This window comes from Thermoanaerobacterium aotearoense, assembly GCF_009905255.1.
GTDB lineage: Bacteria > Bacillota > Thermoanaerobacteria > Thermoanaerobacterales > Thermoanaerobacteraceae > Thermoanaerobacterium > Thermoanaerobacterium aotearoense.
The window spans coordinates 2,572,501-2,630,171 of record NZ_CP047602.1 but is presented as its reverse complement, the minus strand read 5'-3'; the positions used below and the strand labels follow the sequence as shown (position 1 = coordinate 2,630,171).

The window sequence follows — 57,671 nt, the reverse complement described above, 5'->3', positions numbered from 1 at the left end:
AATGTAGATATCAACACTTGTTCTGTACCGGTTACTTTGGTTGTTCTGAGAGTATTCTGATAATGCTTTATAAACGACCTTATACAAATCATTTTCATTTTTAAACTTTATTAAATTATTGTTTTCAGTATAAACTATATCTATTATACTTTCATAAATTTCCTCATCATCAGTATGAAAAGCAGCATAGCCTGTTGTTTTGTTGTTTTCATCCATAACGGTTTTAAATAATCCGAACGGCATTACTGTTAAGAAAAATGTACATCTTGTACACCCGAGAAACTCTTTTTTATGAAAAAATTTGGCATTCCAGTTTGTACCGCTGACGTAATACGGCATAAATGTTCGATCCAATGGATATGCTCCTTCATGTTGCCCACATAAACTGCATTTGGTGCCATTACTTTCTTCACTTGCATTCCCGTCAAGCAGTTTGGCATACTCTTCGCTTAAATCAATTATCAAGTCTCTGTTTTTGATTTTGAATAAATTTTCCGCAGACTTATAACGAATCGGGTTTCTCGTAATAATAAATAGCAATTCTTTTTGCAAAGTTTTCCAATCATCAGGATTGTTTATATAATGGCCTCTTATTTGATTAGCAAATGTTCTTACATCATTTCCTGTAATAGTTGTAATTGTTCCACCGTTTTGCGCTTTAAGCCATGATTTAAAATAAGCTATACCAACATCTACCAAATAAACACCACTGTAATCAATAGACACTTATACCCTTCCCCCTTTTATTTTTAATTTTTTACTAATAAAGCCAAAGCCCATCATATTTTTTTCTCCGATTCCTGAGTAATAGACCATTTCTATAACTTCAATTGGAGCTTTAATTGTAAATGGAGCTAATTCTCCGTAAATCCGCTGATCACAGTAGGTAATAAGTTTTGAATGTTTTGCGGCAGTAGCCATATAACTTTCATCAAAGCTAAAATCAAAATCATTTAAATCAATTTCATTCCCATAAAAGGCACTGTACTTTTCCTTTAAATTTTGTTTTAATGCTTCTTTGAATTTCTCTCGATCATCAAGATAGCGCAGGTATTTTGCCTTTCCGGTCGAATGATCTTTAACACTTAAAACTAACGGTGTATCAAGATAAAACATTTCTTCGGTTTTAAATCGCAGTTCCGGTAAGATTTTTACTTCTTCAAAGTTAAATTCCGCTTCGCCGATTTTTATTTTTTCATTTTTATACAAACCAAGAATAAAATTATCCAAAAATCCTTTAACAAGTGACCTTACCTTAATCGTTACAAACTTACCAACTGAGATAATACCGTTTTCTTTTAAGGTAAAATCAGAAAAATACGGGCGGGAAAAACATACTCCTTTAAAACTTTTTTTGCTTTTTTTAAAACCAACTTCATGAAGTTCCCGCGAAAACTCCGGCGAATTGCTTGCAAGAGTCTCGTAAATGAATTTTGTTAATGAATAATTAATTTCATCAAGAAGAATATTTTGTTCTTTTTTTGCAGTTCCCGTTATCCTTAAACTTTTTTTGTCGCCAATCTGCATTTTTCTTACCTCCCAATATTGGTTCTACCTATTTTCCCCTGTAAACAAAAACGAAAATTTTTATAACTCAAATAATTTGAGACTACCTACAAATAAACTAAAACCAAAATAGGTTACTATTAAAGTAACATAAATTTACCATATTGTCAATATAAATTATTGAATTTAGAAAATTTTTAATGCAAGAAAGAATTTGGAGAATTATATAGAATTATCATATAAAGTTGTTGCATTAGGCAGTGAGGTTTTAGCCGGGTCTTTGACGGTTTAATAGACATTGAAATTAGTAAAAGCCTTGAGAACAAGGCTTTTTTTATTAAAAAATAGTCAAATTAGATTAGAAAAATATTGGAATTTTTATATTAATGTGATATAGTATTATTAACTTTATAATTACTAACTTTAAAGTTACTAACTTATAAGTTAATCATTGAGGTGTAATTATGTTTATTGGCAGAGAATATGAACTTAATACTTTAAACAAACTTTACAATGAAGATAAATTTCATTTTATAGTTATGTATGGCAGAAGGCGTGTTGGGAAAACTACATTGCTGACTGAATTTTGTAAAGATAAACCATCAATATTTTTTGTTGCTGAAGAGTACAATGATAAAATTGCTCTTGAATCTTTCTCAGATAAAATACTTTCATATTTTGGACTGAATGAAATGGTAAGCAGGTTTGAATCCTGGGAAAAAGCTTTTTTGTTTTTAGGCCAGAAAGCTAAAAATGAGCGATTAGTCCTTGTGATAGATGAATTTCCTTATATCGTTAATTCAAATAAAAGTATTCCTTCGATACTTCAAAATTTAATTGATCACTATTTAAAAGATACAAAACTTTTCTTGATCATCTGTGGATCTTCTATGAGCTTTATTGAAAAAGAAGTATTAAGCTATAAAAGCCCATTATACGGGAGAAGAACGTCGCAATTAATAGTCGAACCATTTGACTTTTTTGACAGCAGAAAGTTTTTTCCAAACTACAGCTTCGAAGAACAAGTTATAGCGTACGGTGTTTTAGGTGGTATTCCTCAATATTTAAGTATTTTCGATGATAAATATAATGTATATGAAAATATTAAGACGAAAATATTGGATAAATCATCATATCTTTACGAAGAACCAAAATTATTACTAAGGCAAGAGGTAAGAGAACCTGCTTTGTACAACTCAATAATAGAAGCAATAGCCACAGGAAGCAGCAAATTAAATGAAATATCTACAAAAGTAAGCGTTGATACTGATAAGTGCTCTAAATATATTTCTACATTGATAGATCTAAAAATACTCGAAAGAATTACCCCTGTAGAACTAAAAGCTAAAAGCAGAAAAAGCATATATAAGATCAAAGATAATTTCTTTAGATTCTGGTACAGGTTTATTTTTAACAATAAGGCGTTTATAGAGCAAGGACTGCTTGATGAAGTCATTGAAAGTAAAATTAAGCCGTCAATGAATGATTTTTTGGGATTAGTGTACGAAGAAATATGTACTGATTATCTTAAAATTTTAAATAAGAATAAGAAGCTTCCATTTATTTTTGAAGAAATAGGTAAATGGTGGGGAAACAATCCGTATAAAAAACGTGAAGAAGAGATTGATATTGTTGCTATCAATAATGATAATATAATATTTGGAGAGTGTAAATGGCAAAATCAAAAGATAGACATGGCTGTTTTAAATGACTTAATAGAAAAAAGTGCATTATTTGACTATCCGAATAAGTACTATATTTTATTTTCAAAAAGTGGTTTCACCAGTGAAGTGGCTAATTTTGCATCATATAGCAATAATATTATTTTGATAGAAAGCTTTGATTAGGAGGTTTTGATATGACCGTTGAAGAACTTCTAAGGCTTTTTGAAGCAAGCGGAAGTCTTCATTATCTTATGATGCGATGACAGTACATACAGCAATCATATTTACCAGATATATGATGCTCGCACTAGAGAACCGTCCTAAAGAACCGTCGATCTTCCCAAAGAACTTAAGGAAAGACTTTCGAAGTGTGTATAATTGCGTGAATTACTATTACTTTTTTCTGGCAAAGTATTAAGTTTTCAGGGAACAGAACAATTATTTATGTGCGAAGTTTAAGAAGATTATTTATAAACCAGTCTATAGAAAAAAACCGTCTGTTTCATAAAATTAATAAATTAGCAAAAGCACAAAGGATATCAGGCATAGGCAGAAAGCCTAACCTATGGAGAAAAATAAACAACATCAAAAATCAGATTATTGATGATACAGTCCATCAAATAATAGAATTTGCAAAAAATATAAAGCCGACGTAATAGTGTTTGAGTATTTAGGAAAATTAAACTCAAAAGGCAATTATGTACGAAAAATGAGAATAAAACTGCAATACTGGGCAAAACAAAAAATACATGAAAAAGTATGTGACATAGCACACAGCTATGGAATAAGAGTATCATGGATCAATCCTAAAAACTCATCAGCATTAGCATTTGTTGGTATAGGAAAAGTGATAAGGAGTAACAAAAAAGATATATGTGAGTTCACAACAGGCAAGAAATATCATGCGGATTTAAATGCATTGTACAATATAGGTGCAAGGTATTTCATAAGAGAAATATTAAATCCTCTTTCTGAAAAGGAGAGGTCGCAATATCAGGCAAAAGATAGGTAGTTCTACTGTTAATGCAGTAAGAAGCACCATCTATAACACTTTGTGTTTAGATGGGGAGGCTTCACGAATAGACAATATTCAATAAAAATGGCTTATAAGGAACTACGAATCAAAAGGCCACGGGTTCGAATCCTGTCGGGCGCACCAGTAAAATAGCGTATTCGAGGGTATCGAAGAAAAAGTCGATACCCTTTTTGATTGCGAGTTAAAAGTTGGATCAAAAAATAAGATTAGCTTTTGAGAGAAAATATAAATCAACTATTAGTGATGATGAGTCAAAAAATTGTTTTTAAAAGAAGGATTTTCAAAATTTATGTCGAATAAATTTAAGAGTAGTAATAATATCCAGTAACATTTATGCTGATGTTTCGGCACTCATAAATATTACTGGTGATCATAGAAGCTTTGTAAGCGGAGGCGGTGAATTTCATTCACTGGTGTCCGTATGGCGAAGCTATGTCTATTTTAAGGAAAATGTGATATAATTTAAGGAGAAATAAAATGAATGATTGGCACAGTGATTTTGTAACAGCCATAAGAGAAGAGCTAAAAGATGAAAAAGTTGAAATAAAACAAGAAGAATATTTATCAAAAGAGCCTTTAAGAATAGATGTCATAATAATAAAAAAAGAAAAAGATGGAAAAATAAACAAGAGAGTAGGACAAATATTTAAAAGATACAATATACTAGAGTACAAATCTCCAGATGATTATATATCAATAGATGATTATTTCAAAGGTTTAGGTTATGTATATCTATATAAATCAATAATGAATGCTTACGATAAATCACGAAAAGAAGTTGATGACATAAAGATAGATGAATTAACATTGACATTTGTATGTAGCAATCTTCCGAAAAAACTCATATCGTTTTTAGCAGAGCATAAAATCAAATTAGACAATTTTGATAATGGCATTTATTATATAGATAATGAATGGATACCGGTACAAATAATAGTATTGTCTGAGTTAGATAATGTAGAGGAAAATTATCCATTGATGGTTTTATCAAATAACATGTACTTTAGAAATGCAATAGAAAAAGTGTTCTCCAGTATAAATGAAGCAAAAGAATACGACAATAAAATAAGATTAATTGAAGCGGCATTTAGAATAGATCCAGGCATAGTTTCGGAGGTGATTAAGATGTATGCAGACAGATTAAGTGAAGAACAAAGGAGATATGTAATAAACAACTTAAAGGAAGCAAATTTCAAAATATATACTGAAGAAGAATTAAAAAAGAGTATGGAAGAGGGCATGGAAAAAGGTATAGAAAAAGGTATAGAAAATCTCGTTATAAGATTGTTGAAGAAAAAATTTAATGATATACCTGAAAAGTATTTAAGGTTAATCGAAAATGCGGATGAAAAAACATTGCTTCAATTAGCAGACAACATATTTGAAATTAATAAGATAGAAGATATAGAGAAATACATTGTAAATTAATATTATTGATAAGAGGAGAAAAAGGGTGAAGGATAATAATTTAGACATATCTTATCAGAATAACGATATAATATTAAAATCAATGGCATGGGAATTTAAAGATAAATCGCTTAAGTTTTATGGGATAAATGTACCTAAAATAGTAACAGTTATACCAGCGAACTTGCCGTCAATTGAAGTCAAAGAAGATAGACTGGATTTTATATTTCTATTGGAAGATGACTCATTGCTGCATATGGAATTTCAAACGACAAACAAAAAAGCCGATATAAAAAGATTTTTGCAGTATGACACAAGGCTTTATAGTAAATATGAGAAAACAATAAGAACTGTTGTAATATATTCTGGTAAAATAGAAGAAGCGATTAGTAGATTAGACATTGGATCAATAATATATAATGTAGAACAAGTATTTTTAGCAAAATATGATGGTGACAAAATATATGAAGAATTGAACGAAAAAATTGACAAAAAACTACGATTGACAGATATAGATAAGCTAAATTTAATATTTTTGCCGCTGATGGGAAGCAAAAAAAGCAGTGATGAGATGGCAATAGATGCGGTAGAACTTGCGAAAAAGATAGAAGATGAAGATGAAAAGACATATATAATTGGTGCATTGATAGGAATAAGCGATAAATTTCTGACAGAGGAATATAAAAATAAGTTGAAAGGAGCGATAAAAATGACTAAGATAGCCGAAATGTTAATACAAGAAGGTAAAGCTGAAGGCAAGGCTGAAGGTAAAGCTGAATTAATAATAAAACAATTGAAAAAAAGATTTAACAAAATACCAGAATTTTATGTAAAAAGGATGTATGAATTAAATGTAGATAAATTAGAAAAGATAGGTGAGAATATATTTGATATAAATAAGATAGAAGACCTAGATAAATACTTTAATGATAATTAGATTGATAAAAAGGTGATTAAGCCTTTTATTTTTTTACAAAAATATTAAAAGAATTATACGAAATCATAATTTAGGATAATTGGGTGGATGAAAATCTGGAGGAAAAATAATTATGAATAAATTGGTAAATATCTTATATTTTTTATGGGTTTTTTTGATGTTACAGGCAGACTTAAAAGTTACAGTAAATCCTTATATTGATTGGTTTTTTACTTTTGTTTTGTTTGTACCAGTTATCATGTTTAATATTAAAAAATTAAAAATAAGCTTTAAGAAATATTATATAATTCTTTTACCATCTAATTTGTTAATTATTTCAATGTTGTTATCTAGTTTTAATAGTAGTATTCAAATTAATAATATTTTTCAAAGTATAAAATTAATTTTATTGTTTTTCGTAATTTTTCCAATACTTAATTTAGATGACAATTACGAGAAAATATCGTTTGATGCTTTTATTTTGTCTTCAATTGTCAATTTTGGTTTAATAATAGTTGGAAAGTTATTTTTAAAATCTGTAGCTTGGGAAGCTGCATATCTAAGGTATGGAACAATTTTTAATATGCCGGGTTCGTTATATAAACCGGGTATATTTATATTACCGTATGTATTATATATTATACTGAATAAATTTTCTGTCAATTATTTGATATTATTAATTACAGCGTGTGGGCTTATATTTTTTGATGGTTCAAGATCAGGATTTATAGGATTAATATTTGCAACATTATATATAATTATGATTTATTTGTCTGAGAATGTTAAATTTCGTAGTATAAATATAAAAAAGTTGAATTATTATATTATTTTAAATACTATTTTTATAATATTATTAATTGCTATTATTAATGAAAATTTGATACCAGGATTAGATAGAATCGATATGTTTTTAAATAAAATATATAATTATGGATTAATAAGTGGTACAATACATTCAGATCCAGTGCGATATCAAATGATACAGAAAGCAATAAATCATATAACAAGTTCTCCAATAATTGGTAATGGTTTTGGTGTGACTAATGTTAAAGGTACAGTAATACATAATACTTATTTACAATCATGGGCTGATATGGGTATTTTAGGTTTTATTTCATTGATTTTATTGTACTTTTCATGGCTTTTGATTTTACCAAAAGTTATAAATAAAATAAGATATATCAAGGATTTTAGATATCGAGGGTTAATTTATAATAGTATATTTTCATTGTTTTTATATGATTTATTAGGCCTTTTTCATCCAATGAGTGTGGAACCATCAGAATGGATTACTTTTTTTGTCCCGTACACAATTTTTATAAATTATTATTGGAAAGAAATATATGATAAGTCTTCAAAAAGCATTAATATCTGCGATAGCAGTAGTATTTAATATTATGTACAAATTAGGAATTAAATAATAGCAAAAAAGTTTATCAAACATTAAAGAAAATATTTTTAAGCATTGAAATAATTTTATTTTTTAAAGCTTTTTTATTATATAGATATCATCTTGGGAGGTATAAATGGGTATGATATAACAATATAAAGAATATTAAAAATTAAACTCACCATTAATGATTCCTGTATTTTCGTATGATGTTCTTATGAGAAAAATTAAGAAATATAAAGGTGAATATCATGAATAAACAAATTGATTTTTCAATAGTTATTCCGACGTATAACAGATCTAATTTGTTAAAACGTGCAATTAATTCAATATTGAATCAAACATATAACAATGGAAAGATTGAGATTATAATTATTGATAATAATTCTGAAGATGATACTAGAGACATGATTGAAAAATATTATTCTGATATCAAATATTTATGCAATAAAGAAAATAGGGGGCCAGGATATGCGAGAAATAGAGGATTAGTAAACTCAAGTTATAATTGGGTTTTAATGTTAGACGATGATGATGAATTAGTGAATGGTGCTTTAAATATAATTTATGATAAACTAAATAGTATAAATAATCTCGACAAATATCCGGTATATAATTTCGCTTGTTCGAATGGATTTATACTGAAAGATTTTATGATATTAAATTTTTCTGATTATGTTAATAATGTAATAAAAGGTGATTTTACACCCATATTTAACAAAAAAATGATATTATCAGAAAATCTAAAATATCCAGATACTATAGTTGGCGGAGAATCCTTTTTGTGGTATAAAATAGCATATAAATACGGAATACCAACATGGTCGAATGTTGTTTGTCTATTGCATGATGATGCTCCAATTAGATTAACAAGGAAAGAAAGTCAAATAAAGTTTGCGAGTGAACATGCCTTATTGCAAGAACAATACATCAACTATTTTGGCGATTTATATAAAAAATATAATGTTGATGAATTACATAAAAGGTATTTTGCAGCATCAATTTATTTCTTACTATCAAATAATAGGCAGAAAGCAAGGAGATATATTTTAATTAATATTAAAAATAAAAAGTATTTTATGGTGTCGATTTTATTGCTAATTATTTCTTATTTTCCTCTTAATGTTATTGTATTTTTATACAAGATATTTAGATAATTGTTGCGAGGTTGATATGATGAAAATTTTACACATTATTAACAGTTTAAATATAGGTGGTGCAGAAACATTAATTACAAATTATTTAATTTATGCAAAAAATAATATAAAAACAGATATAAATGATTTGTGTATTTTATACGATTCTGACACCTTTTTATATGATAGATTATTCAGAAATGGGATTACAATATACAATTTAAGATTAAAACATAAATATGATATAGGTGCTATTTTTAAGTTAATTAGACTTATTAATGAAGAAAAGTATGATATAGTACATGTTCATTTATTTCCAGCACTTTATTTTTGTTCAATTGCTTCATATTTTACAAAAAAAATAAATTACATTTTCACAGAACACAGCAATTACAATAGTAGAAGAAAATATATCATTTTTAAGTCAATTGATTATTTTTTTTATAGAAAGTATAGAAAAATAATATGTGTAAGTGATAATGTAAAAAATGAGTTAATTAAATGGTTGCCGTCATTAAATGAAAGATCTGTTGTAATATATAATGGAATTTTAGAAAAAAGAGGTGAAATAAGTTTTATTGAAAAGAATTTTGAATATGATATTTTATTTGTGGGTTCATTAAGGAGTAATGTGAAAGGTGCTGATATATTGTTGATGGCATTAAGACATATAATGAATAAGTTTGATAAAGCTGTAATCGTTGGTGATGGAAAGCTAAAAAATGATTTGATTAATTTGAGAAATAAGTTAGGATTAAAGAATAAAGTGGAATTTCTAGGTTTCAGAGAAGATATTGAAACAATATTAGAAAAATCAAAAGTGTTTGTATTACCTTCAAGGTGGGAAGGATTTGGGCTTGTAATAGTTGAGGCTATGTCAAAAGGGAAGCCTATTATAGCATCTAATGTAGGTGGTATACCGGAAATTATAAAAAATGGTAAAACAGGAATACTAGTGGAGCCAGGGAATGAGTTAGAGTTAGCTAATGCTATTGAGAAATTATTAAATAATAAAAAATATGCGGCGTATTTAGGGGAAAATGCATATAATGATGCTATAAATAGATTTTCAATTGAAACATATGTAAAAAATCTGAGAAAACTATATATGAGTTTAAAAATATAATTTTATTACTATAGATAAAAAAAATTACTGGCATAAACTACTATAATAAACTTACATGAAAAAATTTAATAAAAAATAGAGATAAAGACTCACTTCTATGGTATTAATATGTTGTTGCACTATATGGTTTATCTGATTCATGGTACATAAACAAAAAAGTAATAGAATCACATTTTGAAAGAGGGTACCATCTCATAGGAGCACTAAGAACTAACAGAATTATCTATCCACAAGGCATCAGAATACAGATAAAAGACGTTGCCTAATATATTGAAAAGAACGAAGTTCGTCTCGTTACAGTAAATGGTTCTAGATACTGGGCATATCGTTAGAAGGAGCCTTAAATGGCATAGATAATGCTGTAGTAGTATTGTGCTGGCATGAGAAAGCTTTTAAAAATGAAAATGCTCTACATGCATTTATCTGCACTGATACTGAATTAGATACCGAGACTATTCTAAATTATTACAATCATAGATGGCCTATAGAAATATTCTTTAGGCAGACAAAAAATAATCTTGGACTAAATACATATCAAGTACGCTCAACAAAATCAATAGACAGATTATTATGGCTTATATCATTGACATACGTGTATTGTACGACTAATAGTGCAAATTTGGGCAAGGAATAAAAATGGTTCGCAAAGAGGTACAAAGGCAGCGTATTCAATGGATATATGAACAAGCTAATAGCAATGTGTCTATCGATGAAATTTTAGAACAGCTACGGTTATCATAGGTGTAGTGTATCTATTTAATGGCAATATTTGTTATCGATTTTTCTCATCTATAGTAATCTTATATATTTGGTGGTGATGATACTATTGAAAGACAAAATTTTATTTATAGCAACAGTTGAATCACATATATTAAATTTTCATATTCCTTTTATACAGTATTTTCAAAATAAAGGATGTGAAGTTCATGTTGCGACGAAATTGGGAAATAGACAAGATGAACTGAAAAAATTAGGAATTGTATGTTATGATATTGATTTTGAAAGATCCCCATATTCATTTTCTAATTTAAAAGCACTTAATCAGTTAATAAAGATAATGAGAGAAGATAAATATTCTCTAGTTCATGTTCATACACCTGTTGGTGCTTTTTTAGGACGTTTAGCTGCAAAAATAACAGGGACAAAACCTGTGATATATACTGCTCACGGTTTTCATTTCTATAAAGGAGCATCAATAAAGAACTGGCTTGTTTATTATACCATGGAGCGTTTAGCTGCTCATTGGACTGATGGTCTTATAACAATGAATGATGAAGATTATAATGCGGCAAAGAGATTTAAGCTGAGAAAAAATAACGCAGTATTTTATGTACATGGTGTTGGACTGGATATTGATAAATATAATATGAGTGATGAAAATAAACGAAAACAAACGAGAAAAGCTTTTGGTTTTGATGAGAAAGATATTGTAATATTAACTGTTGCAGAATTAAATGCAAATAAAAATCATAAACAGATATTAGATTCATTGATAAAATTAAAGAGTCTTGACAATGTATATTATTTAATTGTAGGGATAGGTGAATATGAGTGTTACTTAAAAAAGTATGTAAAGGAGAATGGGTTAAGCGGCAAAGTTAAATTATTAGGTTTTAGACATGATATACCAGATTTATTAAATATTTCGGACATATTTGCCTTGACTAGTATGAGAGAAGGCTTACCGAGATGTATAATGGAAGCAATGGCTGCAGGGAAACCAGTTGTAGCAACAGACGTAAGAGGAAATAGAGATTTAGTGAGAGATGGAGTAAATGGCTATTTAGTGCCTTTAGATGATGTAAATGCAACTGTTGATGCTTTGCAAAATTTGAGTGAAAATGAAGATTTAAGAAAGAAGATGGGAGATGAGGGGAGGAAAATTATTCAAGATTACTCTATTGACAAAGTTTTAAAGGAGATGGATGAGATTTATAAAAAATATTATGTGTAAAAATTATGATATTGAAGAAATTGAGATATTAGTAAATAATGCTTTAGATAGGCTGTACTATAATGATAGGTATTTATTAGAGCATGATGTTAATGAACTTTCAATAACGCATAAACTTGCAAGATATTTAGAAGATATATTTTTTTATTATGATGTGGATTGTGAATACAACAGAATCGGAGACATTGCAAAAAGATTAAATAGAAATTTATATGAGAAATATAAAGGAATTTTAGGATACAAAATAGATAATATTTTAAAAGAAAAAAATAATGATAAGCTAGCAAAACCTGATATTATTTTACATAAACGTGGCAGAAATGATCAAAATTTATTAGCAATAGAAGTAAAGAAATCAGATAATAAAGACGATAATTATGATAGACTTAAGCTGATAATATATACAGATAAAGATTATGGCTTAAATTATAAATATGGGTTATTTATAAAATTGGACAAAGATAATAAATTGTGTTGGTTTAGTGATGGCAAATGTATATCATATGGTAAATGTATATCATTAGTGTAGACATTTTGAAAATTATAAATAACTATTTCATATATAATAGAAGGAAAATATAGTTGTATGTCGAATATATCAATAAGTTATAAATGCAGATTTTATAATGATTTTTAGTTAGCGGAAAGTTTTATGAAACAAATGGATATATTGTTCATAAAAGTATTCAGGTTTTTACTATATAAGATTACAAAAAAGATAGAATTAAACTGGCTGTAAAATTATGGGGAGGTGATTATTTGAGAATACATATAAATAAATTTTTCAAGTTAAGCAAGTTTTTTGTTTTTATAGTTGACCTGTTATTAGTACATATAGGTTTTATAATTGCATATATATTAAGGTTTAGCTTACAACCACCAATGATAAATTTTATGCCTTATTACCAATTAATACCAGTTATTACGCTATCAACGATTTTATTATTTAATATTTATGGGCTCTATACAATTTCGAGAAAAGCATATAGTGACATATTGTTTTCACTGATAATTTCTTTGATTTTATTACAGATAATAACAACAGCATCAACATTTTTTACAAGGCAATTTGCTTTTCCGAGAAGTATTTTTTTTATTGCTTTTTTTATACAGTTAATTTTGTTATCAATTTGGAGATATTTTGTTCAGAATATAAGGAAGTATGTTCATGGCGAGAAAAATATAATGATCATTGGCGATGATCTCACAGCAGAGAAATTAGCAAAAAAATTGATAATAAGTTCAAAAGGTTGGTATGATATAAGATACATATTAGAACCTGAAAAATTTCTAAGTAATAAGGAATATGTTAAAGAAATAGATGCAGTATATATTTGCGATAAAATACATGAGGAGATTAAGTCAGTTATTATTTCAGAAGCTATTAAATTTAAAAAACACATATTTATTGTGCCGAATTTTAAAGATATTCTTTTGACTAAATCGCAATTTATTCAATTTGATGATGTGCCGACCATTAGTATTGACTATCCGATGCTTACAACAGAACAGAAAATAATAAAGAGAATAGGCGATGTGTTTTTGTCTTTGTTTGGATTAATAATTTCGAGCCCAATTATGCTTATTATTTCTATATTAGTTAAATTAACGTCTCCAGGACCGGTAATATATAGCCAGACAAGGGTTACTGAAAATGAACGGGAGTTTAAAGTATATAAATTTAGGACTATGGTCAAAGATGCTGAAAAAATGACAGGTCCTGTTTTAGCTACTGATAAAGATCCTCGTATAACAAAAATAGGTAAAATATTGAGAGCAACAAGGCTTGATGAATTGCCGCAGCTACTAAATGTTTTAAAAGGTGATATGAGTTTTGTTGGTCCTAGACCAGAAAGGCCATATTTTGTAAGACAGTTTGAAGAGCAATATCCACCATATAGATATAGACATAACGTTAAAGCAGGTATTACCGGACTTGCACAAGTTTTAGGAAAGTATACTACAGATGCTGATGATAAACTGAGGTTAGATCTTATTTATATTATGAATTATTCAGTATGGTTAGATATAAAAATATTACTATTGACTTTGAAAATAGCATTGACGAAAGAGGCATCATCTGGAGTAAAAAATGATATGACTTTAGAAGAATTGCTGAAATCTATGGATTATAATGTGTATAACGAATTTGGAGTAACAAAACTGGAGAAATAGACCAGCTAGTAAAAGTCAATAGGTTTTAGAAAGAAATTTAAAATTTTTTATGTTGTAAAAAAGGGTATAGCAAACAAACCCAATTAAGAGCCGAACTTTGAAAACTTAATATGGTTAATAGCTATTTCCAAGTATAGTGCAAGACTTTAAGCAGCTTTATGAATGTTTTGATATTGTAGTTGGTGTTCATCAGGTGTCTTTAATACAAAAGGCTTATTATCTCTTAGAACAGCAAATACAATATCTGAAATCTTGTGCATAATTGCTCCAAGAGCTACTTTTTTAGGTTTCGATTCCTTCTTTTTCTGGTAATAATCATAAAGTACAGGATTTATTGCTGTGCCATTTCTTTTAACCCTTACAGGAGCTAAAGCAATGGCATAGAGAACACGCCTGGCAATTTTAGAACCTCTTTTGGACATTTTATTGTCAGTACCTTTAAAATGACCAGATTCATTAACAGAAGGATCCACACCAAAATATGCAAAAAGCTGCTTAGGCTTTCTAAATGCTGAAAAATCGCCTATTTCACACATAAGAGTAACCGCTGATAGAAAACCAACACCAGGTATAGAATCGAGGTAATAAATTTGCTGTACAAATTTCTCAGACTTATTTTCATCCACAAATGCCTTGATTTTAGATAATATTAGATTAATCTTTTTATCAAATTCTTCTATGAAATAAATATACACTTTTAGTACGTCATAGACAGAAGGTAAATTATACCTGAAATTCAAAGCATTTTTAGCAGCTTTAAACAACTTATCATACTTAGCTTTAGCATAATTCAAGCCTTTTCTGGATGACGTTGAAATAAGCTTAACTATTTCATCAGACTGAGCATTAATAACATCCTCTGGTGTTGGAAATCTTTTTAACAGAGAGATAGCTGCGATTCCAGTAACATCAGAGAAAACATTGCAAAAACCAGGGAAAACAATATGCAATTGAGCTTTAAGCTTATTCACATAAGAAGTACGATTATCGACAAGGCTATAGTACTCTCTGCATAAACATCTAAGATTTAAAATTAACTCAGCGGGCATAACAGAAACCTTAGTATCAGGCGAATAACCAGTAACAGCAATACGTTTTGCATCAAGTCTATCATTTTTCACTTTTCTTATACCAATATTTTTGTTAGAATTAGTAATGAGAGGATTAATAACAAAAACCTCAAATCCTAATTCTTTTAGGTGGCAGAAGAGTGGGAAATGGTAGATTCCCGTAGACTCCAGAAATATCTTAGATTTCATGGAGAATTGCTCTTCTGCCTTTTTAATTGACAGAGCAGCATTTTTAAGGGAATCAGCATTATCGTGATCAACCTTAAATGGCTTTTTAAACTCCCTTCCATCAGGTGTCAAGATGCAAAACCAGCTAAAATCAGCAGCGACATCAATACCGACACTAATATAATTAGGCAAAAAACTCATAAAATAACAACTCCTTTAAGTAAAAGTGAATAAGAATATCCATTCTATTTAGTGAGTAAACAACCTAGCATGTGACGCGGGTATCCCGAAAAGCCGGTCCCAACCAGCCAAAACATAAATCCTCACTAAATGGAATAATTAGCTATTTCACGGGTATAGACCGTAAGGACGATCTCCCAGGAGGTGATACATTTATCCTCTATTCAGAGAAGATTGTACACAAAGTTAAAGCTTAAGTCTATACCGGCTTAAAGGATATCCCAAATTATTTATTTAAAAGCGTCTTAAATGACTTTTAAGATGTGACATATAAAGTCATTTAAGACAAGATATGCATAATATAGGAGTTGAGCATTAGGATAAATCCGAACATAGAAAGGTCATGTTAAATTATTGTTCGGTGTATTAACTCCCGATTTGATATAAATTATGTAACTTTGTTACAAATATATTATACTAGGAGGTATCTAATTGAACATATTAGTTACAGGTGGAGCAGGTTTCATAGGATCAAATATAGTAGATCTTCTTATAGACAATGGATATGATGTCGCTGTAGTTGACAATTTGTCTACAGGCAAGAAAGAGAACATAAATAAAAAAGCCAGATTTTACAACATAGACATTACAGATGATGATTTATACAAGGTATTTGAATATGAAAAAATTGACATCGTAATACATCATGCGGCGCAGATAGATATACAGAGGTCTATAAATGATCCAGTTTTTGACGCAAAGGTGAATATTATAGGCACGATTAATTTGCTAGAGTGCTGTAGAAAATACGATGTTAAAAAGATTGTTTATGCATCTTCAGCGGCTGTATATGGAGATCCAGAGTATTTAGGTGTTGATGAAAAACACAGGGTTAATCCCATATCGTATTATGGCATATCAAAGCATACACCAGAGCATTACATAAAAGTGTACAATGAACTATACGGTTTAAAATATACGATATTAAGATATGCCAATGTATACGGCATAAGGCAGGATCCTAAAGGTGAGGGTGGAGTAATATCTATATTTATTGATAAGATGCTGAGTGGGAAAAATCCTGTGATATTTGGAGATGGCAATCAGACGAGAGATTTTATATATGTAAAAGATGTAGCAAAAGCAAACCTTTTAGCACTTGAAAAAGGCGACAACGAGATTATAAATATAAGCACAAACAGATCAACTACTATAAATGAGCTAGTTGAGATAATGAATAAATTCATGGAAAAACCATTAAAACCTATATATAAAGAGCCCAGAAAAGGCGATATATTACATAGCTATCTTGATAATAAAAAAGCAAAAGATGTGCTTAGATGGAAACCAGATTATTCATTAGAAGATGGGCTTAAAGAGACAATAAAATACTATAGACTAAAATATGCAAGCGATGAAGTGGCTGCTATAAAGGAAAAATAAAAAAGGAATGATGCATATGATAACAGTTATAAATCTAAGTAAACAAAAGGATTATGTTATTTACTAATAGATATTAAATTTAGGAGTGAGAGAAATACATAATGTATAAGGATAAATTTGATTCATCTGATGTTTTTTTATCATATGCTGATGATGTATTTGAAAATCATATCAATGTTGATTTGTTCAAAGCAGTTGTCAATCTATACGCTTTAATTTCTGATAGAATAACAATAGCAGATTCCTTTTTTATTAACAATAGAATTGTACGTGATTTTTTTGTAGATACAGCAGATGGATTTAAATATATTGACTGTGGAATTATTGTCCCACTATTAAGAAATAGTGTTAATAATTTTAATGATTTATATTTTCAAATGTGTGAAAGAAAAACTATCAAAGAGCAACTTGACAGAGATTATATTGAAAAAATTGATGAGAGTACAAATAAAAATATTTTTAAATGGAATGAAAAAACTATAAGTAAAAATTTTACTTATAATGTATTAAGTTTTTTTGGCAATGAAATTAACTTTGGAAGGCTTAAGTTAAACGGTGAAAGGAAAAAAATATTAAATGATATCGAAAACGTAATGAAGAACGATGTTTTATATAGAATTGACATAATTAATACGATTAAGAGGAACAATAGAGTTTCTCAGAATTTAAAAAATGAAATTATTGATATTATAGATATTTTGTATAATTATAATATACCAGAGTATTATGGATTGATGGTAGCATATCCTGACTTTATAACTGAAAATAACAAGTTAATTAAAGAGATTTTTTTCAGAGAGCAACAAATTAATTCCAAACACGATTTAATAAAAAGTCAATATAATGAGATAAATACATTAATTTTTGATTATGGACTGTTATCAAATTTGAGTGTTGATCAAATAGTAGAAATTAGAAAAACATCAGAGTATAAAAATTACATTTCTGCAATTAGAAATTTGAATACAAAGTATAAATATGAAGATTATGTAAATCTATTTGCAAAATATAATGATAAAATCAATGTTTTAATTCCTCAACTTATTGATAAAGAAAAATATCAAGATATATTAAAACGAGAAAAGAAATTAACAATAAACGAAAAGATATTTGAATATTCGAATGATATTATAAATATTACATTAGGATTATTAATAAATGATTTGTCTTTCACAATAGCAAGTACATTGTTTTTAAAAGGTTTATCTATAGCTTTTAAAAAATATCAATCAAAACAGAGAGAAGCTATTGAAAAACTTAAATCCAATAATGCAAATAAATTGACTGAAATAAAATCTGGAATAAACATTTTTGATAAATTAAATAAAGATTTCAAATTAAATATTTCCGAAGGTAAAATGAGGAAAGAAGGCTCATGATGACAAGTGAAACTTTGTTTAAAAATAAGTATTATAAGGTTATTTTAAATAATGGTATTCTTAGATTATATTGCTTAAAACCAGGTGCAGCAATTATTCCGATAACTGAAGATAGAAAAATAATTTTATTAGATATAAAAAGGGATGCTTTAAATACAAATGAAATTGAAATTATTCGTGGTTTTAGCGAAAATGGAGAGTCTCCGGAAGAGACAGCAAAAAGAGAACTTTTTGAAGAAACAGGTTATTCATGCAGAACCTTAATTTCATTAGGATATATTTACCCTGATAGTGGTTTGATAATGAATAAAGTAGAATTATTTCTTGGAATTGATTCATATAAAGTACAAGAAATGATTGGCTATGATGAAGGTATATCTAAATTACTTTTTAGAAGCTTTGATGAAGTTTATCAAATGGCATTAAATGGGACAATTAATGATAGCTTTACAATCTGTTCGCTTTTTCGTGCTATGGGTTATATAGATTTTATAAGGGAGAGAAATGTTAATAAAAAGTAATATACTTGGCTTGGAATCGAAATATCGGTTAGAATATGGATTAAAAGCAACAATCGATTAATAGAGCATTCCTGTAATAAAAAAATATAAGATTTGAAATAAAAAGTACCTCCTGATAAAATACAAGATGTCGATTGTTCATGAACACGACTCTCAAATAACAAGGAGGTACCTAATATGAAGTATAACCAAAATTTAAAGATATTGCAAATAACAGAAAAGACATTAATTGTAGGTGTAGACATTGCTAAAGAGACACATCACGCTAGAGCTTTTGATTTTAGAGGAATAGAATACGGTAAGCGTATTGAATTTAGCAATGACATTGATGGAATGGAAAGATTCTTTAAATGGGCTGCAGAGATTATGAATAAAAGCAACAAAGAGCATTTAATGGTTGGCATGGAACCAACAGGCCATTATTGGCTCTGCTTTGCACAGTTTCTTAAAGATAAGAACCATAAGGTGGTGCTGGTAAATCCATTCCACGTAAAAAGAAGTAAGGAATTTGATGATAACTCGCCAACTAAAAATGACAGAAAAGACCCTAAGACAATTGCAATGCTAGTTAAAGATGGAAGATATGTTGAACCTAATATACCTGAGGGTATATACAGCGAGCTTAGAATTGCAGTGGACATAAGGGAAATGCTTACAAAAGACTTAAATAAGATAAAGAACCGGGTTGCAAGATGGCTTGATATATACTTTCCTGAGTTTAATAAAGTTTTTGCAGATTGGGAAGGGAAAGCGGCACTGATAACATTGAAAGAATTTCCAACGCCTGCAAAGATATTAGGTATTGGAGCCAAAGAAATACTTGCAGCCTGGAAGAAGGAAGTTAACCGTGCTGTAGGTATAAAGAGGGCTTTAAAGCTTATAGAAGCTGCCAGTCGAAGTGTGGGTAAAAGAGATGGCATTGAGATGGCAGAGATAGAGATAAAAATTATACTTGAACAGTACGAAATGCTAGTAAAGCAGTTTAAAGAAATAGAAAGCAAAATAGAAGAGCTTTTTATGCAAGTATCTGATGCTAGTGAAATGCTAGGTATAAAAGGTGTAGGAGTAATAACAGCAGCAACATTTATTGCTGAAGTTAGCGATATAACAAGATATGAGCATCCAAAACAAATCCAGAAGCTTGCGGGTTACAATCTGGTTGAGAATAGTTCAGGGCAGCATAAAGGGCAAACCACCATAAGCAAAAGAGGAAGAAGGCGGCTAAGAAGTACTTTATACAAAATGATGATGCCCATACTTGCAAACAATAAAGAATTTCAGGAATTGCACAAATACTACACCACAAGAAAAGAAAACCCGCTAAAAAAGAAACAGTCCATGATAGTTTTATGCTGCAAGCTAATTAGAGTATTTTTTGTCATACTGAAAAAAGGAGTAAAATACAACGGAAATAAGATGTTAAGAGACATAAAAAGACCAGAGATTAGGAATGCTGCATAAATTGCACCGCCGTGGTGATGATACACCGCAGTCACTCGTCAGTCAAGGGCAAGGACCACGTCTCAGCTTTGCTGCGTTTCACTTCACAAAGCTGACCCTTGACAGCCTCGCTCCTGCGATGGTTTGGATAATTAAGCGGTGCCAAAAATAAAGCAAATAAAGATTTAAAACTCAATTTAAAAATTCGAAGATTGACAAAGAGAGCCGGAATTGTCAGGTTGGTAATTTTACCATAAGGGCATAAGACCCAGCATGGGAGCATAATTGACATCCACCTCATGTAAGGCAGAACGAAGGAATTAAGGACAAAGATCCTGTGAGACATGGGAGGGTATGCCACATGAGCTTAAGTGGAATCCATAGGCCAAAATATGGAAAGAACAATAGAAGCTTATTTGGGTTACATATCACATGTCAAATTCATGAATAAATAGCATTGATATACATGAGGGCTTCTTTGAAGATCGTGAGAATCTGAGAATGAGTGAGATATTAAAAGAAAATCAAAGATTATAGAGGGAGGTTTAGATATGTATAACATACCATTTTTAGTTATTGGATTAACTGGTCCAATTGGAGCTGGATGTACAACATTAGGCAAGAATATATGCGGAATGATTAATAAAAAAGGATTTTCGAATTTAATAACTAAAAAGGAGAATAATTTACATAAGCGTATTATAAAATTAAGCGATGAAATAAGACGAATTAAAGAAGATATGAAATATAGTAGGAATTATGAAAAAGGAGAGAAAGAGAAAACAGAAAATAATTATAATATATATAAAGATGTATATATAAAAAATGAAATGTATAATAGCGAGTTAGATAAGTTACAACAAGAATTAAAAAAATGCCTAGAAGATCGTATAATTTTTGATACAATTATTAATACGAATAATCCTAAATTTGTTTACATTTCAATGTCAACAATTATCGTTATGCTAACTATTAAAAATATGCACGGTAATGAATACATAAGATGGAAAAATAAAAATACTGAACTTGATGAAATATTATGTAAAGCTAAGGGGAAAATTGAAAAAGATATAGATTTTTATTATAAAGTAGAAGATTTTTCTAGATTAAATAGTGATCAACTAAAAAGAATTGATATTATGCTTGATCAAATTGATAAAATAAAAGAACAAATTATGGAATATGAAATTGAAAAATATTTCAAAGGCGAAATAGAGGAGTTCCATTTACAAAATTTCGGTAATAATTTAAGGCGTACAAGAAATTCTTTTGATGATAAAGTAGATAGTTTTTCAGAATATAATATTAGCATACTTGCGGAAGAAGCTGATAGATTAATAAAGTATTACAGAAATAGATCTGATCAGAACAAAATTAATTGTTTTGTTATTGATGCATTTAGAAATCCTGGAGAAGTTAATTATTTTAAAAACAGATATAATGCATTTTATCTTATTTCTATATATGCTAAAAAAGAAAATCGTGAAAGTAGAATGTTTAATAATATAAATAGAAAGATACAAATAGAGAAGGGGGAGTTTGAAGAAAAATTTAAGCAAATAGATGAACGAGATTGGGGAGATGAATCCGATATAAATGGGATATTTAAGCAAAATGTATCCAAATGTTATTATTTATCTGATATTGCAATAAATAATGATGAAGATAGAAATTTTGATAAAAAACTTTTTGATAAATTTTTACGCTATTATGCATTGATTATATCACCTGGTTGTATTCAACCAACTAAAGAAGAAACTAATATGAATTTAGCTTATTCTTTGAGCTTAAGATCATCTTGTATATCGAGAAAAGTTGGAGCAGTTATTACTGATAAAGATGGTTTTGTATTAGGTTTTGGTTGGAATGATGTAGCGCACGGACAAATTGGTTGTGGCTTAAAACAAAAAACAGATTTTATTGAAAATATTGATAAGTATTATTTTGTTAATACTTTTAAAGACATTATCGAAGCTGATGATTTGAATGATTATAATGATATGGACTCAATTTGCTTTAAAGATTTACAATCTGAAAAGTTAATAAAGAAAAAATTAGAAAAATGTAATCTTTTAAAAAATGAAAAAAATGAGATTTTACAAAAAGTCAAAATAAAACGGTTAGAATATTGTAGGGCTTTACATGCTGAGGAAAATGCACTACTGCAGGTTTCATCAAAAGGAGGAATGGGTGTGGAAGGTGGTGTTATATATACCACAACATTCCCTTGTGAATTGTGTGCAAAAAAAATACTTCAATCAGGAATATGTATAATATATTACACAGAACCATATCCAAATAGTATATCAGAAAATATTTTTCTTAAGGATGGTAATAGAGAAATTCAAATAAAACAATTCGAAGGTGTAAAGAGTTCTAGTTATTTTAAATTATTTAGGCCTAAATATGATAAAAAAGAAGCGCAGAAGTTTAATCAATATATAAAAAATAATAACCAAATTAAGTATTAATGATTATGGATGTAATAATTCGTGATACAGATTTTTGAGGAATTTTCTTAATAATCGGAAATTAAAACAAATACTGTTGATAAGTAATTCGATGTTATGTATAACAATGTAGTTACATTTTTACATAAAAATATATGATAAATTTTGGTATTCATCAAAAATAAAAATTTACGTTATAATTATATATTTGAGGTAAAGGAGAACAAAGGACTTCATAGAACAATTTATAAAAGATATATTTAGACCTATCTCAACAAATGAAGATTTTAAGAGGCGGGTAATCAGGTGATGGAAAATATCGACGATAAATATAGAGCTTCAAAAGAGTTGGAAGAAATATATAGTAAATTAATAAAAGAATTTGAAACGAATCCAGAGTGTAAAGGGTTTGAAGAATGCTTTAATCCAGAACAAGTATATAATTTAAAAGATGTTGCAGGTAATATTTATCGATGGTTCTCAACCCATTTTTATAAAGCTAAAGATATAATATATCGATATGAAGATCAAAATCCGAGTTTTTCAACATCAATATTTAGCCAAGAAAATATTACAATACTAGATATAGGGGCGGGGCCCGGTACATTTTGTCTTGCATTGTTAGATATACTTTATAAAGAATTAAAAGATCATGTACCCAAAATTAATATAATAATGGTTGAACCAAGTAAGTATAATATAAATATTGCTAAAAGATTAATAAATGAATTTTGTGATAAAATATTGATAGAAGTTAATATTTATATGATAAATAATTATTTTCCTGAAGATGAATGTATAAGAAAAATATATGAAATATTAAATACGATAAATAATGATTTTCTAATTATTTCTATGTGCAATATATTAAAATGGGTCAAAGATGAGTTTAAAGAAAGACGTATAGATATAGTTAAATTAATTGACCCTATAATTCATCAAATAGAACCTCTTCATACAATATTATTATCCGTAGAACCTGCAAAATTTGATGATCTTGGAAGATTACAAAGACTAGTTCAGTCAATATTAAATAGAATTTATAATAGATATGATTACTTGAAATCAAATAAATATAATTATTGCATGTATAATTTCCCTAATTCATACTTTTATAAAGAGCGAAGAGGTAAAATTTATGAGAGCTACTATGGTTCTATTGTTACCTATAATACAACCACATCAAAAATGGCTGATAGCAAAGAATTATTTTCTTCATTTTTTAAAGCGCGAATGAGTTTGAAAAAGGAATTTCCATATGATGAGATCGCAATTAAATTATTTGAATATAATTTAGAAGATAATATTAACAGATTTTCGAAAGAAATACTGAAAGGATATAAATTCAATACCGATTTTATTGGATATAAAGTACCAAAAAATGAGAAAGATGATAGACAAAAAGTTATGGATAATATTTTCAATACGATAGCTGGAGCATCATTCTTAGATATTATCGGTATTGTTATTGATAGGGAATTCTCAAGTAATTGTTGCGGAAATAGATTAAATAAAAAACTTAATACAGAATATTCCTACGAGTATTTTTGGTATGGTTGGTATTATAAATTTATGAAAAAAGCTTTTAATAAAGTTTTAAACAAAAATAATTATTATTTAAAGTTGGATATAAAATCATTTTATACGAATATAAATCAAAATATATTGTACGATAAAATTATTAAGCTAATCCCATATAAAGATAGTAGGTTAAAAGAATTTATTAATTCTCTCATAAAAAGGCATATTCCATATGTGAATAATGGCAAAGGACTTCCACAAGGATCATTAACATCTGGATTTTTGGCAAATCTGTATCTTGATGACTTCGACAAATATTTTATTAGTAAAACCAACGATGGATATATGCGCTATGTTGATGATATCTTTATATTTGGGAAAACTGAAGAACAAATTAAAGAATTGGGGAAAGAAGCTGAAAACAAGCTTAAGGATTTATATCTTGAGATTAATAAAGAAAAAACAAGTATGGGAGATAAATCATCTTTAAAAAATATATATTATGATGATAAGGAGCTGGATGATTTTCAGAAACGTTTAGATCGAATTCTCCATAGTATATATAGTATAAATAAGGAATATTATAAAGTATATAAAAATAATAGAGAAGTATTTGTTAATTGGTATTCAGATTGTTTAAAAAGTATAGGTTTGATTATTAGTCCTGACTGGCTTAATAGAAAAATATATTATGAAAAGAATATAATTAAGAGAATAGTGCGCTTATTCTCCAAATATTATACATCTGTTAATTACCCCAAATATATAAAAGTTAATTTAGATGTGGACAGATGGAGAGAAACATTTATAAATGAAAATCAAAAATTTATAAAAGAGATAGATGAATTAAAACAACAGTTATCCTTAGAATTGCAAAATTTATACAATAAATACGGAAGCTTAACTTCAAAATATGACGATATTACACTCAAGAAAATAAGAGCTAAATATAGATTTTATACATATAGAGCAGGAATATTATATAATCCTGATGTAGTTAATGTTATAGAAAATATAATGGAATATACATGGTTATATAATATAACAGTATTACGCTCGTATCCACAATTATTAAAAAAGATGATAAATCTATTAAGACATACAAAATCAAAGTATTTAAAATATGCTATTATATGGGCTTTTGGTGAAATGAAAGATAAATGTGTAATAAATATTTTAGAAAATATTTTATTTGATACTAATTCATCTGATATGTTAAAATTAATGTGTTCACAATCTTTAATAAAAATAAATGTAAAGTGTGATGAGATAGATCAAGACAAGTTATTAAAGGAAATAGAAATTCAATATAAAAATGGGAAAACATATATATTAAAGAATCTAATTTTATTATTATCTGATAATAATATTAAGAAAGTAGTTGATAATTATAATATGGAAGTATTTGATACTCATAGTGTACAATTATTAGAGAGCGCAATAAAGGTTAAAAAAGATAAGATTAATATTATTGCAAATCTTGAGCGATTACCTGAAGGTATAGATCCACTAGAGTATCCTGATATTGAACCAGGGCCTGAAATAGCTCCATTTTATTGATAAAAATTATTAATACTAAAAGGATGATAAAGTTGATAATATCTGCTAGTAGACGAACTGATATTCCAGCTTTCTATGCTGAATGGTTTATGAATAGAGTACGTGATGAAAAAGTAATAATATATAATCCGTACAATAAATTAGGACAAGAAATTTCTTTAAATCCTGAAGATGTGGATGTTATTGTATTCTGGTCGAAAAATTATGGACCATTGCTCAATAAATTGGAGGAGCTAAAAGACAAGTACAGATTATATTTTTTATTTACAATAACGGGACTAAAAGGAATACTAGAAGAGAATGTAATAGATCCTAATATAGCCATAGAGCAATTTATTAATATATCTACAAAATTTTCTCCGGAACATATTCAATGGAGGTTTGACCCCATAGTTCTTACAAATGTAACGGAAGCTGATTTTTATATTAATAAATTTGCCGAAATAGCAAAAAGATTATATGGTTATACACATCGTTGCTACATTAGCTTTGCTAATATATATACTAAGGTTTTGAGAAATTTTGAATATTTAGAGAAAGTTAGGGACGTTAAATTATTAGATAAAAACATAATATATAAAAAAGAGGTCGCTGAAAAATTAGCTGATATTGGTGAGAAATATGATATAAAGTTATACAGTTGTTGCAACGATTTTTTAATAAGCGATAGAATTAGTAAGGCAAGTTGTATTGATGCCAAATATTTAAATAGATTATTTAATATAAATATCAAATTATCTAAAAGTCCAACTAGAAAACAATGTGGATGTTACAAAAGTGTAGATATAGGTGTGTATAATACATGCCCTAATGGATGTTATTATTGCTACGCTAATTATAATAGAGAATTGGCTATGAAAAATTATAATCAACATAATCCTGAATCAATGTTTTTGCTTAATAAAGATATCGAATTAATAAAAAGATTACCGGATAGGAAATGTGAAAGTAAGCAAATTAGTATATTTGATATGATATAGATATTTACTATTACATTCAGAGAAATTTTTATAAAAACCTGATTATGATATTGAGGAGGTAAATAAAAGGATTAGATTTATTCTATAATTGCTATTTATGGAGTGTTTATTAAATTGGGCAAAGTTTGTAAAGAAACTAAAAGGGCATAAAGTAGTTGTTTATGCGTGTAAAAGTTGAATTTGAAGTGAAAACTTTAAGAGAATATATGGATATGGAACCCTTCAGAAAAACTCAGATGAAGTTTGTCAAAGAGTGGGTAGAGAATGTTTTGGAGAGGGATAGATAATGATGATGCAATTCAAAGACTATGGTTCAACTCTTGTAAAAAAGTATTGAGATTTGAGATGAGTTTTGATGAACAACTGACAAAGAGTCAAGAGTAACAAAAAATTATATATGATTGAGATGGAGGTATTTTAGTGGATGATCATGTAATAGAGGAAATAAAGAAGATTTGTGACAAACTCCTGACAGATAAAAAACTATTGCCTCTTGAACAATTAAATCAGGGATATAACATATTTAAAGAAAAATTCAGCTCTGAGAGATTAAAAAGTTTAGATGGTGAACTTTTGATAGATACTATCTTTAATATTGGTAATAAAGATGGATTAAGTTATTGGCTGGAATTCAAAAAACGATAATGAATTTAAAACAAATTCTAGTAGTTATGGCAGCATTTCTGGTGGTAGTTCATATAAGTTTACCATGTTTAAAAGAAACTCTGACGGGAAGTGGGTTACAGGTAACCCTCAAAATCCTACTATTTTATCTGTTGATGAAGCGGTTGAACTTGGCAGAAAAATAAGAGATGCTTTAGTTGCTGGGACAAATTTGATTGATAAACTTTCAGATGATGCAAGTATAGAAGATTATATAAAACTACAGGAACAATTAAGTAATACATTAGTATATAATATGCAAAACCTTGGATGGGTGCATAAGTACTATCATATGCTGTATCCATATAAAATAGATGCCTTTCATTCTACAAGATGGCAAGTACATGCCCTTATTTACTGCAATGTAAAGCCAGTGCAAGATGATAAACTTTATACTATGTCTGGGCAATTAATGCAAATTATAAAAAAGACAGAATTATCTACAAGTTATTTAAGAATTCAATGTGTGTATTGTTTGGACCGCCTGTGAATTATTTTAGGATTGGCACGGGTGATAATGGCAATAGCTATTGGGATGATATGAGAACAAATGGCTATGTAGGTATTGGCTAGGCAAAATTAGGCAATTTGACTTCACACGATGAAATTAAAGTGGAGCAGCAGCCTTATTTCCTAACGTTTCAATATATTAATCTTGAAATTTTCTAAAAAATATGCTAAAATTGCACTAAAATACCCGCTTTGTGAATCGATAAGCGTATGTTGAGGTGCAAAAAATGATTAATATAGATGTTATTCAAAAGGAATTTAATAAACACGGTGGCGTGCTTAAAACTTCAGAGCTTAATGCTCTTGGAATTTCAAGCCGTAAAATAAAAAAGCTTCTTGAAAAAAATATAATTAGAAAAATCAAACGTGGCTATTATGAACTATCAAATAGTATTAATCCAGATGAAGTCATTATAGCTAGGCTATTTCCTAATGCAGTTATTTTTTTAGAAAGCGCACTTATTTATTATGGCTATACTGATAGAATACCCTCAGTATGGCAAATAGCAGTTGATAAAAACAGCGAAAAAAGCCAATATAAAATTGAATACCCTCCAATAGAGCCTTATTATCTGGAACCAAAATTTTTAAAGATTGGAGTTGATACAATACAAGTTGAAGGTGTCACTATAAAAATTTTTGACCGTGATAGGACTATATGTGATGTTCTTCGCTATGAAAATAAGCTTGAAAAAGAAGTATTTAGCAATGCAGTTCTGCGCTATGTAAAAGACCAAAAGAAAAATATAAGAAAGCTGTTTGAATACGCTGAATTGTTTAATATCAAAAATAAGGTTCAGACCTATATAGGAGTGTGGGTATAATGGCTGATATAGCTGCATCAATCTTGGCTAAGTTAAAGAGCAAATCAAAAGAAAAAGGAATTCAACTTCAACAGCTGTTAAATCTTTTTTGCCAAGAAGAGTTTATACGTAGGTTGTCACAATCGAAATACAAAGATAATCTGATTCTCAAAGGTGGTTTTCTTTTATATACAATTAGTGAATTTACTACTAGACCGACAGTTGATGCAGATTATCTTTTAAAGAACTATTCAAATGATATACATTCGGTAGAGATGCTTGTCCGCGAAATCATTTCTGCGCCTAGCCAAAATGACTTTATTAGATTTGAGATCCGAGGGTTAGAAGTAATTAGTGAAATAAAGGAATATCATGGTATTCGAGTTAATCTAATGGGTTTAATTGGAAATACTAAGACACCTTTTAGTATTGATTTTGGAGTTGGAGATATTATAATTCCTTCAGTTGTGGAAAGAAAACTGCCGGTCCTTCTTCCTGGCTTTGAAAAGCCTGAAGTATTAACATATTCGTTAGAGTCTACTGTGGCTGAGAAATTAGATGCTATTATATCATTAATGAAAGCTACAGGGCGTATGAAGGATTTTTATGATATTTATTATTTAGCGACGACATTTGATTTTGAGGGTAGAAAATTACAAGAGGCTATTTACGAAACTCTTTCTAATCGTGGTACACCATATGAAAAAGATTCTGTTACTGTAATATCACAATTAGCTAATGATGATGCAATTCAAAAACGATGGACTAATTTCTGCAAAAAATATTAAGATTTGAAATGAGTTTTGATTCAGTTATTAAGGTTATTATTGATTTTACGTTGCCGCCTTTCAGGGCAATAATAAATGAAGATGAGTTTTTTGGTATATGGAGTTCCAAAGAACGAAAGTATTTATGTTAGGAATATTAAAATAAAAGGCGAAAGCCCTTTCAAATAATTACTTTGACAAATTTTATAAAACGCTAAAAACTTTTTGATTTTTGCGATATTGAAAACAAATTTTGATATTGTTTGCAGTAATAATAAACTTATTTCATTTATTATTTGGTATGAAAATGGAATGTTCTATAATTACAATATAAATCCAGGTGATAGTATAATGAACATAAAAATAAGAGAAGCATTATTTAATGATTATAAATCAATAAGTACTCTCGTTAAAGAAGTACATAGTCTACATGTTAAAAATAGGCCGGATGTGTATGTTGATGTGGAGAATCCTTTTACAGAAGAAAGGTTTAAGGAGATATTAAATGACGATAAAGGGAAGATTTTTGTCGTAGAAGATAGTAATAATGAAATAATAGCTTACAGCATTGTAGAAATAATGACTACGAGAAATATTCCAATTCTCAAAGAGAGAAAATTTGTCTATATAGATGATTTATGCGTTAGTTCGAATCATAGAAGAAAAGGCATAGGGAGAATGCTATTTAAGTATATTGTTGATTATGCAAAAAAGTTAGGTTATGATACACTTGAATTAACTGTATGGGAATTTAACAGCGATGCGATAAAGTTTTACGAAAGTTTAGGTATGACGACAAAAAATAGAAGAATGGAATTGAAGATTTAATAATATGGAAAAATACAATTATGATCGTGTTTTTCAAAGATTAACTATCATATTTTCTGTTGCAGCAGGATACGATGAGATAATAAAAAGGTGAAAGAGAAAACAACGCAAAAATCGCGAAAAAGACCATGAAATTGCCGGATGATTGGGATGCGGATAAACTTGATTAAATTAAGTGCATATTGTATAATGGTATTGACAAATTTGAAATTTTATTTATAATATAAATCATGCGCCCGTAGCTCAGCAGGATAGAGCAACGGTTTCCTAAACCGTGTGCCGGAGGTTCGAGTCCTCTCGGGCGCACCATTTGTGTGATTAAGATGTACAATGAGTTTATGAAGTCTGCTATAGATGAGGCTATGCTAAGCTTTAAGCTTGGAGAGATGCCGGTTGGTGCAGTTGTGGTCAAAGATGGCATCATCATCGGTAGAGGCCACAATCTAAAAGAAACAGAAAAAGATGCGACACAGCACGCTGAAATAAATGCCATAAAAGAAGCTTGTAAAAGCGTTGGTGATTGGAGACTTAATGGTGCATCGCTGTATGTCACATTGGAGCCATGTCCTATGTGCGCAGGTGCGATAATAGAGTCTCGGATTAAAAGAGTGTATATAGGTGCAGAAAGCCGTGATAGCGGTGCTGCAGGCACTGTATATGACCTTTTAAATAAAAAAGCAGAAGTTTATTTTGGCATCATGGAAGATGAATGCAAAAATTTGATAAATGATTTTTTTAGTAGACTAAGGTAATCTGGAGAGATGGCTGAGTGGTCGAAAGCGCTCGCCTCGAAAGCGAGTGGGCGTATTCCCGCCTCGTGAGTTCGAATCTCACTCTCTCCGCCATGGAAATATCATGGAGAGATGGCTGAGCTGGTCTAAGGCGCACGACTGGAAATCGTGTGTACCCTCAAAACGGGTACCGAGGGTTCGAATCCCTCTCTCTCCGCCATTAAATGTAATTCCCATCTTAATCCATAATATCCATCAAAAATCTCAATCCATGAGTTGATTTTTACATATAGACGATGTATAATAGGTTTTGCATTGCACAAAATAATGTTGTAAGTTAAAAAGGACTTACATGGCCGTACTAGATGGGGAGGTAGCGGTGCCCTGTAACCTGCAATCCGCTATAGCAGGGTCGAATTCCCGAGCCGAGGCATGATTACTGTAAGGCTGGCATAAGTAAGTGATTATGATATTCAAGTCCTCCGCAATGGAAATTTGTGAACCCCGCCAGGTCTGGAAGGAAGCAACGGTAAGCAAATACTTTCATGTGCCGGGGGAGCGCTTGAGTGGAGTTAACTGCTTATGTAACGCTTATGGTAACATGACAGAGTCGGGTGTGCGGCCTTTTTATTTTATTGTTTTTTACTAAAAAATTTTAATACATACATAAAAAATGTTTCATCAAAAAAATATTCTGATATTTAAAATTTGTGTAAAGTTTTTTTGTACGTTGTCGAAAATATTAATAGTGACTTTTACTGCTTAGGGAGGTATTTATGTTTAGAAGTTATCGCAATCGCTTGTTCGCCATAATATTTGGAGTTTCAGTCTTTGTATATCTACTTTCATTTGTCCACATAGTAAAAGGCATTGGCAACAACATATTTGCTTCTATTTTGATATTGTTTATTTCAGCTTTTATAGCGATGACAGAGTCGAAACACTTGTCATATCCAATAGAAAAGTTGAATGAAAGTGTTAAACGTATAATAGATGGTGAATACGATTATGATATTGATATATATGTTTCGAAAGAGTTTGTAGAACTGTCAAAGAGTTTTAAAGAAATGTCACATAAGCTAAAGTCGACTTATGAAGAGTTAAAAAGAGAATCTCAGGAACTTTTGAAGAAGAACAACGAATTGCAGGATTACTATGCAGAGCTGGAGGCTTCTTATGAGCAAATGGAGGCTGTGACAAACGAGCTTGAAAAATCAGAGTCAAGGTACAGGACGTTGGTAGACAATATTTCAGACATTCTCTGGTCTACTGATGGAGAGTACAATATAGAGTTTATAAATAATAGATCAGTGAGATATTTAGATTACCTGCCGGATGAGATGACAGGCAGAAAAATCACAGAATTCATTCATGACGACGATAAGAAGATTATGGAAGATCTGATGAATGGCAGAATAAGCATGGCGGAAATAAAATTCAAAAAAAGAGATGGTTCAATACTTCTTACAGAAACGAGAGCTAAAGTAATAAAGAACAATGAAGATGAGATAGTGAGTATTCAAGGCTTGTCGCGGGATATAACTGATTACAACAATGCGAAAAAAGAGATAATGGAGAGAAATAGGCAGATTTTGGCCATAGGAAACGTGACGCAATTGCTGACTAAGAATTTAGAACCGCGGGACGTTCTCTACTCTATTGCTGAAAAAATATCTACTATACTTTCTTCACCACTTTGTACCATAAGGACGATAAATGAGTCAGGAAGATTAGAGCTTATGGTTGCAGCAGGGGAATTGAGGGACATGCCCCTTTTAAAGGAGCTGTCATTGTCGGCGGATGAAAATGTTAAGCTTCTCGTTTCAAAAGAAATCACTGTTTTGGATGCTAATAAATTTCCGTTAAATGATGATTTGTTTTTGCGATTGAAAGAATTAAATGTAAAAAACGTGATAGCTGTTCCGCTAATATCTAAAGATAAGGCTGTGGGAATCTTAAACATATTGACTACTTCAAGGCTTGCCAATGATATAAGTTTGTTGAGATCTGTGGCTGATAGTGTTTCTATTGCCATAGAAAATGCAAATCTGTATGACAACATGAGAAATTGGTACTTTAGGACCATCGATGCTTTGGCTTATGCTGTTGAAGCAAAGGATAAGTATACTAAAGGGCATTCGCTTAGAGTCTCGAAGTACGCTGCGATTATAGCCGAAAGCATGGGACTGCCGAAAGACGAAATAGAAAAGATAAGAATCGCTGGCTTGCTGCATGATATAGGAAAGATAGGGGTGTCTGATAATATACTTACAAAACCAGGCAGACTTACAAGTGAGGAGTACGACAAGATAAAGCAGCATCCAAAGATATCGAGGAAAATATTAGAACCTATTGGACTGTCTAAGGATATAATAGATGGAATTGAAAAGCACCACGAAAGGTATGATGGGAAAGGGTATCCATTTGGACTAAATGACGACAACATACCGTTGATTGCTGCGATACTGTGTGTGGCAGACTCATTCGATGCTATGACATCTGATAGATCGTATAGAAAAGGGATTTCATTTGACGAGGCTGTAAATGAATTGTTGAAGTACAAAGGTACACAGTTTAATCCTAAGGTTGTTGACAGCGTAATATCTATATACATGAGAGATAGAAAAAAGATGGAGAGGATTAAAATAGAAACAGAAGTGGCAAACTAAAAGGATATAGAAAAGTATCCTTTTTTTTGTTACAATTAAATAAATGAGGTGTTTTTCTATGTACCAATCACTGTACAGAAAGTATAGGCCCAGAAGCTTTGGGGAAGTTTTAGGGCAAAATCATATTGTCAGAACTTTAAAAAATCAGATAAAAAGCGGACGAATAGGACATGCATACCTTTTTTGCGGCACAAGAGGTACAGGCAAGACAAGCGTTGCAAAGATTTTTGCAAAAGCTGTTAATTGCCCTAATAGCGTAGATGGAGAGCCTTGCAACAAATGCCAGATATGCCAGTCTGCTAATAACAATTCTCTAATGGACATAATAGAGATAGATGCGGCATCAAATAACAGTGTAGATGATGTGAGGGAACTTAGGGACAATATCATATACGCTCCTTCTTCATGCAAATACAAGGTGTACATTATAGATGAAGTCCATATGCTGTCTGGCAGTGCTTTTAACGCCCTTTTAAAGACACTTGAAGAGCCTCCACAGCATGCAATATTTATTCTGGCTACAACTGAGCCAAACAAGATACCTGCAACTATTTTGTCAAGGTGTCAGAGATTTGACTTTAAAAGGATATCGGCGAAAGTTATTTCACAAAACATAAAGAAAATAGCTGAGGACAGCCAAATAAATATTGATGGTAGAGCAATTGCACTGATTGCAAAGCATGGAAATGGTTCTATGAGGGATGCTATAAGCATACTTGAGCAGTGTGCTTCATACAGCGATGTTTTAACATATGACGATGTGTGCGATATACTTGGCACTGTAAATGATGATACATTGTTTGCTTTAGTTAGAAGCTTAAGTGATAGAGATGGAAAAGAAACCATAAGGCTTATAGATAAATTGATGCTTTACGGCATAGATGTAAATAATTTGGTGAAGGCTTTATTATCTTTTTTGAGAGATGTGATTGTATACAAGACGTGTGGTGCTGAGTCAGAAGAGATATTAGAAACAGAGGTAAATGATACGATTAAGGATGCGTCTTTATTTGACATGGCATTTCTGTCAAATGCATTGGAGAAATTGATGGATCTTCAAGGGAAGATAAGGTACGCCCAATCTCCAAGAATAATGCTGGAGATAACATTGCTTAAGCTTATAAATCCGGAGATTTCGCCTGATATAGACAGCATATTAGATAGGCTAAGTATGTTGGAGAGTATGATTAAAAGCGGTAAGATGATGCTGCCTGTAGAGAAGGATATCGCCGTTAATGACGAAACTTTGAAGCCTGAAAAGGCTTTTGACGATGTGGCGATAAAAAAAGAAGCAAAAAAGGCTGATGACGTAGTTGATAAAGCCGATAAGAGCATTGAGATAAATGTGAATGAGGTTTTTAAAAAACTGTTAAGCATTAAAAAAAAAGATAGACCGATGATTTTTTCTTTTTTAAGCTTAGGCAAACCGTATTTGAAAGATGGCAATTTTGTGATAGAATATCCAAAGGAGCATGTGTTTTACAAAGAAGAGCTTAATAAAATCGAAAATAAAGATTACATTAAAGATGCTATTAAAAGACTGACAGGCAATGATTACAACATAGTTTTTGCTGTAGAAGAAAATGAGGATGAACAGTTAATTGAGGCTGTAAGAAAATATTTTGGCGATGTAGAAATAATAGATTGATTAATCACTACTAAGTCAAAATTAGCATATAAATAAGAGAGAATACAAAATTAATTAGGAGGTATTTGGATGGCTAAAGGAGGATTTCCTGGCGGTTTCAACATGAACAACATGATAAAGCAAGCGCAGCAGATGCAGGAGCAAATGAAGAAAATGCAGGAGGAGCTTGAAAACAAGACGGTTGAGGAGTCTGCAGGCGGTGGAGCTGTAAAGGTAGTGGCAAATGGCAGAAAAGAGCTTATAAGCATAAAGATCGATCCGGATGTCGTTGACAAAGACGATGTAGAGATGTTGGAGGATCTTGTATTAGCTGCAGTAAATCAAGCTTTAAGAAGCGCTGAAAAGATGATTGCAGAAGAGATGGGAAAAATAACAGGAGGTTTCAACATACCTGGTTTATTCTGAGGTGAATTAATTAATGAACGTATATTCGAGGTCATTATCAAAGCTTATTGATGAATTATCAAGACTTCCCGGCATTGGACGTAAGACGGCCCAGAGGCTGGCGTTTTACATCTTAGATATGCCTTTAGATGATGTTGTCAACTTGTCTAATGCTATTTTAGAGGCAAAGAACAATTTAAGATACTGTAAAAAGTGCTATAACTTTACTGATAGTGAGCTTTGCAGTATATGCAGTGACGAGACGAGGGATACACATACCATATGTGTAGTTTCCGATCCCAAAGACGTAGTAGCGATGGAAAAGACGAGGGAATATAGAGGACTATACCACGTACTTCATGGTGCAATATCGCCTATGGATGGAATAGGACCAGAGGATATAAAGGTAAAAGAGTTGTTGGAGAGGATAAAAGATACTGAAATCAATGAAATAATATTAGCCACAAATCCAGACATAGAGGGTGAGGCAACTGCAATGTACATCGCAAAGCTGATAAAACCTTTTGGAATAAAGGTGACAAGAATTGCACACGGTGTACCTGTAGGCGGTGACCTCGAATACACAGATTCTGTAACGCTGTCAAGAGCTTTAGAAGGCAGAAGGGAAATGTAAACTACGGTTTAATGAAAAATAATTTGACATACGGTTTGTTTGGGATATAATATAATTAAGATTGGTGATGGAGCTCACCATTAAATGCGATGATGCTGATGGCTCCTATTGGGTATACTAACTCAATAGGAGCTTATTTATTACTATCTTATGAAAATGGAGGGTGATTTACATGGAATACATCTATATAGGCGTTGGTGGTTTTTTTGGAGCTATTTTACGGTATATAATTTCTACCTACTATCAGAGTATATTGCATACTGTATTTCCTATTAAAACCTTTTTTATTAATATCTCTGGGTCATTTTTGCTGAGTTATATTTCAAATTTAGCACTTGAAGAATTTAATGTAAATTCCAATATAAGACTTGCCATTACTACAGGATTTATCGGTGCTTTTACTACTTTTTCTACATTTACTAAAGAAACTATGGATCTGATGAGAAATGGTAGAATTGCTGTTGCAATAACGTATGTGCTTCTGTCAATACTTATAGGATTTATTATGTCTTTTATGGGATTTGAGTTAGGAGACAAGACTGCAAAAATGATTAAAGGGCGTGAAGACAATTGATGTTAAATATGCTATTAGTGGGTTTAGGAGGAATTTTTGGAGCTATATTAAGGTATGAAATATCAAGGCACATAAAGGAGAATAGAGAATTTGTAGTGCCGTTGGAGACATTTATCATAAACGTAACAGGTGCTTTATTATTAAGCTTTTTATCTAGTCCGAAACTTATTCATCTATTTAATAATGATGTAAAATTGTTTGTCATGACAGGATTTATTGGTGCTTTTACCACATATTCTACATTCTCTCATGAGACAATTGATCTTTTTCGCAATAGACATTATGTGCATGCATTTTTGTACTCATCTGTTACTGTCGTGTTTGGACTCATTGGGGCTTTTTTAGGATATTATATTGGAAGTCTGTTTTAAATGATGTATTATAAAAGTATAGATGAAGGGAGGTATGGAGTTGATATTAGACTATTTTAGATTGCTGTCAGCGTTATCGTTATCGTTGGATGTGATGGAGAAAAGAAGTTTTGGACATGCCAGGAAGGTTGCTTATGTTGCCATAAGATTGGCACGAAATATTGGCGTTAAAAATGATGATGAACATAAGATCTTTTATTCTGCTTTTTTACACGACATAGGGAAAAGCGACGTGATTGAAGATATTAACCACGATAGTACGTGGAAGCATTCCCTCAAAGGAAGTGAATTTGTAAAGGGGATGCCTAAAGGGGATGAGTTTTCTGAAATCATCAAGTATCACCATGAAAACTGGGATGGAAGTGGGCATTTCCATCTTAACGGAGATTCCATTCCTTTAGAAGCACAGATAATATATTTAGCTGATCAGTTTGATATAAGGTATAGCTTCATATCCCAAAAACACAGCGAGTACGATACAAGGGAAAGCATAAAGAAATGGCTTGATATAGAGTCCGGAAAGGCTTTTAATCCACTATTAGTAAGTGTGTTTAAAAATTTAATGAAGCAAGAAAAATTTTGGCTGGATTATGAAAATTATAATCAATTTGATGTCTTAAAACCGTACATTAAAAATGAGATCATGGTGATCGACGTAGACGATTTTGAGAATATCGCCGAAGTTTTTTCAAAAATAATTGATAACAAAAGCCACTTTACATACAACCATTCAAAAGGCATATCGGAAATTGCACATAAAGCAGCGATGCTTTCCGGATATGACAAGATTACTGCTCAGAAGGTGAAGATAGCAGGTCTTTTACATGACTTAGGCAAATTAGCCATACCAACTGAGATATTGGACAAGCCGGGAAAGCTTACTGAAGAAGAATTTATGACGATAAAGTCCCATACATACTTTACCAAGAAAATACTACGGGAGATAGGAGGAATTGATGACATAGCTGAATGGGCAGCAAATCACCATGAGAAACTGGACGGTTCAGGATATCCAGAAGGGCTTACAGGAGAAAACCTTGATGATATTTCCAGGCTCATGGCGGTTTGTGATATGTACCAAGCACTGACGGAAGATAGGCCATATAGAAAAGGCATGGCCCACATCGAAGCTATCGATGTGATCTATAAATTAGCCAAGCAAAACAAGATAGATGGAAAATCGCTGGAGATAATAAGAGAAATACAAAAAGTCCACAATTAAGTATACTCATCCATATAAATGTCAATAATATGGATGAGGAGGTATTATATGGGCACGCTATATAAAATTTTTAGAGAAATATCGGCTGCAAAAGAAGAAATAGATGAGGAAAATAATGCTCTCATAAATGAAGTAAAAAACACCATGAGGCAGTTAAAAGATGCAGAAATGTACTTTCAAAGTGTTACGGATCCTGACTTAATAGATCAAGCCATATACAACATAGAGTCTTTGAGGAAAAAGTATACTTATCTATTAAAAAAGGCAAAAGAAAATGGTGTGAATTTTGATAATTTCGATTCGCTTATATCATAATTTGTCCCCCTCTTAATATAAGAATATTTTCGGCAACTTCTGTTGCCTGATATATCTGAATTTCAGGAGACATCTTTTAAATTTATCCCCCAAAATTTCATTCTGAAATCCTTTTTCGATTTCCAATTCATTTACATCTTTATTTACATTGTAAGATTTTTTCTTTATATTTCCCTTTATTTAACATATATGGTTGCATTCTATCTTGACTTTTTTAAATCGCCCCAATAATCGAAATGGATGGTGTTTTTACCATACTACTTGTTATTGAGGTGATTTTATGTTGGGCGCATGGCGTTCGCATTCTGATTATCAGTCTTTCCTTGTCGAAAATATTCAACCCATTTATGCTTCAGATAAAAATCGTGTCCTTCAATTTTCTGAAGCTTTATCTAAACTCTATAATTTAGATCTTGATGTTCTTAAACCTGTACTGGAACCTTATTACTCTAATACTGGTTCTCCAGCCAAAAATCAGCCTGAAGTTTTTCGGTCTTTTGTACTTATGTCTCTTCTTAAATGTCACAGTATTACTAAATGGGTTTACACGCTTCATCATGATAATCTTTTGTGTTGCATGATTGGCGTGTCTCCTGATAATATTCCTGGTGTTGGTACTCATTATGACTTGATTAACAGGTTATGGCTTGAGGATCCTGATATTGAAAAAGACCGACAGGATTCTCTCCATCCTTTTAAACGCAAACCACGTAAAAAACTTGCTAAAAATCAGAAGCTCCCACCACGCCACCCTGGTATTATACAGAAATTTGTTGATTTGGCTTTACAGGGTAAAATTTTTGAGTCAAGACCTGAGAAGCTTCTTCAACAAATTTTTGCCGATGTTGCTGTTAGGCCTTCCGCCAATGATGGCATCCTCGGTGATATTGAAAAACTTACTATCTCCGGTGACGGTACTTGTATTAAAACCGGCGGAAGTCCTTTCGGTATTAGAACTTGTGATTGTGCTAATAAGGGTATATTTAATTGTGACTGCCATCGCAAGTTCTCTGACCCCGATGCTCGCTATGGTTGGGATAGTTATCATGAGACATGGTTTTATGGTTATTCTGGTTATTTTTTAGTGACATACAACGAAGAGCTTAAATCTGATATTCCGATTTATCTTCGCTTGGTTGAGGCTCCTCGTTATGATGGTGTTACTGCTATTATTGCTTTGTCTGAAGCAAGGGCTTTGTATCCTGATTTCGTTTTTGATAAATTTATTGGTGATTGTGCTCATGATAATTACCCTACTTATCATCTTCTTAATAAGTGGAATATTAAACCTGTAATTCCGCTTAATAAGAAGAATAAAAACAACAGCAAGTACCAAGGTACTATTAAAATCAATGAAAATGGTATTCCTGTCTGTATGGCAGGATTATCTATGGTTTACAATGGTTTTATGAAAGACCGTAACAGAATTAAATGGCGCTGTCCTTTTGCGACTGGTAAAGTTGATTCATGTAATTGTAAAGATAAGTGCTCCTCTTCTGATTATGGTAGAACCGTTTATACGAAGCCTTCATCTGATCCTCGCTTGTTTACCGTCATTCCACGTGGTTCTGATGAATGGAAATGCGAGATGAAAAAGCGAACTTCTTCTGAGCGTGTTAACAAAAGGCTTCTTAATGACTATGAGTTGGAGCTATCTAAAACCAGAGGCAAAAAGCGTTGGTCTTTCTGGATTATGATACATTCTATTAATATCCATCTTGATGCTAGATTGAAAAAATCTAAGTTTGATTTTATTTCTATGCTTGATGGATTATTAGGTAGAGCAGCATAAATATTGAGATTCCATATACTGTTAATTTTTAAACCTATTTTATTAGGCTTTATTTCTTATACTCTTTTTTTAAATTGATTTTCATTATTTTACATTTTCTTTCCTCTTTTCAGTATTTTATCGCAAAGGCTTTGTTATTTTCTGTATCTAATTTCTAATTTATGCCATAGTATGACGCTGGAAATTAGTTTCCGAAATCACTCTATAATAATCATAGGATGTATTAAGGGGGAATTTTTATGAATTTAAGCATTGAATACAATATAATAATAGCATATGTTGTGGGACTTTTTTTATTATACATACTTGGGTGGCTATTGGTTGTACCGAGGAAGTTTCTTGTAAGGCTTATTTTGAATGGAGTAGTAGGAGCATTAGTGCTGTTTTTTATAAATATGGCTGGAAAGACATTTGGAATATATGTCGGCATAAATCCGATAACAGCTTTGGTTGTAGGCTTTTTAGGCATACCTGGGGTGATTTTGCTTATCGTATTGCAGTATATCGTGTAATATAAATTTCCAAATAATTATAAGTGTAAATAATCTCCTTAATAGAAATAATAAAAAAGGTAATATTTTATTAAGGAGGTTACAAAGATGACTGTAAAGAGCGATATCGAAAAAGCTGTTGCTGCAGCGCAGTCTGCACTTGGAACATACGCACAATTTGCCAGTGCGACAGATGATCCGGCGGCTAAACAAATGTTTCAGCAGATGCAGCAAGATATGCAAAGGCATGTAAATATGCTTAACAATAGGTTGAATTATATAAATTCAAATAACAAGTTGAATCAACAGCAACAGGCAACGCAGCAAGTGCAAAATATACTTTCGAATAAAAAATAAGTTTTAAGAGGCATCTATTGATGCCTCAAAAATTTTACATAAAATTAACATAAAACGAGAAAAAATTAAGCATTTATAAGATAATTAGACATAAAATGAATTATTGGCGGTAATTCAGGCAATAGAAGCATTGCAATATTAACAAGAAATGTGGTATATTAATAGAGCACAGATTATTCAGCTATATATTGATTCTAAAATCATTAACCAGAAAAAACCAAAGAAAAAGCAGTTGACAGAGAGAAGATAATGTGGTAAGATAGACGATGTCGCGGCAAGCGGCGAAGGAAGTGAACCTTGAAAACCGAACAGTGAGATATAGTAAGAGCAAAGGATATAAACATGAGAGTTTGATCCTGGCTCAGGACGAACGCTGGCGGCGTGCCTAACACATGCAAGTCGAGCGAAGGGAGTACTACGGTACGAACTTAGCGGCGGACGGGTGAGTAACGCGTGGACAATCTACCCTGTAGACCGGGATAACACCTCGAAAGGGGTGCTAATACTGGATAATGTCAAGAAGTGGCATCACTTATTGAAGAAAGGAGAAATCCGCTATAGGATGAGTCCGCGTCCCATTAGCTAGTTGGCGGGGTAAAAGCCCACCAAGGCGACGATGGGTAGCCGGCCTGAGAGGGTGAACGGCCACACTGGAACTGAGACACGGTCCAGACTCCTACGGGAGGCAGCAGTGGGGAATATTGTGCAATGGGGGAAACCCTGACACAGCGACGCCGCGTGAGCGAAGAAGGCCTTCGGGTCGTAAAGCTCAATAGTATGGGAAGATAATGACGGTACCATACGAAAGCCCCGGCTAACTACGTGCCAGCAGCCGCGGTAATACGTAGGGGGCGAGCGTTGTCCGGAATTACTGGGCGTAAAGAGCACGTAGGCGGCTGTAAAAGTCAGATGTGAAAAACCTGGGCTCAACCGAGGGTGTGCATCTGAAACTATATAGCTTGAGTCAAGGAGAGGAGAGCGGAATTCCTGGTGTAGCGGTGAAATGCGTAGAGATCAGGAAGAATACCAGTGGCGAAAGCGGCTCTCTGGACTTGAACTGACGCTGAGGTGCGAAAGCGTGGGGAGCAAACAGGATTAGATACCCTGGTAGTCCACGCCGTAAACGATGGATACTAGGTGTGGGTGAGGAATCATCCGTGCCGGAGTTAACGCAATAAGTATCCCGCCTGGGGAGTACGGCCGCAAGGTTGAAACTCAAAGGAATTGACGGGGGCCCGCACAAGCAGCGGAGCATGTGGTTTAATTCGAAGCAACGCGAAGAACCTTACCAGGGCTTGACATCCACAGAATCTGGTAGAAATACCGGAGTGCCTCGAAAGAGGAGCTGTGAGACAGGTGGTGCATGGTTGTCGTCAGCTCGTGTCGTGAGATGTTGGGTTAAGTCCCGCAACGAGCGCAACCCCTGTTGGTAGTTACCAGCGTAAAGACGGGGACTCTACCGAGACTGCCGTGGATAACACGGAGGAAGGCGGGGATGACGTCAAATCATCATGCCCTTTATGCCCTGGGCTACACACGTGCTACAATGGCCTGAACAGAGGGCAGCGAAGGAGCGATCCGGAGCGAATCCCAGAAAACAGGTCCCAGTTCAGATTGCAGGCTGCAACCCGCCTGCATGAAGACGGAGTTGCTAGTAATCGCGGATCAGCATGCCGCGGTGAATACGTTCCCGGGCCTTGTACACACCGCCCGTCACACCACGAGAGTTTACAACACCCGAAGTCAGTGACCTAACCGTAAGGAAGGAGCTGCCGAAGGTGGGGTAAATGATTGGGGTGAAGTCGTAACAAGGTAGCCGTATCGGAAGGTGCGGCTGGATCACCTCCTTTCTAAGGAGCAATCCTTACATTAAGGATAAAATAAATACGATATCTCACTGTTCAGTTTTGAGGGTTTAAATCCCTCAGAAAAGTGAACCTTGAAAACTGCACAATGCTAATAAAAAGGGTAACGAAGAAAAACGAGGAAACAATAGGTCAAGTTAGAAAGGGCGTATGGTGGATGCCCAGGCACTTAGAGCCGAAGAAGGACGCAGCAAGCGGCGAAACGCTCCGGGGAGTCGCAAGCAGACGTAGATCCGGAGATATCCGAATGGGGAAACCCGCTTAAGGTAATACTTAAGCATCCCATGGTGAACACATAGCCATGAGGAGGGGAAACCGCGTGAACTGAAACATCTAAGTAGCGCGAGGAAAAGAAAGAAAAAGTCGATTTCCTGAGTAGTGGCGAGCGAAAAGGAAGGAGCCCAAACCATCACCATTGGTGATGGGGTTTAGGACCACGATAAGGTATATAAAGCGAAGCCGAACAGACCTGGGAAGGCAGGCCAAAGAAGGTGAAAGCCCTGTAGGCGAAAGCGAAATATACCGAGTGGGATCCAGAGTACCACAGGATAGGCAACCCGGTGGGAAGACGGGAGGACCATCTCCCAAGGCTAAATACTCCTAAGTGACCGATAGCGCATAGTACCGTGAGGGAAAGGTGAAAAGAATCCCGGGAGGGGAGTGAAAGAGAACCTGAAACCATATGTCCACAAGCAGTGGAAGCGAAAGCGACCACGTACTTTTTGTAGAACGGACCGGCGAGTTATAGATATGCAGCGAGGTTAAGCGAAAGCGGAGCCGAAGCGAAAGCGAGTCTTAAAAGGGCGAAAGTTGCATATCATAGACCCGAAACCGTGCGACCTACCCATGATCAGGGTGAAGCCGGAGTAAGATCTGGTGGAGGCCCGAACCACGTTGACGTTGAAAAGTCATGGGATGAATTGTGGGTAGCGGAGAAATTCCAATCGAGCTCGGAGATAGCTGGTTCTCCCCGAAATAGCTTTAGGGCTAGCCTCAGGGGGAAGGAAATATGGAGGTAGAGCACTGAATGGACAAGGGGCCAAAAAGGTTACCGAAGCCTATCAAACTCCGAATGCCATATTGAGACCCTGGGAGTCAGACTACGAGTGATAAGATCCGTGGTCAAAAGGGAAAGAGCCCAGACCGACAGCTAAGGTCCCAAAGAGCATGTTAAGTGGTAAAGGAAGTAGGATTTCCAAGACAACCAGGATGTTGGCTTAGAAGCAGCCATACATTCAAAGAGTGCGTAATAGCTCACTGGTCGAGAAATCCCGCGCCGAAAATAAACGGGGCTAAAACATGCCACCGAAGCTACGGATTCTAAAAAAGAATGGTAGGGGAGCGTACTGTACAGGACGAAGGATAAGCGAAAGCGAATCTGGACAGTACAGTAGAGAGAATGCCGGTATAAGTAACGAGAGTAAGGCGAGAAACCTTACCGTCGAAAGCCTAAGGATTCCTGGGGAAGGATAATCCGCCCAGGGTAAGTCGGGACCTAAGCCGAGGCGAAAGCGTAGGCGATGGAGAACCGGTAATAAATCCGGTACCACCGAAATCCGCCAAAAGAGAAGCAAGGACGCAGCGAGATAAGAAAAGCGTGCGGTTGGTAGAGCACGTCCAAGCAGCGACGAAAAGAGCTTTGAGTGAAGTACCAAAGCTCATAAGAGCTGTGATGGGGAGCCGCAAGGCGAAGTTTCGAAGGGGCTGCCAAGAAAAGTTGCTATCGAGGATGAGGTGCCCGTACCACAAACCGACACAGGTAGGCGAGGAGAGAATCCAAAGACGAGCGGGAGAACCCTCATTAAGGAACTCGGCAAAAAGACTCCGTAACTTCGGGAGAAGGAGTGCCGAAAGGCCGCAGAGAAGAGGCCCAAGCGACTGTTTACCAAAAACACAGGTTTCTGCTAAGTCGAAAGACGAAGTATAGGAGCTGACGCCTGCCCGGTGCTGGAAGGTTAAGGGGAAGGGTCAGGAGAAAATCCAAAGCTCTGAACTTAAGCCCCAGTAAACGGCGGCCGTAACTATAACGGTCCTAAGGTAGCGAAATTCCTTGTCGGGTAAGTTCCGACCTGCACGAAAGGCGTAACGACTTGGGCGCTGTCTTGAAGGGGGACCCGGTGAAATTGTAGTACTCGTGAAGATGCGAGTTACCCGCGACAGGACAGAAAGACCCCATGGAGCTTTACTGCAGCTTGTCACTGAATTTTAGTAATATCTGTACAGGATAGGTGGGAGGCGGAGAGATATGGGCGCCAGCCTATATGGAGCCAACGTTGGGATACCACCCTGATATTACCGAAATTCTAACATAGGAGCCGTAAGCCGGCATATGGACACTGACAGGCGGGCAGTTTGACTGGGGCGGTCGCCTCCTAAAAAGTAACGGAGGCGTCCAAAGGTTACCTCAGCGCGGAAGGAAATCGCGCGTAAGAGTGCAAAGGCAGAAGGTAGCCTAACTGCGAGAAAGACAATTCGAGCAGGGACGAAAGTCGGGCTTAGTGATCCGGCGGTAGAGAATGGGATTGCCGTCGCTCAACGGATAAAAGCTACCCTGGGGATAACAGGCTGATCTCCCCCAAGAGTCCACATCGACGGGGAGGTTTGGCACCTCGATGTCGGCTCATCGCATCCTGGGGCTGAAGTAGGTCCCAAGGGTTGGGCTGTTCGCCCATTAAAGCGGTACGCGAGCTGGGTTCAGAACGTCGTGAGACAGTTCGGTCCCTATCCGTCGCGGGCGCAGGAAATTTGAGAGGATCTGCCCTTAGTACGAGAGGACCGGGGTGGACAAACCGATGGTGTACCAGTTGCGTAGCCGTACGCACAGCTGGGTAGCCAAGTTTGGAAGGGATAAACGCTGAAAGCATCTAAGCGTGAAACCCACCTCAAGATAAGATTTCCCATCCGAAAGGAGTAAGACACCTTGAAGAAGACGAGGTAGATAGGCCGGAGGTGTAAGAGTAGAAATACTTTAAGCTGACCGGTACTAATAAGTCGAGGACTTGACCAAAAGAAGCATTGTGCAGTATTCAAAGTTCATTTAGAAGGAAATGAACGAAAGATTTCCGGTGGCAATAGCGGAGGTTAAAAACCCGTTCCCATACCGAACACGGAAGTGAAGCCCTCCAGCGCCGATGGTACTGATTACTCGGGAGAGTAGGTCGCTGCCGGATAATATATTCCTCAGTAGCTCAATGGTGGAGCAACCGGCTGTTAACCGGTAGGTTGTAGGTTCGAGCCCTACCTGAGGAGCCATTTTTGTATTTAAAAAGAATATTTTGCGGATGTGGCTCAGTGGTAGAGCATCGGCTTCCCAAGCCGAGGACCGCGGGTTCGAATCCCGTCATCCGCTCCAATGATATCAAGATTCCAGTCAATGGGGTCTTTTTTATTTTGTCTTGTTTGTTAATTCTTTTCTATTAAGTATTTTTAAATATGTTTTTTGATAAGAACTGCAAAAATTTTAATTTCATGTGTTAAAAGAGAAAGGACAAAATATAATGATATTAGAAATGTGTATTTAGGAGGATTTAATTATGGATGTGTACGATGTGTCGTTGATACCATTAATAATAGGTTTGGTAGAGGTAGTAAAACAAATTGGCTTACCTAAAAAATATTCAGCATTGATTTCGTTGATATTTGGAATAGCTTTAGGAATACTTTACATAGCTCCTGGAGATATTTTGAAAGGCATACTGTTGGGAACTGCCATGGGTCTTGGAGCATCTGGCCTTTATAGCACTACAAAAAATACAGTAGAGGCCATGAGGAAATAACCGCAAAAAGTGTATGAAGCCCTCATACACTTTTTTTATATTGATTTTTGTTTTACTTTTGTATAACCTATCTATAAGCGGCTTAATTTATTAAAGGAGATGTTTTTATGTTCAATGGAAAAGTTGTCGTTGTTACAGGTGGTTCTGGAGGCATTGGCTCATCTATATGTAGAGAAGTAGCGAGATTAGGTGGTTGTGTAGCAATTCATTACAATACAGATTATGAAAGCGCATGTAGTTTGAAGAATTATATAAAAAGTAACTTAGGATATGCGGATGTATTTAAGGCAGATATCAGAAATAAAGAAGAAGTGGAAATGATGATGAAAAATGTGATTGACAGATTTGGACGAATAGATTACTTGGTCAACAATGCTGGTGTATCCCAGATAAAACCTTTTATGGATGTATCCGAAGAAGATTGGAGATACATAATTGATGTAAATTTGAATGGCATGTTTAATTGTACGCAAAGTGCCTTAAAGTATATGTTAAAAAATAAAAGAGGTGCCATTGTGAATGTTTCATCTATGTGGGGAATATATGGCGCATCTTGTGAAGTGGCATATTCCGCTTCAAAAGGCGCTATTATAGCTTTTACAAAGGCATTAGCTAAAGAATTAGGGCCATCAAATATACGAGTTAATTGTGTTGCGCCAGGGGTAATCGAAACTGACATGAATAAAAGCTTGTCAGATGACACACTTAAATATCTGGCGTCGAGAACTTCCCTTGAAAGACTTGGGACAGCAGATGAAGTCGCTAAGGCAGTGACTTTTTTACTGTCAGATCAATCATCTTTTATTACAGGACAAGTATTGACTGTAGATGGAGGATATATGTAAACTTTAATTTTTAACGTTTACATATATTTACTCCTCTTGACTTATGGAATTAAAAGGATTATAATTTTAATTGTTAGCAGCCGTTTATATAGAGTGCTAATACTACTGATGTATCTTCACATTTGATTCACATTGTGCTTTTATTGCAACACGCTTATAAATTCTAATTATTAAACAAAAACTAAATATGGATTAAGGGGGAATTCGAATGAAAGCATTATTGCTGGCAGGAGGATTAGGTACAAGGCTAAGACCTCTGACGAATTTTCTTCCTAAACCTATGGTACCCATAATGGGCAAACCTCTGTTAGAGTCTACCGTTTTAAGGCTTAAAAAGCAAGGCGTAGATGAGGTCGTAATAAGCACATGCTATAAATCTAATCACATTGAAGACTATTTTGAGGATGGTGAGAAATTAGGCGTAAAAGTTTCTTTTATTAAAGAGGACATACCATTAGGAACAGGCGGAGCTATAAAAAATGCTGAAGAGTTTTTTGATGATACTTTCTTAGTGCTAAATTCAGATATTATATGTGATATCGATATTAGAAGTCTTGTGGAGTATCACAAGTCAAAAAAAGCATTAGCTACTATTGCCATGACTAAAGTAGAGGATCCATCACAGTATGGTGTGATAGAATACGACGATAATGATTACATTACAGCTTTTAAAGAAAAGCCAAAACCGTATGAAACTAATTCAAAATGGATAAATGCGGGAATATACGTATTTGAACCACAGCTATTAAGTGAAATCCCTAAAGATGAAGTGGTATCAATAGAAAGGGATACATATCCGAAACTTTTATCGAAAGGTTATAAAATGGCTGCGTATAGGTATGACGGGTATTGGATAGACATAGGTACAATTGAGAAGTATAAAAAAGTCCACTTTGACATATTGAAAAAACATTGCAAATACGTTGATATAAGCGACATTAAACATAGAAAGATCACAATTGATAGTTCGGCAAAAATTGTTGAGCCTGTTTTTATAGGAAGCAACGTCAAAATAGACGCGAAAGCAGAGATAGGTCCGTATGCGATTATAGGTGATAATACGCATATAGGTTCTAACAGCATTATAAGGCACAGTGTTTTATGGGACAATGTCAAAGTTAAAGGAAATGTAAATTTGATAAATGCTGTCGTAGCTTCAAATAGCGTCGTAGATGGAATCAGGAAAATTGAAGATGAAGTTTACGCAAACGGTATTGACGATTACGCTGTAAGTTGATGGAGGTGTTATGAATGGTAAAGAATAAAGAAATAAATATTGCGTTTTTGAGTACATTTCCACCGAGAGAATGTGGAATAGCTACATTCACACAGGATCTGGTAAATGAGCTTAAAGATATTAAAATCATAAATGAACCAAAAGTGATTGCGATAGACGATAAAGAATATGATTATGGCGATGACGTTATTTATAGGCTTAAGCAGCACGACAGAAATAGCTATTTAGAACTCGCCAATAAATTAAATGATTCGTTAATTGATTTGTTAGTGATCGAGCATGAATATGGGATTTACGGTGGTGAATGGGGCGAATATATTTTAGACTTTGTAGACAACTTAAAGGTGCCTTATGTCGTAACTCTTCATACGATATTGTCTAATCCACTTGATAAACAAAAACACATTTTAAAAGAATTGTGCATAAAGAGCAAAAGAGTTGTCACTATGGCTAAAAATACAATTCCGCTTCTTGTCAATTTATATGGTGTTGATGAAAGGAAAATCGTAGTACTGCCACACGGAGTTCCAAATTTGCCAACGCTGTCCAGTGAAAGTTTGAGAAAGAAATACAACATTGATGCAGGAAAATTCGTCGTAAGCACATTTGGACTTATAAGCCCTGGTAAAGGCTTAGAATACGGCATAGAAGCCATAGCAAAGGTTAAGGAGAAACATCCTGATATATTGTACCTTATATTGGGGCAGACACATCCTAATATAGTCAAGTCAGATGGTGAAGTTTACAGAGACTTTCTTATAAGGAAAGTAAATGAGTTAAATCTAAACGACAATGTAAAGTTTGTCAATAAATATCTGACAAAAAGGGAGATCGTCGAATACTTAAAGCTCTCTGATGTGTATTTGACGCCGTACATTGGCAGAGAACAAGCAGTTAGCGGGACATTGGCATATGCTGCAGGTTTAGGAAAATTAGTTGTATCAACTCCATACAAATACGCTGAAGAAATTTTAAGCGATGGAAGGGGACTGTTGGCGGAATTTAAAAATCCTGATTCTATAGCAAACTGCATAAATTTCGCAATAGAAAATCCACATGAAAAGCAAATCATGGAGGAGAAGATAAAAGTTTATGGAAAAACGATGATGTGGGACAACGTTGCGTTAGAATATGTTGAATTGTTTTTGAGAATATTTGAAGATTTAGAGGATGATGCGAAAGAAGCAGTATAAACAAGGAGGGACGTATTGTGGATGACAAAAAAGTGTTTGACCATTTGTTTATACTGACAGATGACACAGGTATGATGCAGCATTCTGTTGGCTCTGTCCCCGATCCTAAATATGGATATACAACGGATGACAATGGAAGGGCTTTGATAGCCTGTGCTATGATGTATGAAAAATACAAAGATGATGCATATATTAACCTCATTAAGAAGTATTTGTCGTTTTTGATGTACGCACAAGAAGACGACGGTCGCTTTAGAAATTTCATGTCATTCGATAGAAAATTTATTGATGAAGATTTTTCGGAAGATTGTTTCGGCAGGTGTATGTGGGCTTTAGGATATTTAATAAATTCCAATATAGACGAGAGGGTAAAGTTGCCTGCATATAAAATGATTGAAAAATCACTGCTATTGGTAGATACTCTGAATTACATCAGAGGTAAGGCATACACCTTGATAGGATTATACTATATTTACAATTCTTTTAAAAATTTAGATAAAGATTTTGTCAGAAAAAAGATGGATAAATTGGCGCACGATATCGTCGAGGAGTACGAAAAAAATTCAAGCGAAGATTGGCAGTGGTTTGAAGATGTGGTGTCGTACGATAATGGAGTCATACCATTATCGCTTTTAAAGTATTTTTCAATCGCTAAAGATGAAGAAGTTTTAGATATCGCTTTAAAGACAATTGATTTTCTTGATAGTGTGTGCTTTAAAAATGGTTATTTTAAAGCTGTCGGATGCAAAGGATGGTATAGAAAAGGCAAAGACATTGCAGAATACGATGAACAGCCTGTAGAAGCGTATACAATGGCTCTCATGTATATAGAGGCGTATAAATTGACAGGCGATGAAAAATACAAAAAAAGGGCTATAGACTGCGACAAATGGTTTTACGGAAAGAACTCAAAAGGGTTAAGCTTATACGACGAAGACAGTGGAGGCTGCAGTGATGGCATAACGGAAGATGGTGTAAATAGCAATGAAGGAGCCGAAAGCCTTATATCGATTATGATATCCCATTGTGCAATCGATCAATTGAAATAGCTATTCAATTGATTTAAGCAATTTTATTTCTTCTTCATTTAATTCTCGCCATTCCCCTTCTTTTAAATTTTCATCTAATTTTAATTGGCCTATTGAAAGCCTTTTTAAGTAGACGACTTTTGAGCCTATCGCTTCAAACATTCTTTTTATTTGATGATATTTACCTTCTCTGATTGAGACATATACTTTCGATGTACTGCCTGAAGATATTATTTCCAGTTTTGCCGGCATAGTCTTGTAACCATCGTCTAATAGTATGCCATCTGAAAACAAAGATACGTCATCTTCATCGATAAAACCCAAAACTTCTGCATAGTATTTTTTGAAAACGTGTTTTTTTGGCGATAAGAGCTTATGAGATAGTTCACCGTCATTTGTAATTAAAAGTAATCCCTCTGTGTCTTTATCAAGCCTTCCTGCTGGGAAAACCTTTCTTGCCTTTATATGGTGTGGCAAAAGATCTACAACGGTTTTTTCTGATGGATCATATGTTGCACAGATTACACCTTTCGGTTTATTCATCATTATATATATGTATTCTTTGTACGATATTTTTTCACTTCTAAACGTGATTATATCTTTATCAGGTTGTACTGCAAAACCGGGGTCGTCAATCGTCACATTATTTATTGCAACAAGGCCTTCTTTTATAAAATTTTTAATTTCTTTTCTTGTGCCATAACCCATATTTGATAAAAGCTTATCTATTCTCATTTTTGACATCTTAAATTCCTCCTAAACAATATGACTGTGCTTCTTAGTAAATTATATCCCAAAAATATAAAATTTGTAGCAAAAATGTGATATATATCATATTTTTTGCGTTTTCCTGATGATACAATTAAGATGATGTTTCAAGATAATAAATTTTCTGAAGTGTATACAGTATATTGACTACAAAGAACAAAATAGCTATAATAAAACCATAATAAATCGTTAGGGGGAATAAATATGATCAATGAATGGCGCGGGTTTCAGGAGGGCAAATGGCAAAAGACTATTGACGTTCAAGATTTTATCCAGAAAAATTACACATTATACGAAGGCGATGATAGTTTTTTAGAAGGGCCTACAGAAAAGACTATTAAGCTTTGGAACAAAGTTCTTGAGCTAATGAAGGAAGAACTGAAAAAAGGTGTGTTAGATATTGATACAAAAACTGTATCGTCTATAACATCCCATGATGCGGGGTATATAGACAAAGATCTTGAGGAAATAGTTGGATTGCAGACAGACAAACCTCTTAAAAGAGCTATAATGCCTTACGGTGGCATAAGAATGGTCAAAAAAGCTTGCGAAGCTTATGGATATAAAGTGGACCCAAAAGTAGAAGAGATATTTACGAAGTACAGAAAGACCCACAATGATGGTGTATTTGATGCATATACTCCAGAAATAAGAGCAGCAAGACATGCCGGCATAATAACAGGTCTTCCAGATGCATATGGCAGAGGAAGAATCATAGGTGATTACAGAAGAGTTGCTCTTTATGGAATTGATAGACTCATCGAAGAAAAGGAAAAAGAAAAACTTGAGCTTGATTACGATGAATTTGATGAAGCAACTATTCGCTTGAGAGAAGAATTGACAGAACAGATAAAAGCATTAAACGAAATGAAAGAGATGGCTTTAAAGTACGGTTATGACATATCAAAGCCTGCAAAAAATGCAAAAGAAGCTGTGCAGTGGACTTACTTTGCCTTCCTTGCTGCTATAAAGGAACAAAATGGTGCCGCTATGTCGCTGGGCAGAGTATCTACTTTTTTAGATATATACATTGAAAGAGATCTTAAAGAAGGAACATTGACAGAGAAACAAGCACAAGAGTTAATGGATCACTTTGTCATGAAGCTTAGAATGGTGAGGTTCTTAAGGACTCCTGATTACAATGAACTATTTAGTGGCGATCCTGTTTGGGTGACTGAATCAATTGGCGGTGTAGGCGTAGACGGAAGACCTCTTGTCACTAAAAATTCATTCAGGATATTAAATACTTTATATAACTTAGGTCCTGCACCTGAGCCAAACTTGACGGTTTTATGGTCCAAAAACCTTCCTGAAAACTTTAAAAGATTCTGTGCCAAGGTATCAATAGATACAAGTTCTATTCAATATGAAAATGACGACTTAATGAGGCCAATATACAATGACGACTATAGCATCGCCTGCTGTGTGTCAGCTATGAAGACGGGAGAACAGATGCAATTTTTTGGAGCAAGGGCAAATCTCGCGAAGGCGCTACTGTATGCTATAAACGGCGGTATCGATGAAAGGTATAAAACGCAAGTGGCACCAAAATTTAATCCTATAACGTCTGAGTATTTAGACTACGATGAGGTAATGGCAGCATATGACAATATGTTAGAGTGGCTTGCAAAAGTGTATGTTAAAGCTATGAATATAATACACTACATGCACGATAAATACGCTTATGAAAGATCCCTTATGGCTTTGCATGATAGAGACATCGTAAGGACGATGGCTTTTGGAATCGCAGGTCTTTCTGTTGCGGCAGATTCGTTAAGCGCCATAAAGTATGCTAAAGTAAAAGCCATAAGAGATGAAAATGGCATAGCAATAGATTATGAAGTGGAAGGAGATTTCCCTAAGTTTGGCAATGATGATGACAGGGTTGACTCAATAGCAGTTGACATTGTAGAAAGATTCATGAATAAGCTTAAAAAGCACAAGACTTACAGAAACTCTATACCAACACTGTCTGTTTTGACAATAACGTCAAATGTGGTGTACGGCAAAAAGACGGGTGCTACACCTGACGGAAGAAAAGCGGGAGAACCTTTTGCGCCAGGCGCAAATCCGATGCACGGCAGAGATACAAAAGGTGCCATAGCATCAATGAATTCAGTATCAAAAATACCTTATGACAGTTCATTGGATGGTATATCATACACATTTACGATTGTACCAAATGCGCTTGGCAAGGATGACGAAGATAAAATTAATAATCTTGTAGGACTATTAGATGGATATGCATTTAATGCGGGGCACCACATAAACATCAATGTTTTAAACAGAGATATGTTGCTTGATGCTATGGAGCATCCTGAAAAATATCCGCAGCTTACTATAAGGGTTTCAGGGTATGCTGTCAATTTCAATAAATTAACGAGAGAGCAACAGTTGGAGGTTATATCCCGCACTTTTCACGAATCTATGTAGTGCAAATTTTATGTAAAGGTGATTGTCATGGTTATGGGGAAGATACATTCAATAGAGACATGTGGTACTGTAGATGGGCCTGGCATAAGGTACGTAGTCTTTATGCAAGGTTGTCCTTTAAGGTGCGCTTATTGCCATAACCCTGACACATGGAATTATAACGGTGGTAAAGAAGTATCAACAGATGAGATATTTAACGATGCAAAAAGATATATACCGTACATGAAATCATCAGGCGGCGGCGTGACGCTGACAGGTGGAGAGCCTACATTACAGCCTGAATTTTGCGAAGATCTATTTAAAAAGCTTAAAGCGTCTGGCATACACACTGCATTAGACACATCGGGATATGTGAATATAGATAAAGTAAAAGAACTTGTAAAACACACTGATCTTTTTTTGCTTGATATAAAGCACATTGATGATGAAAGCCATAAAAAGCTTACAGGAGTGTCGAATAGAAAGACTTTGGAGTTTGCAAGATACCTTTCCGATGAAGGCAAGAAAATGTGGATAAGGCATGTGATAGTACCTGGAATAACGGATGATATGGAAGAGATAAGGAAATTGGCTGATTTTGTCTCATCATTGAAAAATGTAGATAGAGTTGAGATACTTCCGTATCATAAAATGGGTGTGTATAAATATGAGGCACTTGGGATACCATATAGATTGAAGGGAATAAATCCTCCTGACACATCAAAAATTAAAGAGATAAAAGAAGAGTTTAGGAAAAGAGATATAAAAGTGGTCTAAAAGCCTCATGATTCGTATCATGGGGCTTTTCCTTTGAATTAATTTGATAAAGGGTGTAAAATTATCATGTGATGATGTGATTTTGGAGGTAATCGCATGAATTTAAATAAGATAAATAGAAACACGTACTACATAGATAATCCTACGAATATTGGCGTTTATGCCTATAAAAATAAAAATTGTCTATTAGTAGATACTGGTATAAACAATGGACAAGCGAGAAAGATTGACAATGTATTAGTAGAAAATGGATTACATCCCAAATATATCATAAACACCCACAACCACATGGACCACTGTGGCGGTAATATATACTTTAAGACTCAGTACCCTGGATGCGAAATCTATACATCAAATAAGGAGCGATTATATATAGAAAATCCAGAGTTAAGAGATATTGTACTATTTTCTTCATGCCCAATAAGAGATCTTGATACGACTAATAAAACATTTTCTGTAGATTTTGTCCTTGATTATGGTATCTCAAAAATTGGCGATGAAAAGTTTGATATAATATCTTTGGTGGGGCATTCAATAGATCAAATCGGCGTCATTACACCTGATAGAGTATGTTTTTTGGGAGACAGTGTATTTAGCGAGGATACAATAAAAAAATATTCACTTCCATATTTGTTTAATATAGAAAAAAGCATTGAAACTTTAAAAAAGCTAAAAGAGGTGGATGCAGACTATTTCGTAATAAGTCACATAGATAGAGTGCTTAATAAGGATGAGCTTGATGTCCTGATAGAAAAGAATATTTCAAATATAGAAGATAATGTTGAAATTATACTGGAATTATTGGAACAACCTCAGACAAGGGAAGGATTATTGCAAAACTTAGTAATATTAAACGATCTGCCATTAAATTTTACTCAGTATTATATTTATTTTTCATCGGTTTCCGCATTTTTGAGCTATTTGAGAGATAAAAAACTTATCGATTATTCCATAGAAAACGGAGAAATATATTTTTACAGAAAGCCTGTTTAAAGTCTTTTTAAAAATCTAATCTTGTAGTATTATTATTTTAATAATTGCAAAGAGGTGCTGTATGAGAGAAATAAAAGCAGATGATATAAGAAAGACTGTTGAGCTTTTGTGCATTAAAGCCAATTACAATTTGCCAGACGATGTATTAAATATGCTGAAGAAGAAAGCCCACGAGGAAGTCAGTGAAATAGGTGTAGAAATTCTCAATAAGATAATTGAAAATGCTGAAATCGCTAAGATAAAAGAAATGCCAATATGTCAAGATACAGGCATAGCAGTAATTTTCGTTGAGATAGGACAAGATGTCCATGTCGTAGGCGGTACGTTAAAAGATGCTATATTACAAGGTGTTAAAAATGGGTATCGTAATGGATATTTAAGGAAATCAATTGTAAATGATCCATTCATACGCATCAACACAAATGATAATACACCACCTATTGTGCACTATGATATTGTAGATGGTGATAAACTGAAAATCACAGTTGCACCAAAAGGTGCAGGAAGCGAAAATATGAGCGCTTTTAAGATGATGAAGCCTTCTGATGGCATTGAAGGGGTAAAGAAGTTTATAATTGATACGGTTGAAGCGTCAGGGCCTAATGCATGTCCACCGCTTGTAGTAGGCGTTGGAATAGGTGGTAATTTTGAGTATGCACCATTGTTGGCTAAAAAGGCTCTTTTAAGGCCTATAGATCAAAGAAGCAGTGATGACGATGTAAGAGCATTAGAAGAAGAACTTTTATTTAAAATAAACAATCTTGGCATAGGACCGCAGGGATTGGGAGGTATGGTAACAGCTTTGGCAGTAAACATCGAAAAATACCCTACGCATATAGCAATGCTGCCTGTGGCTGTAAATATATCCTGCCATGTTACGAGACATGCGACAGCTGTATTATAAACATATAAAATGTGGAGGGAAAAATGTATAAAAAGATAAATACACCTTTAACAGAAGAAATTGTAAAAGATTTACATGCTGGCGATACAGTA

General features: G+C 33.2%; 48 protein-coding genes, 5 tRNA genes, 3 rRNA genes, 1 other RNA gene, 2 pseudogenes and 1 riboswitch (2 of these 60 only partly in view). Of the genes and pseudogenes, 55 read left to right on the top strand and 4 right to left on the bottom strand.

Annotated features, from left to right (window positions below; genetic code table 11):
• Together GSH73_RS13170 and cas6 are read right to left on the bottom strand one after the other, a co-directional pair.
• Positions 1-726: the 5' portion of a hypothetical protein gene (locus GSH73_RS13170; RefSeq protein ID WP_014757526.1), read on the bottom strand. Its footprint begins 708 nt before the window's first position; 726 of the gene's 1,434 nt are visible here — the first part of the coding sequence; it begins with the start codon at positions 724-726; the stop codon falls past the left edge of the window.
• Positions 727-1,527, bottom strand: a complete 801-nt coding sequence (cas6, locus tag GSH73_RS13165; RefSeq protein WP_014757527.1) for a CRISPR-associated endoribonuclease Cas6 — start codon at positions 1,525-1,527, stop codon at positions 727-729.
• Between the two features lie 443 nt (positions 1,528-1,970).
• Between cas6 and GSH73_RS13160 the strand changes: the two genes are divergently transcribed.
• The 11 genes and pseudogenes from GSH73_RS13160 to GSH73_RS13110 all read left to right on the top strand — a co-directional run bounded on the left by GSH73_RS13160 (position 1,971) and on the right by GSH73_RS13110 (position 14,310).
• Positions 1,971-3,353 carry an ATP-binding protein gene (locus tag GSH73_RS13160; protein WP_014757528.1) on the top strand — a complete coding sequence of 461 codons (1,383 nt, stop codon included), beginning with the start codon at positions 1,971-1,973 and terminating at the stop codon, positions 3,351-3,353.
• Positions 3,354-3,828: 475 nt separating this feature from the next.
• Entirely contained in the window at positions 3,829-4,182 is a 354-nt protein-coding gene (locus GSH73_RS13155; RefSeq protein WP_014757529.1) for a zinc ribbon domain-containing protein, read from the top strand.
• A 501-nt stretch (positions 4,183-4,683) separates the two neighbouring features.
• Positions 4,684-5,634, top strand: coding sequence for a DUF4351 domain-containing protein (locus GSH73_RS13150; RefSeq protein WP_014757530.1), 951 nt, complete (start codon positions 4,684-4,686; stop codon positions 5,632-5,634).
• A gap of 25 nt (positions 5,635-5,659) precedes the next feature.
• Positions 5,660-6,550 (top strand): DUF4351 domain-containing protein, encoded by an 891-nt coding sequence (locus GSH73_RS13145; protein ID WP_014757531.1) that lies wholly within the window; start codon positions 5,660-5,662, stop codon positions 6,548-6,550.
• Between the two features lie 112 nt (positions 6,551-6,662).
• Complete coding sequence (locus tag GSH73_RS13140; RefSeq protein WP_014757532.1) at positions 6,663-7,922, top strand: O-antigen ligase family protein; 1,260 nt, start codon at positions 6,663-6,665, stop codon at positions 7,920-7,922.
• Between the two features lie 248 nt (positions 7,923-8,170).
• Positions 8,171-9,076, top strand: a complete 906-nt coding sequence (locus tag GSH73_RS13135) for a glycosyltransferase family 2 protein (RefSeq protein ID WP_014757533.1) — start codon at positions 8,171-8,173, stop codon at positions 9,074-9,076.
• 16 nt (positions 9,077-9,092) lie between these two features.
• Complete coding sequence (locus GSH73_RS13130) at positions 9,093-10,181, top strand: glycosyltransferase family 4 protein (protein WP_014757534.1); 1,089 nt, start codon at positions 9,093-9,095, stop codon at positions 10,179-10,181.
• Between the two features lie 122 nt (positions 10,182-10,303).
• Positions 10,304-10,922 (top strand): annotated as a pseudogene (locus GSH73_RS13890) (transposase); the annotation flags it as partial.
• An 85-nt stretch (positions 10,923-11,007) separates the two neighbouring features.
• Positions 11,008-12,135: a glycosyltransferase family 4 protein gene (locus tag GSH73_RS13120; protein WP_233432512.1), complete on the top strand. Its 1,128-nt coding sequence runs from the start codon at positions 11,008-11,010 to the stop codon at positions 12,133-12,135.
• Positions 12,107-12,664 (top strand): hypothetical protein, encoded by a 558-nt coding sequence (locus GSH73_RS13115; protein WP_014757536.1) that lies wholly within the window; start codon positions 12,107-12,109, stop codon positions 12,662-12,664. Before GSH73_RS13120 ends, GSH73_RS13115 begins: the two co-directional genes overlap by 29 nt.
• 230 nt (positions 12,665-12,894) lie before the next feature.
• A complete protein-coding gene (locus GSH73_RS13110; RefSeq protein ID WP_014757537.1) occupies positions 12,895-14,310 on the top strand; it encodes a sugar transferase in 1,416 nt (471 codons plus the stop codon).
• 146 nt (positions 14,311-14,456) lie between these two features.
• Here the strand turns inward: GSH73_RS13110 and GSH73_RS13105 are convergent, their stop codons facing one another.
• Positions 14,457-15,749 carry an IS110 family RNA-guided transposase gene (locus GSH73_RS13105; protein WP_014757538.1) on the bottom strand — a complete coding sequence of 431 codons (1,293 nt, stop codon included), beginning with the start codon at positions 15,747-15,749 and terminating at the stop codon, positions 14,457-14,459.
• 471 nt (positions 15,750-16,220) lie between these two features.
• On the opposite strand from GSH73_RS13105, the gene GSH73_RS13100 reads away from it, so the two are divergent.
• The 39 genes and pseudogenes from GSH73_RS13100 to GSH73_RS12910 all read left to right on the top strand — a co-directional run bounded on the left by GSH73_RS13100 (position 16,221) and on the right by GSH73_RS12910 (position 51,746).
• Positions 16,221-17,171, top strand: a complete 951-nt coding sequence (locus GSH73_RS13100) for an SDR family oxidoreductase (RefSeq protein ID WP_014757539.1) — start codon at positions 16,221-16,223, stop codon at positions 17,169-17,171.
• Between the two features lie 101 nt (positions 17,172-17,272).
• A complete protein-coding gene (locus GSH73_RS13095; protein ID WP_014757540.1) occupies positions 17,273-18,550 on the top strand; it encodes a hypothetical protein in 1,278 nt (425 codons plus the stop codon).
• Complete coding sequence (locus GSH73_RS13090; RefSeq protein ID WP_084214984.1) at positions 18,547-19,071, top strand: NUDIX hydrolase; 525 nt, start codon at positions 18,547-18,549, stop codon at positions 19,069-19,071. The genes GSH73_RS13095 and GSH73_RS13090 overlap by 4 nt, the downstream gene beginning before the upstream one ends.
• A 177-nt stretch (positions 19,072-19,248) precedes the next feature.
• Positions 19,249-20,532, top strand: coding sequence for an IS110 family RNA-guided transposase (locus tag GSH73_RS13085; protein ID WP_014757542.1), 1,284 nt, complete (start codon positions 19,249-19,251; stop codon positions 20,530-20,532).
• Between the two features lie 530 nt (positions 20,533-21,062).
• Positions 21,063-22,982, top strand: a complete 1,920-nt coding sequence (locus GSH73_RS13080; RefSeq protein ID WP_014757543.1) for a deaminase — start codon at positions 21,063-21,065, stop codon at positions 22,980-22,982.
• A 288-nt stretch (positions 22,983-23,270) separates the two neighbouring features.
• Positions 23,271-26,042, top strand: a complete 2,772-nt coding sequence (locus GSH73_RS13075) for a reverse transcriptase domain-containing protein (RefSeq protein ID WP_014757544.1) — start codon at positions 23,271-23,273, stop codon at positions 26,040-26,042.
• A 32-nt stretch (positions 26,043-26,074) separates the two neighbouring features.
• Positions 26,075-27,022 (top strand): DUF1848 domain-containing protein, encoded by a 948-nt coding sequence (locus tag GSH73_RS13070; RefSeq protein WP_014757545.1) that lies wholly within the window; start codon positions 26,075-26,077, stop codon positions 27,020-27,022.
• Between the two features lie 167 nt (positions 27,023-27,189).
• Positions 27,190-27,309, top strand: a pseudogene (locus GSH73_RS13795) (type VII toxin-antitoxin system MntA family adenylyltransferase antitoxin); the annotation flags it as partial.
• 133 nt (positions 27,310-27,442) lie between these two features.
• On the top strand, positions 27,443-27,667 hold the full coding sequence (locus GSH73_RS13060; protein WP_051408274.1) for a hypothetical protein: 225 nt from the start codon (positions 27,443-27,445) through the stop codon (positions 27,665-27,667).
• A gap of 64 nt (positions 27,668-27,731) precedes the next feature.
• On the top strand, positions 27,732-28,175 hold the full coding sequence (locus tag GSH73_RS13055; protein ID WP_051408275.1) for a hypothetical protein: 444 nt from the start codon (positions 27,732-27,734) through the stop codon (positions 28,173-28,175).
• Positions 28,176-28,422: 247 nt separating this feature from the next.
• Positions 28,423-29,019, top strand: coding sequence for a type IV toxin-antitoxin system AbiEi family antitoxin domain-containing protein (locus GSH73_RS13050; protein ID WP_014757546.1), 597 nt, complete (start codon positions 28,423-28,425; stop codon positions 29,017-29,019).
• Positions 29,019-29,786, top strand: a complete 768-nt coding sequence (locus GSH73_RS13045) for a nucleotidyl transferase AbiEii/AbiGii toxin family protein (protein WP_014757547.1) — start codon at positions 29,019-29,021, stop codon at positions 29,784-29,786. Before GSH73_RS13050 ends, GSH73_RS13045 begins: the two co-directional genes overlap by 1 nt.
• A gap of 330 nt (positions 29,787-30,116) precedes the next feature.
• Entirely contained in the window at positions 30,117-30,593 is a 477-nt protein-coding gene (locus GSH73_RS13040; RefSeq protein ID WP_038069136.1) for a GNAT family N-acetyltransferase, read from the top strand.
• Between the two features lie 232 nt (positions 30,594-30,825).
• Positions 30,826-30,902, top strand: a tRNA-Arg gene (locus GSH73_RS13035).
• Positions 30,903-30,916: 14 nt separating this feature from the next.
• Positions 30,917-31,345, top strand: a complete 429-nt coding sequence (locus GSH73_RS13030; protein ID WP_038069140.1) for a nucleoside deaminase — start codon at positions 30,917-30,919, stop codon at positions 31,343-31,345.
• 3 nt (positions 31,346-31,348) lie between these two features.
• Positions 31,349-31,438 (top strand) — tRNA-Ser (locus GSH73_RS13025).
• A 12-nt stretch (positions 31,439-31,450) separates the two neighbouring features.
• Positions 31,451-31,544, top strand: a tRNA-Ser gene (locus GSH73_RS13020).
• Between the two features lie 136 nt (positions 31,545-31,680).
• Positions 31,681-31,946, top strand: an RNA gene (gene ffs / locus GSH73_RS13015) — signal recognition particle sRNA large type.
• A gap of 154 nt (positions 31,947-32,100) precedes the next feature.
• On the top strand, positions 32,101-33,993 hold the full coding sequence (locus GSH73_RS13010; RefSeq protein ID WP_014757550.1) for an HD domain-containing phosphohydrolase: 1,893 nt from the start codon (positions 32,101-32,103) through the stop codon (positions 33,991-33,993).
• A 58-nt stretch (positions 33,994-34,051) separates the two neighbouring features.
• A complete protein-coding gene (dnaX, locus tag GSH73_RS13005; RefSeq protein WP_160175252.1) occupies positions 34,052-35,641 on the top strand; it encodes a DNA polymerase III subunit gamma/tau in 1,590 nt (529 codons plus the stop codon).
• A gap of 69 nt (positions 35,642-35,710) precedes the next feature.
• Complete coding sequence (locus GSH73_RS13000) at positions 35,711-36,046, top strand: YbaB/EbfC family nucleoid-associated protein (protein WP_013786874.1); 336 nt, start codon at positions 35,711-35,713, stop codon at positions 36,044-36,046.
• Positions 36,047-36,059: 13 nt separating this feature from the next.
• Positions 36,060-36,659, top strand: a complete 600-nt coding sequence (gene recR, locus GSH73_RS12995) for a recombination mediator RecR (RefSeq protein WP_014757552.1) — start codon at positions 36,060-36,062, stop codon at positions 36,657-36,659.
• 54 nt (positions 36,660-36,713) lie between these two features.
• Positions 36,714-36,774: riboswitch (Fluoride riboswitch) on the top strand.
• Between the two features lie 57 nt (positions 36,775-36,831).
• Entirely contained in the window at positions 36,832-37,233 is a 402-nt protein-coding gene (crcB, locus tag GSH73_RS12990) for a fluoride efflux transporter CrcB (RefSeq protein ID WP_014757553.1), read from the top strand.
• Positions 37,233-37,604: a fluoride efflux transporter CrcB gene (crcB, locus tag GSH73_RS12985; protein WP_014757554.1), complete on the top strand. Its 372-nt coding sequence runs from the start codon at positions 37,233-37,235 to the stop codon at positions 37,602-37,604. Before crcB (GSH73_RS12990) ends, crcB (GSH73_RS12985) begins: the two co-directional genes overlap by 1 nt.
• A 40-nt stretch (positions 37,605-37,644) precedes the next feature.
• Positions 37,645-38,826, top strand: coding sequence for an HD domain-containing phosphohydrolase (locus GSH73_RS12980; protein WP_014757555.1), 1,182 nt, complete (start codon positions 37,645-37,647; stop codon positions 38,824-38,826).
• Between the two features lie 48 nt (positions 38,827-38,874).
• Entirely contained in the window at positions 38,875-39,141 is a 267-nt protein-coding gene (locus GSH73_RS12975; protein WP_014757556.1) for a DUF2508 family protein, read from the top strand.
• A gap of 280 nt (positions 39,142-39,421) precedes the next feature.
• On the top strand, positions 39,422-40,933 hold the full coding sequence (locus GSH73_RS12970) for a hypothetical protein (RefSeq protein ID WP_014759563.1): 1,512 nt from the start codon (positions 39,422-39,424) through the stop codon (positions 40,931-40,933).
• Positions 40,934-41,172: 239 nt separating this feature from the next.
• A complete protein-coding gene (locus GSH73_RS12965) occupies positions 41,173-41,445 on the top strand; it encodes a pro-sigmaK processing inhibitor BofA family protein (protein WP_014757557.1) in 273 nt (90 codons plus the stop codon).
• 87 nt (positions 41,446-41,532) lie between these two features.
• Complete coding sequence (locus GSH73_RS12960) at positions 41,533-41,781, top strand: DUF1657 domain-containing protein (protein ID WP_013296629.1); 249 nt, start codon at positions 41,533-41,535, stop codon at positions 41,779-41,781.
• A gap of 338 nt (positions 41,782-42,119) precedes the next feature.
• Positions 42,120-43,631 (top strand): 16S ribosomal RNA (locus tag GSH73_RS12955).
• Between the two features lie 145 nt (positions 43,632-43,776).
• Positions 43,777-46,653, top strand: a 23S ribosomal RNA gene (locus GSH73_RS12950).
• 54 nt (positions 46,654-46,707) lie between these two features.
• Positions 46,708-46,816: ribosomal RNA gene (rrf, locus tag GSH73_RS12945) — 5S ribosomal RNA — on the top strand.
• Together the 16S, 23S and 5S rRNA genes with 2 tRNA genes alongside form the textbook arrangement of a ribosomal RNA operon.
• Positions 46,817-46,823: 7 nt before the next feature.
• Positions 46,824-46,898, top strand: a tRNA-Asn gene (locus GSH73_RS12940).
• 25 nt (positions 46,899-46,923) lie between these two features.
• Positions 46,924-46,998, top strand: a tRNA-Gly gene (locus tag GSH73_RS12935).
• A 181-nt stretch (positions 46,999-47,179) separates the two neighbouring features.
• Positions 47,180-47,422, top strand: coding sequence for a hypothetical protein (locus tag GSH73_RS12930; RefSeq protein WP_014757558.1), 243 nt, complete (start codon positions 47,180-47,182; stop codon positions 47,420-47,422).
• Between the two features lie 107 nt (positions 47,423-47,529).
• Positions 47,530-48,267 (top strand): elongation factor P 5-aminopentanone reductase, encoded by a 738-nt coding sequence (ymfI, locus tag GSH73_RS12925; protein ID WP_014757559.1) that lies wholly within the window; start codon positions 47,530-47,532, stop codon positions 48,265-48,267.
• Positions 48,268-48,475: 208 nt separating this feature from the next.
• Positions 48,476-49,504 carry a nucleotidyltransferase family protein gene (locus GSH73_RS12920; protein ID WP_014757560.1) on the top strand — a complete coding sequence of 343 codons (1,029 nt, stop codon included), beginning with the start codon at positions 48,476-48,478 and terminating at the stop codon, positions 49,502-49,504.
• 14 nt (positions 49,505-49,518) lie between these two features.
• Complete coding sequence (locus GSH73_RS12915; RefSeq protein ID WP_014757561.1) at positions 49,519-50,697, top strand: glycosyltransferase family 4 protein; 1,179 nt, start codon at positions 49,519-49,521, stop codon at positions 50,695-50,697.
• A 71-nt stretch (positions 50,698-50,768) separates the two neighbouring features.
• Positions 50,769-51,746 carry a glycoside hydrolase family 88 protein gene (locus tag GSH73_RS12910; RefSeq protein ID WP_044984037.1) on the top strand — a complete coding sequence of 326 codons (978 nt, stop codon included), beginning with the start codon at positions 50,769-50,771 and terminating at the stop codon, positions 51,744-51,746.
• On the opposite strand, the gene GSH73_RS12905 is transcribed toward GSH73_RS12910, so the two are convergent.
• Complete coding sequence (locus GSH73_RS12905; protein WP_014757563.1) at positions 51,747-52,469, bottom strand: pseudouridine synthase; 723 nt, start codon at positions 52,467-52,469, stop codon at positions 51,747-51,749. It lies immediately after the preceding gene.
• A gap of 228 nt (positions 52,470-52,697) precedes the next feature.
• On the opposite strand from GSH73_RS12905, the gene pflB reads away from it, so the two are divergent.
• The 5 genes from pflB to GSH73_RS12880 all read left to right on the top strand — a co-directional run.
• Positions 52,698-54,926, top strand: coding sequence for a formate C-acetyltransferase (gene pflB, locus GSH73_RS12900; protein WP_014757564.1), 2,229 nt, complete (start codon positions 52,698-52,700; stop codon positions 54,924-54,926).
• 33 nt (positions 54,927-54,959) lie between these two features.
• On the top strand, positions 54,960-55,682 hold the full coding sequence (gene pflA / locus GSH73_RS12895; RefSeq protein ID WP_233432513.1) for a pyruvate formate-lyase-activating protein: 723 nt from the start codon (positions 54,960-54,962) through the stop codon (positions 55,680-55,682).
• A 96-nt stretch (positions 55,683-55,778) separates the two neighbouring features.
• On the top strand, positions 55,779-56,675 hold the full coding sequence (locus tag GSH73_RS12890; RefSeq protein ID WP_014757566.1) for an MBL fold metallo-hydrolase: 897 nt from the start codon (positions 55,779-55,781) through the stop codon (positions 56,673-56,675).
• Between the two features lie 61 nt (positions 56,676-56,736).
• Positions 56,737-57,579: a fumarate hydratase gene (locus GSH73_RS12885; protein WP_014757567.1), complete on the top strand. Its 843-nt coding sequence runs from the start codon at positions 56,737-56,739 to the stop codon at positions 57,577-57,579.
• Between the two features lie 23 nt (positions 57,580-57,602).
• A protein-coding gene (locus GSH73_RS12880; protein ID WP_014757568.1) for a Fe-S-containing hydro-lyase crosses the window boundary here: on the top strand, positions 57,603-57,671 show its beginning. It continues 489 nt past the right edge of the window; 69 of the gene's 558 nt are visible here — the first part of the coding sequence; it begins with the start codon at positions 57,603-57,605; its stop codon lies beyond the right edge, outside the window.

Excerpts from the sequence above, each read along its gene's own strand:
- cas6 (WP_014757527.1), bottom strand. The coding sequence starts at position 1,527 with ATGCAGATTGGCGACAAAAAAAGTTTAAGGATAACGGGAACTGCAAAA.
- GSH73_RS13160 (WP_014757528.1), top strand. The coding sequence starts at position 1,971 with ATGTTTATTGGCAGAGAATATGAACTTAATACTTTAAACAAACTTTAC.
- GSH73_RS13150 (WP_014757530.1), top strand. The coding sequence starts at position 4,684 with ATGAATGATTGGCACAGTGATTTTGTAACAGCCATAAGAGAAGAGCTA.
- GSH73_RS13140 (WP_014757532.1), top strand. The coding sequence starts at position 6,663 with ATGAATAAATTGGTAAATATCTTATATTTTTTATGGGTTTTTTTGATG.
- GSH73_RS13135 (WP_014757533.1), top strand. The coding sequence starts at position 8,171 with ATGAATAAACAAATTGATTTTTCAATAGTTATTCCGACGTATAACAGA.
- GSH73_RS13130 (WP_014757534.1), top strand. The coding sequence starts at position 9,093 with ATGATGAAAATTTTACACATTATTAACAGTTTAAATATAGGTGGTGCA.
- GSH73_RS13115 (WP_014757536.1), top strand. The coding sequence starts at position 12,107 with ATGAGATTTATAAAAAATATTATGTGTAAAAATTATGATATTGAAGAA.
- GSH73_RS13105 (WP_014757538.1), bottom strand. The coding sequence starts at position 15,749 with ATGAGTTTTTTGCCTAATTATATTAGTGTCGGTATTGATGTCGCTGCT.
- GSH73_RS13095 (WP_014757540.1), top strand. The coding sequence starts at position 17,273 with ATGTATAAGGATAAATTTGATTCATCTGATGTTTTTTTATCATATGCT.
- GSH73_RS13090 (WP_084214984.1), top strand. The coding sequence starts at position 18,547 with ATGATGACAAGTGAAACTTTGTTTAAAAATAAGTATTATAAGGTTATT.
- GSH73_RS13085 (WP_014757542.1), top strand. The coding sequence starts at position 19,249 with ATGAAGTATAACCAAAATTTAAAGATATTGCAAATAACAGAAAAGACA.
- GSH73_RS13080 (WP_014757543.1), top strand. The coding sequence starts at position 21,063 with ATGTATAACATACCATTTTTAGTTATTGGATTAACTGGTCCAATTGGA.
- GSH73_RS13075 (WP_014757544.1), top strand. The coding sequence starts at position 23,271 with ATGGAAAATATCGACGATAAATATAGAGCTTCAAAAGAGTTGGAAGAA.
- GSH73_RS13055 (WP_051408275.1), top strand. The coding sequence starts at position 27,732 with ATGTTTAAAAGAAACTCTGACGGGAAGTGGGTTACAGGTAACCCTCAA.
- GSH73_RS13050 (WP_014757546.1), top strand. The coding sequence starts at position 28,423 with ATGATTAATATAGATGTTATTCAAAAGGAATTTAATAAACACGGTGGC.
- GSH73_RS13045 (WP_014757547.1), top strand. The coding sequence starts at position 29,019 with ATGGCTGATATAGCTGCATCAATCTTGGCTAAGTTAAAGAGCAAATCA.
- GSH73_RS13040 (WP_038069136.1), top strand. The coding sequence starts at position 30,117 with ATGAACATAAAAATAAGAGAAGCATTATTTAATGATTATAAATCAATA.
- GSH73_RS13030 (WP_038069140.1), top strand. The coding sequence starts at position 30,917 with ATGTACAATGAGTTTATGAAGTCTGCTATAGATGAGGCTATGCTAAGC.
- GSH73_RS13010 (WP_014757550.1), top strand. The coding sequence starts at position 32,101 with ATGTTTAGAAGTTATCGCAATCGCTTGTTCGCCATAATATTTGGAGTT.
- dnaX (WP_160175252.1), top strand. The coding sequence starts at position 34,052 with ATGTACCAATCACTGTACAGAAAGTATAGGCCCAGAAGCTTTGGGGAA.
- GSH73_RS13000 (WP_013786874.1), top strand. The coding sequence starts at position 35,711 with ATGGCTAAAGGAGGATTTCCTGGCGGTTTCAACATGAACAACATGATA.
- recR (WP_014757552.1), top strand. The coding sequence starts at position 36,060 with ATGAACGTATATTCGAGGTCATTATCAAAGCTTATTGATGAATTATCA.
- crcB (WP_014757553.1), top strand. The coding sequence starts at position 36,832 with ATGGAATACATCTATATAGGCGTTGGTGGTTTTTTTGGAGCTATTTTA.
- crcB (WP_014757554.1), top strand. The coding sequence starts at position 37,233 with ATGTTAAATATGCTATTAGTGGGTTTAGGAGGAATTTTTGGAGCTATA.
- GSH73_RS12975 (WP_014757556.1), top strand. The coding sequence starts at position 38,875 with ATGGGCACGCTATATAAAATTTTTAGAGAAATATCGGCTGCAAAAGAA.
- GSH73_RS12970 (WP_014759563.1), top strand. The coding sequence starts at position 39,422 with ATGTTGGGCGCATGGCGTTCGCATTCTGATTATCAGTCTTTCCTTGTC.
- GSH73_RS12965 (WP_014757557.1), top strand. The coding sequence starts at position 41,173 with ATGAATTTAAGCATTGAATACAATATAATAATAGCATATGTTGTGGGA.
- GSH73_RS12960 (WP_013296629.1), top strand. The coding sequence starts at position 41,533 with ATGACTGTAAAGAGCGATATCGAAAAAGCTGTTGCTGCAGCGCAGTCT.
- GSH73_RS12930 (WP_014757558.1), top strand. The coding sequence starts at position 47,180 with ATGGATGTGTACGATGTGTCGTTGATACCATTAATAATAGGTTTGGTA.
- ymfI (WP_014757559.1), top strand. The coding sequence starts at position 47,530 with ATGTTCAATGGAAAAGTTGTCGTTGTTACAGGTGGTTCTGGAGGCATT.
- GSH73_RS12920 (WP_014757560.1), top strand. The coding sequence starts at position 48,476 with ATGAAAGCATTATTGCTGGCAGGAGGATTAGGTACAAGGCTAAGACCT.
- GSH73_RS12915 (WP_014757561.1), top strand. The coding sequence starts at position 49,519 with ATGGTAAAGAATAAAGAAATAAATATTGCGTTTTTGAGTACATTTCCA.
- GSH73_RS12910 (WP_044984037.1), top strand. The coding sequence starts at position 50,769 with ATGATGCAGCATTCTGTTGGCTCTGTCCCCGATCCTAAATATGGATAT.
- GSH73_RS12905 (WP_014757563.1), bottom strand. The coding sequence starts at position 52,469 with ATGTCAAAAATGAGAATAGATAAGCTTTTATCAAATATGGGTTATGGC.
- pflB (WP_014757564.1), top strand. The coding sequence starts at position 52,698 with ATGATCAATGAATGGCGCGGGTTTCAGGAGGGCAAATGGCAAAAGACT.
- pflA (WP_233432513.1), top strand. The coding sequence starts at position 54,960 with ATGGGGAAGATACATTCAATAGAGACATGTGGTACTGTAGATGGGCCT.
- GSH73_RS12890 (WP_014757566.1), top strand. The coding sequence starts at position 55,779 with ATGAATTTAAATAAGATAAATAGAAACACGTACTACATAGATAATCCT.
- GSH73_RS12885 (WP_014757567.1), top strand. The coding sequence starts at position 56,737 with ATGAGAGAAATAAAAGCAGATGATATAAGAAAGACTGTTGAGCTTTTG.